The sequence below is a fragment of the Moritella sp. genome (genome assembly GCF_013215705.1).
Lineage (GTDB): Bacteria > Pseudomonadota > Gammaproteobacteria > Enterobacterales > Moritellaceae > Moritella.
Genome location: NZ_JABSQR010000006.1, coordinates 115,344 through 173,014, shown reverse-complemented (window position 1 = coordinate 173,014; position 57,671 = coordinate 115,344). Strand labels below are relative to the sequence as shown.

Below are 57,671 nucleotides of genomic sequence, written 5' to 3'. Positions count from 1 at the left end.
TCGCCACCCAGTATAAGTCTGGCCATTTCTTCGCGGTCAGCAACCATGCGCATTGCTTTACGTACTTTTGGATCGGTAAATGGCGCTACGTCATTTTTAAATATAATGCCACGCCATTCTCCGGTCGCAATAGAATCGACCTTAAACATGCTGTTATGTTGAAATAAAGGCAGTTGTTGCGATGTTACGCCAGACCAACCAATCCAGTCGATTTGTCGTGCAAGAAGGGCTTGTACTCTTGCTGAATCGTCAGCAATCGCGATTAAATCAATACCGTCAAGTTTCGGCTTGCCTTCCCAGTATTCATTATAGGCAATAAGGTTGGTTGTGCCTTCAACATTAAGATTCTCAAGTTTAAATGGTCCCGTTCCAATACCGACGAGAGATTTATCTTGATCAACTTTTGCTGGTAATATTTTTACGCGATAATCCATTAATAAAATTGGGAAGTCAGAATGCGCTTTATTCAGCGTAAACAGAACTTTATAATCATTTATGGCTTTTGCTTCTTGGATTATTGACAGTACTGAGCGGACCGGTGCATCGCGTTTAACATCAAGAATTCGGTCTATTGTCGCTACAACATCGGCAGACGTGAGTACTTGACCATTATGAAATTTTACATTTTCGCGTAAATCAAACGTCCATTCAGTGGCTGTTTCATTCGCCGTCCATTTGGTTGCTAGTTCTGGAGATGGTGCGCCTGTTTCATCTTGTCTTACTAGGCGGCTATATAACATTTGGGTAGGGTAATAAAAGCGTGTTGATGAAATTGGATCAAGTGATTCCTGTCCTCGCCATTCTAATTGATGTGGCGTTTTCAGTGTTTCTGCATAGGCTGCTGAGGAGAGCATACATGTGACGAATAAACTTCCATACACTAATTTTTTCAAAAGCATTTAATTATTGTCCTTTTTATAATTTTATAATTTTATATTAAATAATTTTCCATTTACTATCTTGAGCATAAAACTCAGAATTTAATTATCTCTTTTTCATCCGTTGAGTTATGAAACCTGTCGCCGCTATACGATGAGCAGTATTTTTATCTGCGACCTCTTCATCGTCATATTCGTATGCTTATTTGTGTCCTTTGATTGCAGGTTTTTAAAAGCGACGACGAAAATTACTCATGCGTCTATACGGATCAGGGTGTTCATCACGTTATATCATTCAATGTACTGCAAGCGTGATGGATTGCTGTTCGGGCCATTGTTGTAATGACGCGTAAAGTCTGCCGGCTTCATCCATGAGGAATCGGGTAAGATTATGTGCTGTGGGGATTAATGTGTTCGTTTAGTGAATGATACCTAAATCTTGCGACGACAGTACCATTTTTTGAACTATATCACAAACGGGGTATTTGCCGTATCTCGGGTTATGCTGTTATTTGCGTTGGGGAATGAAAGTGATTCATGCTGTTCAACATAGCGTAACATGATGAAAATGAAAGGGCTGCGTGAATTAATTAGGCAACCCTTGGCGTTATTAGTTAGCCGTTTCAGGCGACAATTAATTGATTAAATACGCCCTTGTAGTGGAATAACGTGAACTAGATCACCAATTTCTGCATTAGTCTGTTCAGGTAATATTTCAACTAAACAATTTGCTTCACTCATCGAGCGCAAGATACCTGAGCCTTGTTGCCCGGTGCTTTTCACCATTAAGCGACCGTTAGCATCAAAACTAAAAATACCACGCGTATACTCAGTACGATGAGGACGAGATCGGAAACGTTCTGTGGCAATGGCATTGAATACTTGTGGCTGCCAATCGGTTATGCCTTGCAGTTTACGGATCGCAGGTTCTACAAATTGTAAAAATACCACCATTACCGCCACTGGATTACCCGGTAAACCAAAGAATGGCGTATCGTTAATTTGGCCAAATGCGAGGGGACGACCCGGACGCATGTTGATGCGCCAGAAGTTGATTTGTCCCAGTTTATCCAACACGGTTTTGATGTAATCGGCATCACCAACCGAAACACCTCCGGATGATAAGATCAAATCCGCTTGGTCACTGCCTTGCTGTAATGTCGATGCTAATGCGGCTTCGCTGTCTTCGATAATGCCTAAATCAATCACTTCACAGCCCGCTTGCGTTAGCATCGCATGTAAGGTGTAACGATTAGAATCGTAAATACAGTTATTCTGTTGTGCTTCTCCGGGATGCTGTACTTCATCTCCAGTTGAGAAAATAGCAACACGTACTGGCTTTTTAACGGTCACTTGGTTAATGCCTAGTGAGGCTATCATACCTAATTCTGGTGCCGTGATCTTGCTACCTGCGGCGACGGCAGTTTGGCCTAATGCTAAATCTTCACCCGCTTGACGGACATTCTGACCTGGGTGGATGGTTGCCATTGTCAGATCAAAACGCACCGTACTTTTTACTGCATTATTTACCGTGTTATCGACTGTACTATTTGCAGCAGTATCTGTCTGCTCAGCTTGCTCGCGCATGACAACGGTATCGGCACATTCAGGTACTACGGCACCTGTCATGATCCGTACTGCTTGGCCTTTTTCGAGGGGTAAATTATAACTGTGTCCCGCCATTACATGGGCGACAACTTCATAGCTGTCACACGCTAAATCATCACCTCGGATCGCATAACCATCCATTGCTGAATTTGTATGTTGTGGCACATTTACTGGCGAAAGTACGTCATGTGCGACAATTTGACCCAGAGCTGTTTTTAAATCAACAGTCTGTGATTGCGAAAGTGGTACAATATGACCAAGAATACGCTCCCGTCCTTCTGCGACAGATAACATACCTTGTGGTGTTAAGTCGCCACATTGTAACCCTTGTGGTTGTTCAGGTTTTGTCGCATTGACCTCACCTTGAATAAAACGCACAATAAAATCAGTGATCTGCTCAAGGTTGTTAATATCGAGCTGTGGTAATGGTGCCTTTTCTGCTAAAGGTGCTGATCCCGATGCGGGAACTGGCACATTGGCTGCAACAGCAATAATGTTATTGTCTGTTGGGTGTAACCAAGGTTTGCCCACTTCTGCACGGTGTAATTCAATTTTAGGGAAACTGAGCTTCTTAAAGCCTTCAACCAGGATCAGGTCGAGTTGGGTTTGGTCTAACTGGGCGATCAAGTGCGGCAGTGTTGCTTCTTCATCAGGTGTTTCAGTGACTAAGGCGCGGCGACAACGGGATGAAATCAACATCTGGCTGGCCCCCGCTTTACGCAGGCGGTGGCTGTCTTTGCCTGGTTGATCGATATCAAAATCATGATGTGCATGTTTGATCACTGCAACACGAATGCCACGCGTCACTAACTTGGGTAGTATGGCTTCGAGTAGTGTGGTTTTGCCGGTACCACTAAATGCTGCAAAGCCAAGTAAAGGTAGTGTCGCGTGTATTTGACTCATAGGTGTAGACTCATTTTGTTTGTCCAAATTGTTGCAATTCTGCTGGGGTATTTAAGTTTACAAAAGCATTGGGTTGATCGCTAAAGTCGACAGTGAGCATGTTGCATTGACGGTACAGTAAAATGATCTTACGGTCACCGTTCGCTAAAAAGGCTTCTAATTTAGGAAGTATGCGACGATGTAATAGCGTTACTACTGGCTGAATATGTTCGCCATCATGGGCCACCACAATATCGGTATCGGCGTCACAAGCTGCCGCCATTCGGGTGACTAAATCGCTTGGTAATTGTGGACAATCACAGGGTACAAAGCCAATCCATTCAGCATCGTTTAAATGTAATATTGCCGCATGCATACCACCGATAGGCCCTTGATAACCTTGTAATTTATCGCCGAATACATCGCCGTATTGGCTATAGCTATCTTGATTTCGATTGGCGTTAATGGCGATCTTGTTGGTTTGTGGTGACAGCGTATCGATAACATGCTCAATCATGGCTTTGCCCGCTAATGTGACTAAGCCCTTGTCATCTCCGCCCATGCGGCTGGCTTGTCCGCCTGCTAAAATTACCCAACTTGTTTGTTCAGCCGAAGGCATAATGGTCCTTATCTTTTTTAATGAGCTGTAGATCTGCTCGTTCAATTAATTTGCTATTGCTAATACACCACTGACGGCGACAAAGTGCGGTAAGCGCATTTTGCTGGTGGCTGGTGATCACCAAGGTTGAGCCGCGTTCGAGTAAATCTTTAGCGAGTATCACCTGGCGCTCGATGGATTCTGTATCCATGCTGGCACTCGATTCGTCCATTAATAGCACGCTTGGTTTCAGTACCCATGCTCTTGCCATTGCCACTCGTTGGCGCTCACCACCTGATAATACCGAAATATGTTCATTAGCGAGAGTTTCTAACCCTACCATACGTAGGGCTGTTATCGCTTCACTTCGTTGTGCTTGGCGACCTCTAATGGCGAATTTTAAACCATAACTGACATTATCCAGTACGCTAGCATCAAACATGTAAGGTGTTTGATGCATATAGATAACGCCATTTTTAGCATTATTTTTAAATAAGCGGGTAAACCAGTTGTTACACTGCAGGTTAACTTTACCTGTGGTTGGGCGTTGTAAACCGGATAATATTTTTAATAATGTGGTCTTACCTACGCCATTGGCACCGGTGAGGTAAATCGCTTCTTGTGGGCCGAATTTAAGGTGAGGGATGTGAAAAAGCAGCCGATCTTTAAAGCGGATCGAGATATCTTCTGCTTGAATTGTAATTTGCGACATGCTCTATACCTCAGCCTAATTGGTACGCAAGTGGGCTTTACCACGGGCGAATGATAATAAAAAATTAAGTCCTAATGCCAAGATCAATAAGACCATGCCTAGGGCAACACCTTGCGCAAACGCGCCTTTTGAACTTTCTAAGGCGATTGCGGTAGGAATATTACGGGTTGAATTTAAAATATTACCACCGACCATCATGGAGCAACCAACTTCGGTAATAATTCGGCTAAATGCCGCAATAATAGCGGCATTTAGCGGGAATCGACATTCCCACATTAAGCTTAACAAGGCGCGAGGTAAACTTGCCCCTAATGTCAGCGCCGTTTCCCATGCGCGGCGATCACTGTTTTGAAACGCGGCGTGCATCATTGACACTAAAATCGGAAAACAAACGATCATTTGTCCTAAGATCATGGCCTTTTGGGTAAATAGCATTTGCCAGTTACCGAGTGGACCGGCCCGAGACAGCATCATGTAAAGTAATAAGCCAATGACCACCGTTGGAATGGACTGGCAGGTATTAAATAATGACAGTAACAACCAACGCCCAGGGAATTTGCCGTAGGCAAGGGCAAAGGCGATCAATAACGCTGGTATTAATACCAGCGTTATTGCCAGCAAAGACACTGAAAATGATACCCCGACGATCCCCCACAGTGCCATATCTCCACTGAAGAGAAGTTGTACTGCGTCTTGAGTCGTTTGCCAAATATCCATAAGGTATCTAAGTTGCTAAAGGATTAATTACGATTTGGCATTGGCAACAAACAGTTGCTCGCCGTTACGCTTATAACTGTTGATCATGGTTTGTGCTTTGGGATTGACTAACCAGTCACTGAAGATCTTAGCACCTTGGTAGTTGATACTAGGGTAACGGCTTGGGTTAACTAAGATCACTTGGTATGGGTTAAATAAACGCTTATCACCTTGCACAACAATTTTAAGGTCTAGTTTATTTTGGTAAGCCAGCCAAGTACCACGGTCAGTTAAGGTGTACGCTTGCAGTTCCGATGCCATGTTCAAGGTTGGTCCCATGCCTTGGCCGACGGCTTTATAGCCAGTAAAGTTCGGTTCCATGTTAGTTTGAGCCCATAAGCCAAGTTCTTTTTTGTTGGTGCCGGAATCATCACCCCGAGAAATGAAGGTGGCGTTGTAAGAAGCGATACCAGCTAATGCTTTCACCACATCTTTACCAGCATTGATTTTTGCGGGATCGGCTTTTGGGCCAACAAGGACAAAATCGTTATACATGAGTTGACGTGGCAGGACACCGTAACCAGCATCGACAAATTTTGCTTCTGACTTTGGTGCGTGAGTCATGACCAAATCTACATCGCCATGTTGCCCCATGCGCAGTGATTTACCGGTACCAGCAGCAAGTACATCAACCGTATAACCTGTGTCTTTTTTGAATTCAGGTAACAAGAAATCAAGCAGTCCTGAATGATAAGTACTGGTGGTGGTGGCCAAACGGATCGTCATGTCGTCTGCTGCATTGGCACCCGCAGTAGTTGCAAGCGCGAATAGCACAAGTAATGTTTGGATACATGTCATCGGTATTACAGTCATCGGTTTTATAGTCATAAGTGTTCCTGACGTGAAGTGATGTTAAGAGTCTCCTCGTGCAAAAGCAAATAAGGTGCCAACTAACCTACCGCGTTTAAACCCCTGTTGTTCTTATGCAATAACTTGATTTAAATCAACAAAACATTATGTAATTTAACTGGGTTCAGGAAAGCCAGGAAATCATTTTGACTTTAATCACCGAGCTGGGACAAAATGTCGCAACTTAAACATCACGGTGGTTATTTATGTCTGAATTTACTTCTTCTGCCTCTTGGGCTGCGGTATCGGTACTGGTTGTTGATGATGAACCGGGTATGCGTGCTATTTTAAAAAAAGCCTTAAGTAAAAAATTTGCCCAAGTCGATACTGCGGGCAGTATCGAAGAAGCAGAGGAACTCCGGAAACGTTGTCACTTTGATCTATTAATTGTCGATATTAATTTACCGGGACGTTCAGGTATTGAGTGGCATGAAGCATTTGATCCGGCAACGCGTCGCAGTGATGTGATCTTTATGACCGGCTATGCCGATTTAGATACCGCGATCAAAGCCTTGCGCGCTGGCGCATCAGACTTTATTTTAAAACCGTTCAACCTCGAACAAATGATGCAATCGGTAAGTCGTTGTATTGAACGGCGCTTAGTCGAGCGTCAAAACTTTGCATTGCAGCGCGACATTGAACGTACTTTCCCGATTGATATTATTGGCGATGCCAGTAAAACCCTGTCGATGAAAAAGCTGATCACTCAGATTGCGCCATCCAAGGCCGCGGTATTAATTGAAGGTGAATCGGGTACCGGTAAAGAATTAGTAGCGCGGGCTTTACATCAACTGAGCTTACGTAATGGGCCTTTTGTGCCATTAAACTGTGGTTCGATTGCACCTGATCTATTAGAAAGTGAATTGTTTGGTCATATGCAGGGGGCGTTTACCGGGGCTAAAAAAAGCCGCGAAGGGTTATTCCGCGTTGCCAACGGAGGTACTTTATTTCTCGATGAAATTGGTGAGATGCCACTTGCCATGCAATCGTCGTTATTACGGGTATTAGAGCAAAAAGCGATTAGACCGGTTGGTGGTGAACGTGAAATTCCGATCGATGTGCGTATTGTTGCCGCCACCAATCGTAATTTAAAACGGGAAGTTGAAGAAGGCCGTTTTCGTCAAGATCTGTATTATCGTTTAAATGTATTAACGGTAGATTTACCGCCCTTGCGTGATCGGGTGGAAGATATTCCTGCATTAGCCCACCATTTTACGCTGAAATTATCTAATGATTTAGGCATGAAGAGTGTCAGTTGGACACATGAAGATATAAAAGCGATGCAAGCATATGATTGGCCCGGTAATATTCGTGAATTACGGAATATGATGGAGCGCTGTATTTTGCTCGGTAAGCCACCGGCTGAATATTGGCGTGAGTTGCAAGGTGATGCGGCGCCGTTACCAAGAGCGGCTATTAGCGCATTTGACCAGATACGTATGGATGAAGCGAATCTAGAGAACCCTTGTCGTTGCTCATCTGAGGTTCGCGGTGACGAAGAGCAATATTGTTATCCAACGGCATGGACATTAAAAGAAGTCGAAAAAGCCCATATCATGCAGGTGGTTGATTCTCACGAAGGGAATAAATCAGCGGCTGCGCGTAAGCTTGGCGTAGCCCGTAAAACGCTAGAGCGTAAATATAAAGAATGGATTGACGAAGCGGCCTTATGAACATGAAGCAATATGTACTGTTATGGATTAAACGTTTTAGAACCATGGTGCGTTACCGTTTGTTAGTGCTTACATCGGTACCCATAGTGATCACGCTGTTTGCTTTATTTGCGCTGGCGATGTACTGGACGGTGACGTATACATGGCAAAACGCATTAACAAACGTAAAATCAGATCTTACTGTGGCGCATAACAGCATTGAGTTATTGCAAAAAGAACAGCGGATGCAATTAACGTCGTTGTCATCCTCGTACGAGTTTCAGCGCTTGTTACGTACCGATGAAGCGAAATTGCCAGAATGGGTTAAACACCAAGCTGAAAACTATGCATTGGATTTTGTGGTATTACATCCTGCGTCAGACTTCGATGATTTTCCACTGATCAATCAGCAGTTATTATTAACGGAAAAACCACAGACATTTTTCCAGGTACTGAATAATCAGGCGTTACAGAGGTTAAATAGCAGCCTGCCTATCGCGGCTCAGATCCCATTGTTAGGTGAAAAGAAATTTGAATCGAGAGGACTGGTAAGTCGTAATTTACTGCCAGTTTTTAACCGTGAGAATAAACTAGAATGGATCATGGATGGCGGTATATTACTCAATAATAGTACCCAGGTTGTTGATCGGATCCGTGATCTTATTTACAGCTCAGGCACATTGCCCGTTGATAGCATAGGCACGGTAACACTGTTTATGGACGATATTCGGGTTAGTACCAATGTCCCGCTTGATAGTGACCCGCTGAATGGTCGTGCAATTGGTACCCGTGTTTCCCAAGAGGTTAAACAACAAGTACTGATTGCGGGTGAAAACTGGGTCGGTCGTGCTTTTGTATATGACGATTGGTATATCTCGGCGTATGAACCACTACGAAATTATAACGGTAATGTCATTGGCATGCTGTATACCGGTTATTTAGAATGGCCGTTAATAGCAACTTTCTTAACCAATATTGTGGAATTCAGTATCGGTATTGTTGCAGTATTACTGCTGTCTGGTGGTCTCGTATACCGTGGTGCTCGAGACTTATTTAGACCGATAGAAAAGATCCATGATGTCGTTAGGGTAGTGCCGTTAGGCTTAAATCGTCGTATTGGTGATCTGGGGTTATGTAAGGATCATGAATTAGCTATTTTTGGTCAGCAATTTGATTCCATGTTAGATCAATTGCAACAGCGTAATGATTTAATTAAACGCGCTTCGCTGGAACTTGAAGATAAGGTACATAGTCGCACGCAGAGCTTGCATGATAAAACTCAAGAATTAGAACAGTATATTAAGCTGCTAAACCAAACACGCAGTAAGCTGGTGATGAGTGAAAAATTGGCTGCCCTTGGTGAGTTAACCGCAGGTATTGCCCATGAAATTAATAATCCAACAGCCGTTATTTTAGGTAATGTTGAATTGTTACAACTCGAACTTGGAGAAGACAGTCAACGCGTGACTGAAGAGCTTGAGGCGATACACGAACAGATAGATCGGATCCGTAATATTACTCGCAGTTTACTGCAGTATAGCCGTCAAGGTGGGGTACAAGACGAGATCACTTGGCAGCACTTAAATTTGATTGTAAAAGAGAGTTTAACTTTAGTTAGTTCAGGCACTAAATCTGCCGATGTGCAAATTGAATCGCAATTAGATGCAAAATGTTGTGTCGAAGTGAACCGTCACCAATTGTTGCAAGTCTTGGTTAATTTGCAGATGAATGGTGTACATGCCATGGACGACAAAGGTCTGCTGAAGATTAAAACTGAAGATTGGCGTGATGATGACGATAATGTTATCGGTGCTGTGGTACATATTTGTGATCACGGTTGTGGTATCAGTGAAGATAATTTAGCCCGTATTTTTGACCCGTTTTTCACTACTCGTCGTAGTGGTACCGGGTTAGGGTTATCGGTTAGCCAAAGTATTATTAGCGAAGTTGGCGGCAAAATAACGGTGCAATCTGAGCTGGGTCTCGGTTCGACATTCTCTATTTATTTACACGAAAAAGCCGTCGTAGATAATGATTTACTGTTGTCTGTTGAGGTGTGTTAGCAAGTCAGGCTTTATTTGCCATTGAATTAAAAGTGTAATAATTTTAGCCGTTTATATGGTTGATTACAAAAACTGTCATATTACTGAAATAGAAAGTACATAATTGCTTGTTAGTTTATATCGGTCTTAAATTATAACCTGAGTAGATAAAAGCATGAGCAAAGATACATTTGACCCCACTAAATATAATCACAGTAATAACGAACCATTTGCAGCGGTAATGGAAAGGGTGTTATCGCGCCGTAGTATATTAAGAGCGGGCATGGGGATGGCCGCTGTTGGTATGTTAACGAGTGTTGGTTTAGCTGGTTGTTCGAGTACTGCGAATAATAAAAATATGGCGGCTAGCTCGAAAGTAGAATTAGGTTTTGATTCTATTGCTGGTGCCAAGCTAGATGCTGTTGTGGTACCTAAAGGTTATAGCGCACAAGTTTTAGCACCTTGGGGCTCGCCACTGAATGATCTCGCTCTGGAGTGGCAAGCTGACGGTTCCAATACCGCGTTCGATCAAGCTAATTCACTGGGAATGCATCACGATGGTATGCATTATTTCCCACTAAATGGTAGTGCTACCGATGGTCTATTATGTATTAATCACGAATACATAGATCAACAGGCATTACATCCAGTTGGCCCAACGAAAGATAGCAATAGCTTACGCATAATCATCGATGAGGTGCGCAAAGAAATTAATGCCCATGGTGTAACAGTTGTCCGGATTAAGCAAACTAATGGTATTTGGGATGTCGTTAAAAATGATAGTCATAATCGCCGCTTTACTGGTGCTACTACTTTGGATATTAGCGGCCCAGTGGCTGATAAAAAGTTACTTGAAACGCCTTTCTCTCCAGTTGGCGATAAAGTCAGAGGCACATTAAATAACTGTGGTAATGGTTATACGCCATGGGGAACTTACCTGACTTGTGAAGAAAACTGGCCGGGTTATTTTGTGAATACCGGCACACAGACCGCCGATCAAAAACGTATTGGTATTGATGCTAACAACACGCGTTATGGTTGGGATGATTTAGCCGGTGATCGTGATGAAATAGATGATGAGTTTAAGCGTTTTGATATTACCAAAACGGGAAAAAATGCCTCTGAAGATTATCGTAATGAAGCCAATGGTCACGGTTATATCGTTGAAATAGACCCTTATAATAATCAATCTAGCGCGATCAAGCGTACTGCGCTGGGGCGCTTCCGTCATGAAGGCTGTGTCTTTGGCCAAGTTGTCGAAGGCAAGCCGATTGTATTCTATTCAGGTCATGACTCGCGCTTTGAATACATCTATAAATTTGTTTCTGATGTGAATTGGCATGCTGTGGATGCAGAGCGTGATGATCGCTTAGCTGTTGGCGCTAAATATATGGATCAGGGTACGTTATACGTTGCCCGTTTTGATGATGATGGTGTGGGTCATTGGTTACCTTTAACATTAGCGAGCAAGACCACGAATGGTGGCACTTTGGCCGATACATTTACTGATCTTGCGGGGCTTATCCTCAATACTGCTGGCGCAGCTGATTTAGTGGGTGCAACACCAATGGATCGTCCTGAATGGGCAGCGGTTGATCCAGTGAATGGTGCGGTATACATGACCTTAACCAACAATACTAAGCGTAAAGAGAAAACTAACGCTGCGAATCCAAGATTAAATAACAGCACTGGCCATATTATTCGTTGGCAAGAAGGTGATGATGCGGAGCAATTTAGTTGGGATATCTTTGTGTTTGGCGCGCCTGAGAATGGAACCGCAGAGGTTAACCGTTCTGGGCTTGAAGCGTTAAATCAGTTCGCTAGCCCGGATGGTCTTGCGTTTGATGCACGCGGCATTATGTGGATCCAAACTGATAATGGCGCACCAGAATTAACTGAATACACCAATGATCAGATGCTGGCGGTGGTACCAAGTCAATTAACGACTGACAGTGGTGATCTAGAAACCATTAACAGTGACAATCAAACCGAGCTGAGACGTTTCTTTGTCGGCCCTAATGGCGCGGAAGTAACAGGTTTGGCTTTTAGTCCTGCGCAGACAGATTTATTTTTGAATATACAGCATCCAGCTAACTGGCCATACAGCAGTGATGCAACGATGGAAACACCGAGTAATAAAACGGTTCGACCACGGGCTGCGACGGTTATTATTCGTAAACATGACGGTGGCGAGATCGGGGTTTAGTTAACACCTATGACTTTGTTAGCGATTAATGGCTAATTACACCTTGTTAAACATTGCCAGCCTTGGGGTTGGCTTTATTGTTTATCGGCGATGATTTACGGTAGGATAGCGTTATAAACAATAACAAGATAACAGCTGGCAGAACATGACCAAAACAGAAAAGAAGATTGATAATAATTTATGCAAAGTGCTTACCGTGGTTTGCGAAGAAGCAAAAGACGAAATTCAGGGCTTTCAATGGTTAACACATACCGTTAATTACGCTAATTTTCCCACCTCTTTAAAAATAACCTGTGTGTTCGATAGTAATGCTGACATTGCCAAGTTGATGGCATCGAAGCAAGATCAGCGTTTACAGGGGTTAGTGACTCAAGCACTTAACGCCGTGGATGTGAAACTAAAAAATATCAGTAAACAAGTGCAGTTCGATAGTGAAGAAAATTGCACGCGAGATAATGCCGGTAATTGGGCGAAACGTTTAGGTTGAATTTATGTTTAAAGTGAAGTGCGATTATGATGAAGTGTGATCAATATGACTACATTGAAATAGTGTGTATGCATCAATATCCGATTAAGTTAACGTTGCAATCAGGTGCTGAAGTCGTCGGGTTCGGACTAGATACAAAACGTAATGATAATCGAGATGAGTGTATTCAGATGATGATTGATGGTGTGATTAGTTTGGTTGTACTTGATACGATATTAACGCTTGAGGTAACCATTGATAATCCGCATTTTAAGTTCGTTACTTTTGATTAGGGTTACGATTAAAGACAAACCAGCCTCGTCTGCGATAAACAAACAAGGCTGATATTCAGTGTGAGTGATTGCTGTGGTTATAAATTAAACTTATTTACCACCTCTTTTAATTCCGTATTCATGGTACTGAGTTCTTGAGTTGTCGTTGTAGTATGTTCGGCATTATTTGATAGTTCGTTGACGATAAGTTGTATTTCACTCATGTTTCGCGTTACTTCGGCGCTGACCGTACTCTGTTCTTCTGCAGCAGATGCTATTTGGATCGTCAGTTCACTAATGGTGGCAATCGCTACTTCCATGCTGTTTAGATCTTGGTTTACTTCTTGGGTATCCGTTGCCGTGGTAATACAGCGTTCTTTGGTTTTATCCATCGCACTGACCACTGCCTTTACCCCAGAATTTAGCTTCGTCAACATGGCATTAATTTCAGATGTACTGTTTTGTGTACGTGCTGCTAATGCTCTGACTTCATCGGCGACCACGGCAAAACCACGACCTTGTTCACCCGCTCGGGCTGCTTCAATTGCTGCATTAAGTGCGAGTAAGTTAGTTTGTTCAGCAATTTCACCAATGACGGTTAACACTGCACTGATTTGTTGAGTATGTTGCGCCATACTTTCAATATTAACCACGGTATCTTCAACATCATCGAGTAATGTTTGTACATTATCCGACGCGCGAGCCACGGTTAATTTAGATTGCGAAACTGAGTCATGTACTTGCTGTGTTGCCGCCGCAGCTTCTGCCGCGTTCGTTGCCACAATATTCGCCGTGGTACTCATTTCTTCCATCGCGGTCACGGCTTGTTCCGTTTCTTTGGCATGACCGAGAATAATGTTGTGTGTGAGCTTTGTTTGTTCTTCGACCTGTATTAACGAGTCCGAAATTTTGACTGATGAATTATTCACTGACAGCATTAACGTGTGTAAGTAGTTGATGAAATTATTTACGGAGTGACCAATATCACCCACTTCATCATTTGCCTTTATCTCTACACGGGTTGTTAGATCTGCATTACCTTGTGAAAGTAGGTCGATGTTTTCACGTAGTATAATAAGACGCTGTGAAAGACGCTGAAAGGTAATATAACAAAAACAAATAATGGCGAGCATTAACGGTAATTGGATTGCCGCAATAAGCGATAAAATAACCGACTCATTTTCATGTAAAGAGGCAACGGGAACGGCGAGTGCAATTGACCAGGGTGTACCCGTTAATGGCTGGAAGTATAATGCGTATTCTTCTCCATTGTCAGCGGTATAACTGATGTAATGACTGTTGTTTTGATTGTTTAAATTACCGTTGACGGCATTAATAAATGCAGAACGTGATGCCAGAGATGCGGTTGTTTTTAATAATAGATCCCCTGACGTTGCCGCCGTATTATTCAGGATCTTACCGTCTTGCTCAATAACCAGAATGTAACCGCCAAACTCTTGTTCTAAGTCTTGCGCGAGTTGATTAAAGAAACCCAGTGTGACGTCAATCGTTGCCGCACCATATAAACGACCGTCTTTATAAATACCCATACTACAGTTGGTTCGGGCTTCGGGACTTGCTGAATCTTTGTAGGCTGGCGCCCAAGCACAGCTGCCTTTCGGTGCATTTTGTCCGGCTCTGTGCCAAGACTGTTCAAAATAATTAGGCGCCGCCGCCGTATTCCAATAGTCGCTGCGGATCAGTTGATTGTTATTATCACGATGGACAAAAGAACTGAATTTACGTATGCCTTCTTCGCGTTGATCTGGTAGTGGCCAAATACCACCACCAAACACGTTACTGTCGCCATATTGATCGACCAAGGCAGGTAACAAGGCGTCAATCTGTTCACTCGAGAGTTCAGGAATAACTTGGGTAATATTTTTCTGTTGGGCTTCTACTTTATTAAGTCTTGAAAATACGTTTTCAGCGACTTTTTGTAATGACTTATGGATGATGTTTTCTGAAGATTCAACTAATTTTGGTGAGACAAAGGTTTTAATTCCAACGGTTGTTAATACCATGATTGCGAGCATAAATGCAATGAAGTAGGAAGAGTAAGTATTTTTAATCGATTTCATGTAGAGACTGCCTTGTGATTACCATGATTATGAGCTAGTCAGGTTATCGACCAAATCATGGATAACACAAGGGATTTATTCATTATTTTATCACTTAATATAGATGACTCACTGTCATTATAGGGTTGATTATTTGGTATTAATCAATAGTTGACGGTATTTCACCATCGGTAAAGCGGGTGATCAGCTTGTCGCCAGATTTTAGTTTGGCTACCGAGGTGATGACTTGTTGTTTGTCATTCTGGGTAATTGAATAACCGCGGGTTAATGTGGCTAACGGACTGACCGTTTGTAATTGCTGTGCCAGATTTTGTAAATGACTTTGTTCTTGTTGTATACGACGCTGCATCGCATTGTGTAAGCGTGTTTGTAAGTTAGCTTGTTGTTGCTGCATTGTCGCTAACTTATGTACCGGAGAGCGCGATTGCAATCGGCCTGTTAGTTGGGTTAAGTGTAATTTCTGTGTGCTGATATGGCGATTAACCGCTTGATTTAAACGTAGGCTGAGTTCATCGAGTTTTTGATTTTGTTGCTGCAGTTTATGCTGCGGATGCTGGCTCATCAAGGCTTGTTGTAAGTAACGCTGCTGATGTTGTTTTTTCGCTAATTGTGTTTGTATGGCTTTGTTTAAACGCTGGCTTAGGTTGGTTACTTGTTGCTGTAAATGTGCTTGATCTTGACTGACTAATTCAGCCGCCGCAGACGGGGTCGGGGCGCGCATATCAGCGACGAAATCGGCGATAGTGACGTCGATCTCGTGACCAACGGCGCTGATAATCGGTAATTGACTGTTAAAAATAGCCTCGGCGACGCTTGCTTCATTAAAGCACCAGAGGTCTTCTAACGAACCACCACCACGACCAACAATTAACAGGTCCACTTCGTTACGCTGATTGGCAATATTAATGGCATTCACAATCGCTGATGCTGCTTGTGCGCCTTGTACCAGGGTTGGGTAGATAATCACGGGTAAGTTTGGACTACGACGTTCAAGTACGGTCAGAATATCATGTACCGCAGCACCGGTTGCCGACGTGACAATACCAATGCGCTTAGCATGTAAGGGCAGGGCTTTTTTATGCGCTTGAGCAAAATAACCTTGTGCGTCTAGTGATGCTTTTAACTGTTCATATTGCTGTTGTAATAAACCATCGCCTGCAGGGCTTAATGATTCAATCACTAACTGATATTCACCACGCGGCTCATACATAGTTACGCGTACTTTGGCTAATACTTGCTGGCCGTTGGCTGGACGGAATGTCACCCGACGGTTATTGCCTTTAAACATGGCACAGCGAACTTGTGAGCGACTATCTTTGAGGGACAAATACCAATGCCCAGATGCTGGGGCGACAAAGTTGGAGATCTCACCGGTTAACCACAGTGTCCCCATCTCTGATTCGAGCAATTGCCTAACGCTGGCATTTAAGTGAGTCACTGTATAAATATTGGCATTGTTCAAAATAAGGCTCTCTAAGCGTTAAGCAGTTAAAATTAGGTGTAATTGCGTCGGCACCATTGTCGAGACATTGTAGCAGCTTTGCTTTTTAATGGGCATTAAGATCAACAACAACTAAAAAAAGTTGAGATATAGTTTGCTTTTACCCCCAACCATCCATATACTTCGTCCGCAATATTTATACCAAATATGTCGTCCATTTTATACCTTAATACAAGGTGAGATATTGCCCATGCTAAGAATTGCCAAAGAAGCCCTTACCTTTGATGACGTACTACTTGTACCTGCTCATTCAACTATTTTACCGAACGATGCTGACCTAAAAACTCAACTAACAAAAAAGATCCAACTAAATATCCCTATGCTTGCTGCTGCGATGGACACAGTAACTGAAGGCCGTTTAGCGATCGCGTTAGCTGAAGAGGGTGGTATTGGTTTCGTTCACAAAAATATGTCTATTGAACGCCAAGCAGCGGAAGTACGTTTAGTTAAAAAATATGTAAGTGGTATTGTTGCTGAGCCCGTTACTGTAAAACCTGATATGACTATTGCTGCGGTTGCTGAACTCGCTAAGCAATACGGTTTTGCTGGCTTTCCTGTAGTAACCGAAGCCAATGACCTAGTGGGTATCATTACTGGTCGTGATGTACGTTTTGTTGATGATTCAACTGCCCTAGTTGAATCGGTGATGACACCGAAAGATCGTTTAGTGACAGTAGGACGAGATGCTCCTCGTGAAGAAGTACTTGGTCTTATGCACAAACACCGTATTGAAAAAGTACTTGCAGTAAATGAAGACTTTAAACTAACGGGTATGATCACAGTTAAAGATTTTAAACAAGCTGAGAAAAAACCGAATGCATGTAAAGACGAATTAGGTCGTTTACGTGTAGGTGCTGCTGTTGGTGCTGGTGGTTCTACTGCCGAACGTATCGACGCATTAGTAGAAGCCGGTGTAGATGTATTATTAATTGATTCATCACACGGTCACTCTCAAGGTGTTCTAAACCGCATTAAAGAAACACGCGCTGCATACCCTGATTTAGAAATTATCGGTGGTAACGTTGCGACTGGCTCTGGTGCGTTAGCATTGGTAGAAGCCGGCGTTAGCTGTGTGAAAGTTGGTATCGGCCCTGGTTCAATCTGTACTACCCGTATCGTTACTGGTGTTGGTGTACCACAAATTACGGCAATCAATGATGCTGTAACTGCATTAGAAGGTACTGGTATTCCCGTTATCGCTGATGGTGGTATCCGTTTCTCTGGTGATATCGCCAAAGCACTTGCTGCTGGTGCATCCTGTGTGATGGTTGGTTCTATGTTCGCTGGTACTGAAGAAGCACCGGGTGAAGTTGAACTTTACCAAGGTCGTGCATACAAATCTTACCGTGGTATGGGTTCATTAGGCGCTATGTCTAAGGGTTCATCTGACCGTTACTTCCAATCAGAAAACGCAGCTGACAAATTAGTACCTGAAGGTATTGAAGGCCGTGTTCCTTATAAAGGTAAATTGAAAGAAATCATCCATCAACAAATGGGTGGTATTCGTTCTTCAATGGGTCTAACTGGTTGTGCAACGATTCATGACATGAACACCAAAGCTGTATTCGTTCGTATCACCGGTTCTGGTATCACAGAAAGCCATGTTCATGATGTTATCATGACTAAAGAAGCGCCAAACTACCGTTCAAACTAAGTTAGTTTTAGCAAAATAGATAGTTCGAAACTGATAATTCAAGGGGAGACAAATGTCTCCTCTTACTATTATTATAAACATAACAACTAAATATATTTACAGGAATATCTTTAATGACCACAAATATTCATGAGCAAAAAATCCTAATCTTGGACTTTGGTTCTCAATATACGCAGTTAATCGCTCGTCGTATCCGTGAAATCGGTGTTTACTGTGAATTATGGACATGGGATGTAGATGAAGCGGCAATCCGTGAATTCAATCCAAACGGTATTATTCTTGCTGGTGGCCCAGAAAGTGTAACGGAAGCTGGTTCACCTCGTGCACCTGAATATGTATTCAACGCAGGCGTACCTGTATTGGGTATCTGCTACGGTATGCAAACAATGTCTGAGCAACTTGGTGGCAAAGTCATCAAAGGTACTGGCGAAGGCGAATTTGGTTATGCACAAATTGAAATGCAAGCACCTTCTGCGCTATTCAACTCTATCGAAGATGCAGTATCTGAATCAGGTAAAGCACTATTAGACGTATGGATGAGCCACGGTGATAAAGTGTCTGCTATCCCTGAAGGTTTTGTAACCGTAGCTAATACCGCGACTTGTGAGTTTGCTGCGATGGCAAACGAAGAGAAGCGTTTTTACGGTGTGCAGTTCCACCCAGAAGTAACACATACTCGTCAAGGTGAGCGTATGCTTGCTCACTTTGCAAAAGATATCTGTGGCTGTGACGGACTTTGGACGTCAAGCTCAATCATCGATGATGCAATTGCCCGTATGAAAGCGCAAATCGGTGATGATGAAGTTATCTTAGGTTTATCTGGTGGTGTTGATTCATCAGTAGTTGCCATGTTATTACAACGTGCAATCGGCGATAAACTGACTTGTGTATTTGTTGATAATGGTTTACTTCGTTTAAACGAAGGCCAGCAAGTCATGGACATGTTTGGTGATCGTTTTGGCCTGAAAATTGTTCATGTTAAAGCTGAAGATCGTTTCCTAGAGCAAATGGCTGGCGAAAATGATCCTGAAGCTAAGCGTAAAATTATCGGCCGTGTATTTGTTGAAATCTTTGATGAAGAATCAAAGAAATTAACCAATGCTAGATGGTTAGCACAAGGTACTATCTACCCTGATGTTATCGAATCTGCAGCGACCAAAAATGGTAAAGCACACGTGATTAAATCACACCATAACGTCGGTGGTTTACCTGACGATATGGAAATGGGTCTTATTGAGCCATTACGTGAATTATTTAAAGATGAAGTGCGTAAGATTGGTCTTGAATTAGGTCTTCCATACGACATGCTTTACCGTCACCCATTCCCTGGGCCAGGTCTTGGTGTGCGTGTACTTGGTGAAGTGAAGAAAGAGTATTGCGACCTATTACGTCGTGCTGACGCTATCTTCATTGAAGAGTTACACAAAGCGGATCTTTACCATAAAGTAAGCCAAGCGTTTGTTGTATTCTTACCGGTACGCTCTGTTGGTGTAATGGGTGATTGCCGTAAATACGATTGGGTAGTCGCACTACGTTGTGTTGAAACAGTCGACTTTATGACAGCTCGTTGGTCACATCTTCCGTATGATTTAATCGGTCATGTATCAAACCGTATCATTAACGAAATTGATGGTATTTCTCGAGTGGTTTACGATGTATCTGGTAAGCCACCTGCAACAATTGAGTGGGAATAATCCTCACCTAGTTAGGCAAGTAGTTAAGCAGTAAATACTGATATGAATATGAAAAGCAGCTCTCGGGCTGCTTTTTTTATTGGCTGATATTTAGTTTGCAATGAAATGCTAAGGTTGTGGGGCGTTAGTATCGGATCCATTCAGGTAACTGGCGTTATTTGAATTTACCAACTATTAAATTGCAGATTGTAAGTGCTAAATATCATCAATCAAAGGGCTGGAGTTTGTTGCATAGTTTTATATCACGGGTTATTTTGCTATAACAAGCATTGGTATGGATACCACCCCTCCTAAAATTATTAGCGCATGACAATGGATGTTGAAGCATATGATCATATTACCCTTCTTTTTTTACTTGTTATCTAACCGAGTGAAAGCGCTGACAAGCGTATTTATTTTGCTATCGCTTACTGCTTGTAGTAGCACCGATGTTCGACTCAACTTATCTGCTTCTGCAGACCTTAATTCAAATAATCATAATGAAGCATTACCTGTCATTGTACGGGTCTATCAGCTAGCGGATGTGAAAACCTTCCGTCATGCCAGCTTTGACCAATTGTGGAAAGCTGACGAGTTGATATTAGGCGTCGATCTTGTTGATAAGACAGAGCTTACGGTAAAACCAAATGCCAAATTAGATTATGAATTTGTGCAGGCCGATGGTGCCAAGTATATTGCTTTGTTTGCCATGTTTAGAAATGTCGAAGCAAGCAATTGGCGCTGGTTGCACAAGTTAAATAGTGGCGCACTGTCTTTCGATACCGAATTTGATATCCAACTGTTGAATAATAAAATTTATTATTCGGATAACTAATGGCGCAGTTTAGTTATCCGAATAACGCGACATTAATTATCCTAAGGTTCCCACAACATCAACCTGAATATGTTCAGGTATTTCATTGTAAGATAAAACAGATAATCCTTTAGCAAACGATCGTGCATAGCGTGCAAGTAATGGACGCAGTTGCGGTGTAACTAATAGGGTCGCGGGATGACCATTTTGTTGTAATTGTTCTTTTACTGTCGGCATCCTCTGTTGTAATTGACTTAATAAACTTGGATCTATTGGGAAGCTATCTATTGCGGTTTTAGCTTCTTGCTGAGATTGGTTTAATGCTGTAAGCAGCGTTTGTTCTAATTCATCAGCAAGGGTAAAGGTATTAAGTTTGGTTCTATCGCCAATAGCGAGTGTGATCAGACTACGTTTTAAGGTGCAACGAATATCAGAACTTAATAAAATAGGGTCTTTGGTCGTTTCAGCTGAATCAATAATGGTGGTCGCAATATTCGCAATATCAACTAACGGCACTTGCTCTCGGAGTAATTGGCGGAAAACTTTAAGTTGATCATTATTTGAGAGTGCTTTCTCCACATTATCGCTGAGCTTTGGCGATAAACTTTTGAGCCTTTCCATTAGCGCTTCATTTTCGTTATAACCAAATATCTCAGCCAAGTTGTCACGAATTATTTTACTCACGTGTGTGGCTATGACCGTTGGACAATCAACCACAGAATAACCGAGATTGAGCGCTTTTGATTTCATGTTTGGATAGATCCAAACTGCTTCCATATTGTAAGCTGGATCACGTGTGATCTCACCGTCTAAGGTACCAAATACTTCACCTGATTTGATCGCCAGTAACTGGTCATGTTTTACAGAAGCTTCTGCGACTTTGGCACCATTGAGCTTAATGCGATATTCACTCGGTTTTAATGTTAGGTTATCTTTTATACGCACTTCTGGTATTAAGAAACCCATTTTTTCAGAGTTAGTTTTGCGAATACCTCGAATACGATTGAGTAATTCACCATCTTGTTCTTGATCTACTAATGAAACGAGCTGATAGCCAAGTTCAATAGACAAGCAATCGATAATCGGTAAGTCACTCCATTTCAGCGGTTCATCTTTTTTCGTTAATGATTCAACTATTTTTTCTGCTTGCTGAATTGGCGCATGATCTGTTAAGTGGTCTTTTTGTTTCCAAGCTACGAGAGCAAGTACAGCCGCGAAGACTAAGAATACAAATGTTGGCATACCCGGAACGAGACCAAGTATCAGCATGACGATTGCTGAGGTATAAATGACATTTGGGTTAGCTAAAAGTTGGCGGCCAATTTGGCTCGATAGCTCACCATCATCATTATTAACACGCGTCACGATAATAGCTGCGGCTGTTGCTAATAATAGTGACGGGATTTGTGCAACTAATCCATCACCAATAGTGAGCAACGCAAAACGTTGAAAAGCATCTGTAACACTTAAATCATTTTGGAATACACCAATGGCCAAACCACCGAGCAGATTAATGAAAAGGATCATCATCCCCGCAATTGCATCACCTTTGACAAATTTACTGGCACCGTCCATCGAACCATAAAAATCAGCTTCATGAGAAACATCGGCACGACGGACTTTCGCTTGCTCCTGATCGATAATGCCGGCATTGAGGTCTGCATCGATAGCCATCTGTTTACCAGGTAGCGCATCAAGTGTAAAACGAGCTGACACTTCTGCAATGCGCTCTCCACCTTTAGTGATAACAACGAAATTGATGATCATTAAGATAATAAAGACCACCATACCAACAACGTAATTACCGCCGATAACAACTTCACCAAACGCTTGGATTACTTTACCCACAGCATCGCCACCCTCATGGCCGTGTAGTAATACCATTCGGGTTGACGCGACGTTAAGCGTTAATCGTAATAATGTAGCAAGTAATAACACGGTCGGAAAGACAGAAAAATCCAGCGGACGCTTTGCTGATACCGCGACTAAGAGTACAAGTATTGAGAGTACAATGTTGAAGGTAAATAAGCTGTCGAGTATCCATGCTGGCAATGGCAGCATCACCATTGCTAGGACTGCGAGTAAGAATATCGGTACACTTACTTTAATGTTTTTTATGGTGTTCCAGTTCACGAATAACCTCTTTAATTAACGTTTTAACGTTGCTGGGATTTCAAAATTGGGTAATGTATTTGGCTTTTTTCCACGCCCTTTTCGGTATGCACTCAGTTGCATTATATGCGTTAGAATGTACGCGACAGCGGTATATAATTGCGCGGGTATTTCTTGGTCAACTTGTGTTGAGTGATAAATAGCACGCGTTAATTCAGGTGCTTCAATGATGTCTAAATCATGACTTGCGGCAATGCTTTTGATCCGAAGGGCCATGCTGTCAACACCTTTAGCCACAATAAATGGTGCTTGACTACGCGCCGCGTCGTATTTAACTGCAACTGCATAGTGAGTCGGATTTACAATGATAAAGTCTGCTGTCGGGACGGCTGAATCAATTCTTTTTTGGCTCATTTGGCGTTGAATTTGCTTAATCTTTTGTTTTATTTCGGGGCTACCCTCTGCGCCTTTATGTTCATCTTTTATTTCTTGTTTACTCATCTTCAGCTTTTTATTCATCGACCATTTTTGGTAAGGTAAGTCGATTGCTGCGACGATTAGTAAAGCCGCACCCATAAAAGAGAGGGTGATAGACATGATATACATGGCATTGTTAAGGACATTCAAGAGTGGCATTTGCGCCATTGCAGCCAATTCATGCCAGTGTAAACTGAGCACTTTATACAAGGTGAAACCAATAAGCGAGATTTTTAATATGGACTTGATAAGTTCAATGATGGTGTCTTTGGATACCATGCGTTTCAGCCCTGAAATAGGGTTCATTTTACTTATTTTTGGCTGAATGTTTTTTAATACAAAGATCAATCCACCGGGCATTATACCGAGCAAAAATGTGGTTAAGTTTAATACCAAAATAAACGGAATTAATACTTTGAGCATGTTGATTATGGCTTCGCCAAACATAACTACCATGTATTGAGGGTCGCGAGTGACCTCTCGGGTAAGCTGCATCTGAATAGTAAATAACTCACTAAAATACTCACTAAAAGAGGGGGCAAACCAACTCAAACTAGAGCCACTTATTAAAATTAAACCCGCAGTAGCAAGCTCTTTTGAACGTGCTATCTGACCTTCTTTTTTAGCATCATCTAGTTTTTTCTGGGTGGGTTGTTCGGTTTTATCTTGCGTTGAACTGTCAGACATTTAATCCCCCAGAAATGAATCGCATTTGTTCGAGAATAAATACTGTAAAATCAAAGAAACGGTTGGGAATGACACGAAATACCAGGCCTAAACATATAATGCCCAACAACATGCCCATCGGGAAACCCAATGAATAAACGTTTAAAGACGGTGCACTTCGGTTCATGACACCAAAGGTGATATTAACCAACAGCATGGCGACAATAGCTGGCATGGCTAACATTAGTGCGGCCATAAACATCCAACTGACAAGTTTTAAAATTATATCAATATTTAATAAATAAATAGAAGAGCCGATTGGCCAAGTCGTAAAACTTTCAACTAGAATATCTAAGACAATTAAATGGCCATTGAAACTCAAAAATAACAGCGTAGCAAATATAGTCAGTAAATGAGAGTTAATGTGCGAACTACCACCACTGCTTGGATCATTCATTACGGCCATCGATAAGCCCATTTGCATTGAAAGCATTTCACCAATCAATTTCATCATTGCAAATAGCATCGTTAAGCTGAGACCAAAAAATAGTCCAAACAAGATCTGTTCTAAAGCTAAAATTATACTACCTAAAGAAAAGGGATTGATGTTGTCAACGACGGGTACCACTGGAGATATTAAAATAGCTAAAGTTAAAGCAAGCAAAATACGCACACTTGGTGTAATGCGGGAATCACCAAATACAGGTAATAGCCATAACGCTGAAATAATGCGAAAGAACGGCCACCATATTTTACCAATAATGAGCATTAATTCGATGCTAGAAAAGTTAAGCATAGCTAACCGATTAATCCTGGAATATTTAAAAATATATAATCAAAAAGCGCTTTAACTTGCGCTAACAGCCAATGACCTGCAAATGTAACCATTAATAAAGTGACGATTAATTTTGGCAAAAAGCTTAACGTTTGCTCTTGAATTTGTGTTGCGGCTTGAAACACACTGACAATTAAGCCGACAACTAATCCAGGGATCACTAATACAGACACCATGGCAATAATAGTGTTAACAGCTAAGCCCATCAACGATACGACCTGTTCAGGAGTCATAACTATCCTCCAAAACTGGCGGTTAATGTACCGACCGTCATGGCCCAACCATCAACCAAAACAAATATCATAAGTTTGAAAGGCAAAGAAATAATAAGTGGCGATAGCATCATCATTCCCATCGCCATTAGCACACTTGCGACGACAAGATCGATGACTAGAAATGGAAGAAACAGCATGAATCCAATCTGGAACGCCGTTTTTAATTCGCTAAGGACAAATGCAGGCATTAAGACCACAAAGGGGATATCATCAACCGAGGTTACTGGGGGTTCATTACCAATTTTCAACATCTGTTCAAGGTCGGTTTCGCGAGTTTGCTTAAGCATAAAGGTGCGCAAAGGGATCTCGGCTTTACCTAAAGCCTCAATAAGCGTAATGCTACCGCTATCATAAGGTAAGAAAGCATCCTCGTGTATCTGAGTCCAGACGGGTCTCATTATCAGTATCGTTAGCGTTAACGCAATCCCAACGAGTACTCGATTGGGTGGGCTTTGTTGTAAACCAATAGCTTGTCGTAATATTGCCAGTACAACAACAATGCGGGTGAAGCTTGTCAGCATCAATAACATAGCGGGTAATAAACTCAATGCTGTCATCAGTAATAACAGTTGTAGTTTTATACTGTATTCTTGAGGTTGCCCGCCATTATTGACAGAAAACAAGGCTAAATCAGCATGCGCTGGTGCCGCAAGACTGATAAATGCTAAGAATACGGCTAAGTAGATACTGAACTTTTTCATGCTTTTAATCCACTCACAACATCATCTACAACATCAATTAACTTAACGCCGTACTTACCATTGACAACCACCACTTCGGCGGTGGCTAAAAGTTGACCGTTAACTTTCACATCAAGAGGCTCATCAGCGAGCTTATCTAATTCTATAATAGCACCGCTGCTTAGCATCATTAAGTCACCAATGACGAGCTTAGTGCTGGCCACTTCGAGCGTTACATCAACGGGGATATTATGAAAAAAGCTAAGATCTTTCTTTAGTGGCTTATTTTCTGCTGTCATAAGTGAACTATCATCTTGTAAGATATCGTCCAGACTATCGATACTATCCAAATCTAGGTTGATATCTTCCACATTAAAATTACTCATTATTTAGATCTCCAAAATTAATCGTTTGTATCGGTTACTTGCATTACTAATCGTCCAGATTGGACGACTACTCGGCCATGGGCTATAACATGATTACCAGTGCAGACACTGACAATTTCGGGTAAGTCCATCATAATGAAATCACCTGGTTTTAGCTGTGTGAGTTGTACGATATTCAGCTGAGTCTTCGCAAGAATAACGTTGATATTAGTTGGTATATTCGTTGCAGCTTTAGCCAGTTTTGCTGCTAATAATTCATAATCAGGCATCGTACGGTTACTTGATAGTGTTTGGTTAATGAATTTTTTAGGGTACCAAATTTGCCAACTGGAAATGTACTCTTTTATCGTACAATCAATGGTTGATGAAATGAACTCACTGCCTATAACTGGTTGATTGGTATGGCTTATAGTCCATTCTTGATTGTAACCCAGCTGATTATCTAACGCGTCAAGTTGGATTGATAAAATGCGCTTAAGTAGTCGATACTCAGAATCACTCGGTTGCTCTAAGTTATCTTTGTTACTGGGTTTACTCGCTCCAAGAAAGATTTCTGTCAGGGTATATAGCATCGTATTATTGATCGATAATAATACTTTCAGACCCGCGTTGTTTTGGGCTTGAAGCCAAATTATATTGGTACCTAAATCGACAGGGTTAATCTTCTCATGAGTGAATTTTTGTAGCGTTATTCTGTATTCGTATTCATTAAATAATTGAGATAAACGGCGCTCAATTTCCCGATGTGCCAAGGAAAGATCAAAATTAATGACTTCAAGACAATCAGTCCACTGACGACGTTCACCGAGTAGATCGTATTTTTCAATCTCAGCTGATTCGGCAGCGAGAGTAATTTTAGAACTGGATTTTGTAACTTTGGGACTAACCGCTGTAGGTTTTACAACCAACATAGTAAATTCTCCAATGGATAATGCCTATTAGACTTAATGTAACATCGGCTAACATCGGCTAACATCTGTAAATGTCGGCCAAAATAGACTGAAATCGGTTATCAACGTTGAATCAACAGATGATCAGGCGATATATGTATGAAATAATATTTTATACGTATATCGAGGGGGGATTTGAAATATTAATTAATTTAAAGGGCTATAGCAAACTAAATATCGACATTTCTTAAATTTAACACTAACGAATATCACTTTGTTGGTAGTTGGTTGTACTGTTGGTGGTAATTAAATGGATTTATTGCGCTGTTTATAAACATTAGTATAATATATAATATATATTTAATTGCTTTGTGGTTTTGGATGTTGTTAAATGCACCTTTGTAAAAAGGCAAACAAATCGTGAGGTTTGGACGCAAAGTTACCAGTCTGTATGTTTATTACAGATAGTGGGACCGCCAAAAGGTAAATTGTTTATATTTTAAAAAATATTAACTCCGGGGGGAAGATTCATCTTTTTGCCGCTAAATACCTCATTTTGTTGCTTTTTTATTTACACTAACCTGGCCAATAGACTGTTACTTAAACGTCGCTATTGAGTTACTTGTCATCAATTTATTTTAGGTTGATTACTGTAAATGATTTAAGTGAGTGAGGAATCATGTCTCTAAAGGTTTTGTTGCCCGCTGTCGGCTGCTTGTTTTTTTGTTCAATATTGAATGCGCAACCTTTTATGTCTGAACTAGACCAGGTGCAATGGCAATTGAGCTCAAATTCGTTTGAGTGCAAAATGACAACGAATGTTGAAACATTAGGGTCTGTTAGTATTGTTAAGAAAGCGGGCTACCCTGAATTTATCGACGTCACATCCACAATTTATACACAACAAATTAAGCGTTATAGGCTTGGTAGTTCAAAGGCTCCTTGGGGAGTTAAAACACTGCCTGATGTTCGTTGGCTAGGGCCTTCCTTACCGCTTGAAAATGAAATTTCAGTCGGTGTTGCGAGTTTTACTCGACAGCTGAAGCAAGGAGATTGGGGGCACATTACCTTGACCTATGCTGACAGCGACAACATACATGCAGTACTACCTTCAGTAAATCTAGGTGACGTATTTGATGGTTACTATCAATGTCTCCGCGACATATCTCCTTTTTCATATGAGCAAGTAAGAGACCGGAATTTATATTATTCTGGTGGCTCGTATTTATTGAATTCCCAACAAAAACAAGAAATGGCAGCGATCGTTAAATACATATCTCTTGATGGTTTAGTGACGAAAATACTCATCGACGGACATTCTAATAGTATTGGCAATACAGTAAATAATTTATTGTTATCACAACAACGTGCTGATGATGTTTATATGTATCTGATGGAGGCTGGTATCTCTAAAAAACTACTGGAAGTGCGCTCTCACGGCGATCGTTACCCATTGAAACCAGGGCGAACAGCATCTGCTCGTAAAAAAAATAGACGTGTGAATTTACGTATTATTCGTCGGCTGGGTAAATAATATGTCGGCTAATCATGAGCAAGATAATATTTTATTGATCCTCGAATCTTCTTCAGTAACGAGACTTGATAGCAAAGAGTTAGAACAACAAGGCTATGTCGTACATCGCTGCCTGAATGCTGACGACGCTTTTTTAAATGCCTCAACGTTATCACCTGCCGTTGTTCTCGTCGATGCCGAATTAGTTGATATGTCATTAGTTAGTTTTGTGAATGTCTTCTCTCGTAATCATCCCGACTCCGTTATCATCGTAATGGTACAAAGTAGTCAATGCGAACTTGCTGCTGAGGCGATCGTAGTCGGTGCTGCGGATTATTTACTGAAACCATTTTCTGATTACCAGTTGATTAAAGCGATAAAGCGAGCTGAGAGCTTACGCAAACCAATGGATGATTTTATTATTTGTTCGGCTGAAAGCCGTCAGGTTGTGCAACTCGCACATCGTGCTGCACAAACCGATGCAACTGTATTTATTCGAGGCGAATCGGGCACTGGTAAAGAGTTGTTGGCTCGCTATATTCACACTCATTCTCCGCGCGCGGATGGGCCGTTTGTGGCGTTCAATTGTGCCGCTATGCCTGAATCGATGATCGAAGCTATGCTATTTGGTCATACCAAGGGGGCCTATACCGGTGCAACGAATGAGCTGGTAGGGAAGTTTGAACTCGCCAATAATGGCACCATCATGTTAGATGAAATTGCTGAAATGCCATTGCAATTACAAGCTAAGTTACTGCGAGTGATCCAGGAACGTGAAGTTGAACGGCTCGGTAGTAATAAAAAAATCAAGCTTAATATTCGTATTATCGCGGCAACAAATAAAAATTTACAAGAGGCCGTTGAAAAAGGTCTATTCCGTCAAGATTTGTATTACCGATTAGATGTATTACCTTTGCAATGGGGGGCGTTGAGAGAGCGTAAAGATGACATTCTGCCTCTCGCGGAGTTCTTTATTCGTAAGTATGCGCCCACGCCTGATTATTTCATGAGTAGTGCTGCCAAATTGATGTTATTAGGACATGCTTGGCCTGGTAATGTTCGTGAATTAGAAAATGTAATTCAACGGGCACTCATCATTGCTCGAGGTATGGAAATACAAGTGGCAGATTTAATGCTGCCAGCACAGTTAAATGAAAAGAAAACGGCGTTGAAAATTGTTCATCAATCTGAAGGATTGGAATCAACTAAAAAAAGGGCTGAGTACCAATATGTTTTAGATACATTAAAACAATTCAAAGGGCATAGAATGAAAACCGCTGCAGCACTAGGTGTAACCACTAGAGCGTTGCGTTACAAAATGGTAGCAATGCGAGAGCAAGGTATAGCAATTTAACTGGTGGTAATAATATGAAAATCGACGCAAATATCCAATCAATTAATTTGATGAATAAAATGGAGCGAATGCAGCTTCAAGCTGGTAATGAAATTGCAAGTAATCCATTAGGTACTAATCAAGCTGTGTCATTTAACCAGGCAATGAAAATGATGGTCAGTGATATTAATCAGCAGCAGTTAAAAGCTAATGGCATGATGTCAGCTGTCGATTCAGGCCGTAGTGATGACTTAGTTGGTGCGATGGTCATGGCAAAAAAAGCAGATTTAAGTTTTTCGGTATTAATGCAAGTTAGAAATAAGTTGATGACCGGTTTTGATAATATTATGCGTATACCGTTGTAGGGGCTAGTGTGGAAATTTTATCTCAAGAAACAGGTCTTATCAAAAGCCCAGGTGCAGGTAATGGAACTGTGATAAAGAACATGCGTTCAGGGTTGAAACTAACCCGCGAAAAACTTTATCGATTTAGGTCTTTATTTTTTATCGGGTTGCTATCAAGCCTTATTGCTGCTGCTATTGTTGCTTCGTTATGGACTGCTGAGCAGTATGTTCCCTTATATGGGAAACAAGAAATGTATGATAAAGCCAATATCCTTGAGCTGTTAGAGCAACAAAAAGCTGACTTTCAGTTGGATACCGAGTCGGGACAAATTTTAGTCGCAAAAAATCAACTAGCTCAATTACGCATGGCGTTGGCTGCTCTGGGTGTCAAAAAGAACATCCCAATGGGGATGGGTGGTCTTGAAGGTAAAATGGGACTGGGCACTAGTCAGTTTATGGAGTCTAAAAGTTATCGTTTTGCACTTGAGGGCGAGTTAGCATTATCGATTATCACTATCGATGCGGTTCGTAATGCGCGTGTACATTTGGCGTTACCTGAACGCACACTGTTTATTGGACGTGATGAGGAACAGGCTTCGGCTTCGGTCATGCTTGACTTGCAACCCGGTCGAGAGCTTTCTCAAGGGCAAGTTACCGCGATCATTAATTTAGTCGCGAGCAGCGTAACAAATATGAAACCCGATAATATTTCAGTGGTCGATCAGGCGGGTAGATTATTAACCTTATCTGGTAGTCAGTCAAGTAATCGCGGACAAGTGGCCACGCAACTGGTTACATTTAAACATGATCTTGAAGCACGGTTAATTCGTCGAATAAGAGATCTTTTATACCCACTTGTTGGTGCTGAAAACTTTAGAATACAACTAACCGCAGATTTAGACTTCAATGAAGTCGAAGAGACGATAGAGACGGTTAGCCCTGAAACTGTATTAACAAAAGAAAATATCCGTGAACAAGTTTCTGGCGATGTAAATGCTGTTGGTGTTCCAGGTTCGTTATCAAATTTACCACCAGTTAAAAAAGAGCCAAAGAAAGGTAAAGAAACAGCATCGAGTGAAGCAGAATCATCGATGATCACTAAGCGGAATGATTACAGTAAAGAATATGTTGTTGGTCGTTCTGTGATGCATAAAAAATATGAATTTGGTCGCATTAATAACTTGAGTGTTTCTGTTATTTTGAATAATAAAATAGCAACGGGTAAAGACGGTTGGAGTGATGAAGAGTTAGCTAAAATATCGATCACGATAAAAAATGCCATTGGTATCATTGCTAGTCGTGGCGATCAGTTAAATATTTCTGGTTATGATTTTATCGCTGTTCCTGAAATAACGCTTGAAGCGTTACCTTGGTGGCAGATGGATGTAATACAAGCGTACTTGCGCTATATCGTTATTACAATTCTCGGCTTAGCGTTAATTATGTTTGTAATCAGACCGTTAATTAAACACTTTATTAGTCAATCACGACAAACAGAAAATGCTGCGCTTGCGCCAACAGAAAACACAAGTGAAGCTAAAACGAATAGCTTAACCACTGATATTAAGCCGGATGAGCTCAGCAAGGCAAGTAAGCCGGTCAATATGACTGAGTTAACATCAGTTGATATGCCCGCTTTACCAGCCCCAGGAAGTGAGTTTAGTGTGCAATTAAATCACCTACAAATTTTAGCAGATAAAGAAGCTGTTCGTGTTGCGGAAGTATTGAAAGGCTGGGTTAAGTCTAACGGAGGGAGTCAGAATGAGTCATCATGATATGACCACAGCGTTTAGTGAAAGAGATAAAGCCGCTATTTTACTATTAAGCATGGGTGAAGAATCAGCTGCAAAAATATTGCGATTGATGGAACCTGAAGAAGTTAAAGATGTGTCAATGGCAATGGCTCGCCTCAGTAATGTATCAAGTATTGATGCTCAGCAAATTTTACAACAATTTTTTGAACAATATACTCAGCAAAGTGGAATAAGTAGAGCATCTCGCGAATATCTTGAGAAATCATTAGATATGGCGCTTGGACGAAAACTGGCTAGTGGCATGTTAGATTCCATTTATGGTGATGTAATGTCGAATGATATTCAGCGTTTACAGTGGTTACCCGCGGATGTTTTAGCACGTTTTTTCCGTCATGAACACTTGCAAATGCAAGCGGTTATGTTGGTGTTTTTACCACCTGATACAGCCAATGCGGTGCTAAAACATTTACCCTTAGAGTCTCATGATGAACTGATCTATCGTATCGCTAATTTAGAAGACATCAGTGATCATGTAATCAATGATTTAAGAGTCACACTACAACTTTGTATTGATTTTGTTGCTGAACAGTCTGGTGCTAAAGTTGATGGCAGCAGTCAAGCGGCGAATATCCTTAATCGTTACAGTGGCGATAAAGCTAACTTAATTGAATTAGTTGAGATGCATAACGTTGATACCGCTAATGCTATTAGAGATAACATGTTCAACTTTATGATTCTTGGACGACAGCCATTAGATATTCTGCAAGCGCTCATTGAAGCTGTTCCTAATGAGGTTTTAGCCACAGCGTTGAAAGGTGCGGATAAATCAATTATCAATAAAATTGAAGAAGCATTGCCAAAACGTATGGCTGAAGCGCTTAATGCTGAAATTCAACGTTTGGGTCCTATGACGTTGAGTAAAATAGAAGTGTCACGCACTGAGGTTATGGCTATCGCCCGTAGGCTCTTTGAAAGTGGTGAGTTACAGTTACAATTATTCGAAGAACAAGTGGTTAGCTAATGAACTCAGCTCAAATTATTAAATCCAATAAAATTAGTTATCGACGGCATGTATTTCCGCCATATCGTGTTGGTGGCGGTGCGACCCTCGGCGCTGTTGATGAGATATCACCTAATTTTGAGCAAGAATTTCAGCAGGGCTTGGAAGAAGGACATAAAGAAGGTGTTGAGCGTGGCTTGCAGCAAGGTTTAGTTGATGGTCGTCAAGAAGGGTATAATACGGGTCTTATGCAAGGTATTACAGAAGGCCAAATTAAAGGCGCGCAGTTATTTAAAGATGCCATTACTCAGCTTTCAACAGTGCAGAAAAAAGTCGACGAATTAGCTAAGCATAAGCTCGTTGTTCAACAAGAATTGATTGCCGATTTAGTCGGCCAAGTATCTCGCCAAGTTATCCGTGCTGAACTGACTTTAAACCCTAAGCAAGTGTTAAATCTTGTTGAAGAAGCAATCCAAGTGTTTGCCGATGATATTGAAAAAGTACGTATCTTCTTAAATGTGGATGATAAAAAACGCCTTAAAGACCTCGGTATCTTAGACTTGAATGGTTGGGCACTGGACGTTGATGATAAATTAGCTGTCGGAGATAGCTATATTAAGAGTTCTGATAAGGAGATTGCAGTTGATACCGAAGAACGTTTTCAGCAGTGTATGGAATCTATGAATCAGTCAATGACAGAAGCTAGCTAGTCCAATCTTATGATGTTACAAGGGGAACTCGGCGATGAATGAAGCCTTAAAAGAGCGGTTGATTCAGGCTGTGGGAAGTATTGATGCTGGTGCTGTCGCAAAAGTTTATGGGCGACTTGTGCGTATTAATGGTTTGACACTCGAAGTGACGGGCTGTCGACTGTCTATCGGTCAGCGTTGCTTTATTGAAACGCTAAGCAATGGCAGTTTAGCGGCTGAAGTGGTTGGCTTCAACAGAGATATTAGTTATTTAATGCCACTCCAACATGCTGTGGGCTTGTTTTCGGGTGCGAGGGTTTCACCACAAAGTGGTATCGAAAATATTGTTGTTGGCGAACAATTATTAGGCCGGGTTGTTGATGGACTATTGCAACCGCTGGATGGACTTCCAGCCATTACTGGTGAGTCTATCCCCCTCTTCTCTTTGCCAAATAACCCACTTAGTCGTCAACCTATCTCTGAACCCATTGATGTCGGCATTCGCTGTATTAACGCGGTTTTAACACCCGGTAAAGGGCAGCGTTTAGGTCTCTTTGCTGGCTCTGGTGTCGGGAAAAGTGTGTTATTAGGCATGATGACTCGTTATACCGAAGCTGAAATTATTATTGTTGGACTTATTGGTGAACGCGGTCGGGAAGTACGTGAATTTATAGAACATAGTTTAGGTGAGGAAGGCCGTAAACGCGCGATTGTTGTTGCCGCTCCAGCGGATGCTACCGCTCTGATGCGCTTGCGTGCAGCACAAGTTTGTCATCGTTTAGCTGAACATTTCCGAGATCAAGGTAAGCACGTTTTATTATTAATGGATTCTTTGACCCGCTATGCGCAAGCGCAGCGTGAGATTGGTTTAGCGATGGGAGAGCCTCCGGCAACGAAAGGTTATCCGCCGTCCGTATTTAGTCTACTCACTCAATTAGTTGAACGCGCAGGTAATGGACTTGGTAGTGGCAGCATGACTGCTATCTATACTGTACTGGTCGAAGGCGATAACCAGCAAGAACCTATTGCTGATGCCGCTCGCGCTATTTTAGATGGTCATATCGTGCTTAGCCGTGATCTCGCTGAACAAGGACATTATCCGGCCATTGATATTAGTGCATCGATTAGTCGTGTTATGCCGCAAGTAGTGAAAAAAGATTATCTCGCGCATGCGATCAAACTGAAAAAACTATACAGCAGTTATCAACAAATAAAAGAACTGATCCCATTAGGTGGTTATCAACCAGGCAAGGATATGCAAGTAGATTATGCTGTACAGAAGTTTCCTGCGATTGCCGCATTTTTACAGCAGGGCCTCGATGAGCAAAGTGGGCTAAGCGATAGTATGAATCAATTGATACATCTGATGGATAATTAGCATGCTAAATAGATTAATTGGTATAGAACAAAAAAAATTAGATGAATTATCGGCGCAGCGAGTACAGTTTCATGAACAACTGCAGCGCAAAAAATATCATATATCTCAATTGGCGACTTACCAGCAAGCCTTAACTGCAAATAGTGGCGATAGCCAAGTATTGCATTTGCAAAATATGCAGTCGATGCGAAATCAAGTTGACGGTTTGATTGATAACCAACAGTTTGAAATTGATCTACATGAAGCGGACCTATTACGCCAGAACACGCTTATCAGCCAGAAAATTGGGCAAGTTAAAGGTTTTGAAACCGTACTCAGAAGGCGTGAATCTAAGGCGCAGTTAGCACAAGATATAGCTGAACAATTTCAAAATGATGAGCTAGCTATACAGGTTTTTTTACGGAATCGAGATTAACTTAGCATTCACCGGCTGTATTGGGTGAATACTCATCTTGCGGTTGAATATGTAAGACTTTATTTAATAGTTCGGATTGTAATGCGAGTAATTGACCATTTACTTCATTCTGGTTGTGGCAGTGGTGAGTTAGCTGCTTTAATTTATCCCATAATATGGCGACCTGAGGGCCGGATTGCGCATCTAGTGCGGCAAGTATTTTTTCCATACCCGCATTATCAGCAGTAACACCAATATGATGCATCAGTTGTTTGCGGCGTATAGCTTGCTCACTAATGGTTTCTAATAATATACCATGATCTTGATTTAACGTGATGAGTTCTTCACTGTTATGTTGCTGCATCAGGTTGTGCTGTTTGTGCAGTAATTCATGGAATCGTGAGTAATTTTTAATATCTGCTTTTAAGCCTGAAATTAAAGCGATGATAAATTGACGAACTTTACTCATCGACGGTGCATCTCAAGAATACTATCAGTCAGTATGTCTAAATCTAAGCTTAGTTTACCTTCTCTAAGTAATGCCGAAATGCGGTTCACTTTATCCATGTCTATATCCGAAGTCGGTGCTAACTTATCGCTGATATTAACAAAGTTATCGGCTTTTCGATTGACTTCAGTTGTTTGTTTCAAACCTTGAACTGCAGTATCAGTTGTTACTTTAGTTGAGCTTGATACGGTTTTAGCCATTGCGTGACTATTAATGCTATTGGTTATTTTCATGCTGTTCTCGTACCTACAATTATCCGGTTATTATAGTTAAGCGACACAAACAGAGTGTAACTGTAATTTTAAATGGAAAATAAACTAAAATAAAGTTTCAACAACGCCTGATGCAATGATTTTAGCCTGAATTTTTTTTCCCGATGACAGGTTCTTAATATAAATTTTATCACCTAATTGACCATTCTGCAGGGCTTTTCCTTTCATTGATACTACAAAACTGCCTGAACTGGCCCTGATTATAACTTCATCATTACGCTCGACTAAGAGACGTTGCTGTAATTGACTTGGTAAGATGATTTTACCTGACCTAATTCGGCGTTTAGCTCGTTGATTGACTAATGGTTGTGAGCTTGTGATAAAACGTTGGGTGTGACGGCTTATGACTCCCCGTTGTAACTGAACATGTTGTTTTTTTAGTATCTGATTGGGGTTAATGTCTGTTTTAGCATGCCACACTTCCAACCCTATTTTTACTTTAGCGTGCGCGCGGACCTTCCAGCTTGGCTGTGTACAAGAGATTAAATAATTGACTCGACCGATAGGTGCATTATTGGGTGTTGCCCGTTGATATTGCACTGTGTTTTTACAGGCAGGCAAGTGATTTGCGTTATTCGGTAGCCAGATGAGGACCTCTGCATCATAATTTAGCCAGTTTTGTTGCTGGCTATAGCGCTTAATATCTTGCTCAACTTGTTGCTTAAATAAATGCGCAGACACGCTGTTACTCAGTAACCACAGAATAGTTAATACTAGCAACTTCCTCAGGGGAAGTTGCACTTCCGCTCCCGCTTCCTCTTCTTGTCTGTTTGCACTGTAAGTCATTATTTTAATACTCTTTAAATTATGGTGTGAATATTGCTTAAGTTGACTAAGTTTATGATAAAAAACCATAGGAATCACAGTTCATGGCAATAAATTTTGATAAAGCACTGGGGATTCATCCTTACGCTTTACAAGCGCGAGTTCAACGCAGTGAGATTTTAGCTGGTAACTTAGCCAATGTTGATACTCCGGGTTATCTGGCCCGCGATTATGATTTCAAGTCAGTGCTGACAAATTTAGAAACGCAATTAAATCAATCAACGGGCGGTAGATTACCAGAACTCGAAATGCATAGTCTATATCGAGTGCCATTTCAAGCTTCAAAAGACGGTAATACTGCTGAGTTAGGTGTTGAACAAGCAAAATTTAATAACAATGCGATGAACTTCCAAAGTAGTTTAACGTTCTTAAATATGCGTATTCAAGGACTTCAAAAAGTAATCGATGGACGCTAATTATGTCGTTTAATAATATCTATGAAATTGCTGGCAGTGGTATGCGAAGCCAGACATTACGTTTGAATACCGTCGCCTCAAATTTAGCGAATGTGAATTCAGCCGCAAGCAGTGAAAACGAAGCATATCATGCTTTGAAACCGATTTTTTCGACTGTCTATCAAACGAGTCAAGAAACTTTAGAGGTGACGGGAGCAAGCGTTAATATGCTTGGTGTTACTCAATCACAACAAGCTATTGAACGTCGATATGAGCCTGAGCATACACTCGCAAATAACGATGGTTACGTTTTTTATTCTAATGTGAATGCGGTGGCTGAAATGGCTGACATGATGTCGGCATCTCGTAGTTTTGAGAGTTCAGCTGAGGTCATGCGCCGTGTGAATAGCATGCAACAAAGTCTGTTAAGGCTTGGACAAGGATAGCGGTTATGAATCCAATACATAATAGCAACAGAACGAACCCAGCTCAGACTTCTGAGGTTAAAGACAATAGTGCTTTGGGCTTGAAAAATGAATTTTTACAGATGATGGTTGCGCAAATTAAAAACCAGGACCCTCTTAATCCGCTAGATGGTACTGAGTATGTCAGCCAACTGGCCCAGTTTTCGATGGTTGAAGGGATTGAGGGGTTACGTACTGGTCAATCTGGTCAAGCTGAAATGCTCTATACCCAACAAGTACTACAGAGTACAGCCTTAATTGGCACCGAAGTATTAGTCCCATCGACTGGCATTGCTGCAAAGCAAGGTGAAAAACCAAACGGTGTTATCCGCATCGATGGTGCAGCTGATGAAGTGACACTGACTGTAAAAGATTTGAACGGTAATGTTGTTGACACTCAAACTTGGAAATACCCTGAGTCTGGAGATATTGCATTCGAAGTACCAGCACTCGATGAAGGCAGTTATGTGCTCGGTGTTGAAGTTAAAATGGGTGGCCAAGTATTAAATGGCGTACCTCTATTATCAAGAGAAGTCGAAAAAGTCAGCTTGCCAAAAACAGGTTCTGATATTCAACTGTCAATTGCAGGTATGGGCAGTGTCTCTCTGTTCTCTATTTCTGAATTTGGTAAAACAACAAGTTAAGGGTTTAAAATGTCTTATAGTATCGGTTTGTCAGGGCTTCGTTCTACCAATGAACAGCTGAATGTTATTTCGCAAAATATTGCCAATGTAAATACCGCGGGTTTTAAATCAGGTCGTGCAGAGTTCTCTGCTGTTTACAGTGGTGGTTCTGCCGGTGGTGTGGAAGTTGCTGCTATTTCAAGTAACTTTGATCGCGATGGCGATGTCGTTAATACTGGTCGAGCAATGGATCTTGCGATTTCTGGTAGTGGTTTCTTTGTATTAAATAATGGCGGTGAAGCATCTTATACGCGTGCCGGTTCGTTTGTTCGCAATGCGAGCAATTATATTGAAACCAGTAGTGGAGCGCGTTTACAAGGTTATCCTGTTGATGCAAATGGCGCGCTGTTAAGTGGTGTTATTTCGGATCTAAAGGTCGGTACTGGTACATTACCCGCGAAAGCATCGTCAAGTGTTGAATTTGCCGCGAACTTAAAAGCCGATGCGCCTGTACCAGCTACCGCGTTTGATCCTGCCAATATCAAGCCAGATATGTATAATTATTCGCAGTCAGGTAAAGTTTACGACTCACTCGGTACTGAGCATGTGTTAACCCAGTATTTTGTAAAGTCGGCGACTCCTGCGACAAATGAGTGGACCGCACATTACTTTATTGATGGCACTCCGGCGGGTACAACTGCAAAGCAGACTTTAACCTTTGACACCAGTGGTAATATCACGTCGCCGGCGGGTTCTGTTACGGTTTCTCAGGCTATTACAGGTGCTGATCCACTAAGTATCAAAATATCAATGACTAATATGAGTCAAAATGCAGCAAGTTTTAGCTTGAGTCGTAATGAAACGAACGGTTATGGCGCTGGTGATCTGAAAACAATTCGTATTGATGATGATGGTTCTCTCTACGGTGTTTACACGAATGGTCAAGATAAGTTACAAGGCAAAGTAATTTTGGCTAATTTTGCTAATCCAAATGGCTTACGTCAAGGTGATAATACCACATGGGGTCAAAGCTTTGCGTCGGGTGCGCCAACTGTAGGCTTACCTAGCAGTGGCACACTGGGTTCATTAACGTCGGGTGCTTATGAAGGTTCTAACGTAGACCTGACTGGTGAACTCGTTAGTTTGATGACAGCACAGCGTAACTATCAAGCTAACTCTAAAACTATTTCAGCCGCTGAAAAAATGACTCAAGTGTTATTTAACGCATTTTAATAGGAACTAGTTGATGAAACTACTCTATACCGCTTTATCTGGTGCCGAGCAAAGCCAAACGGCAATGAACATTCGTGCTAATAATCTGGCGAATGTGAATACCAACGGCTTTAAAGCTGATATTGATCGCGCTGTCGCTTACAAGATCGAAGGCGCGGGTTATGAAACCCGTTATCTCAGTCAAAGTGCAGCGTCAGGTACTAACTTTGCGGCTGGTGAGCTAGAAAAAACTGGCCGTAGCTTAGATATCGCAATTCAAGGCGAAGGCTATATTGCAGTGCAAACGCCGGGGGGGGCTGAAGCATATACTCGGGCTGGCAGCATGACATTAGACAATGAAGGCCGTGCTTTCATTAATGGTAACGCTGTGGTTGCTGATGGTGCGCAACTTACTTTCCCTGAATACCAAAGTATCGAAATTGGCAGTGATGGGACTGTTACCGCCATTACTTTAGGTGGTGCACAGGTCCAAGTTGGCCTAATAAAGCTAATTAAACCTGAAGCGGGCAGCATGGTGAAAGGGCAGGACGGTTTGTTGCATTTAAAGACGGGCGCGGTCGGCAATCAAGCTGAAGATGTCGCATTAGTGTCAGGATTTCTGGAAGGTTCTAATGTGAATGCGGTGACCGAGTTGGTTGCATCAATGATGGTTAATCGCCAGTTTGAACTGCAAATTAAGATGATGAAAACGGCTGATACATTGGCTCAAAAAGGCAATCAACTGATCAGCGGTTGATAATAATTAATTACTTTAGCTTTAAATAATTAATCACCTTAGGTTTAAATAGTAGGAATAATATAATGAGTTCAGCACTTTGGACAAGTAAAACCGGGTTGGCAGCACAAGATGTAAAAATGTCAATCATTGCCAATAATCTCGCCAATGTTAATACCACTGGCTTTAAAAAAGATCGCGTTGCATTCTCGGATCTATTTTATGATATCAAACGTCAGCCAGGGGCATTAGCAGACCAAAATAATGAAATACCAACGGGCGTTCAAGTTGGTAATGGTGTTCGTGTTACCGGTACTCAAAAAGTCTTCACGCCGGGGAGCTTTTCTGAAACGGGTCAAGAGCTGGATATGGCTATTGTTGGGAAAGGTTTTTTCCAAGTTGAACAAGTCAGCGGTGAAATAGCGTATACGCGCAATGGTCAATTTACGTTGAATTCAGATAGTCAAATTGTGAATAGCGATGGTTTACCATTGGTTCCAAGCATCCAAATTCCAGCAGACGCAATCAGTATTACCATTGGTTCAGACGGTACTATAACAGCGCAGTTAGCGGGTGAAAGTGCGCCACAAGACGTTGGCCAAATAACGTTGGCCAGTTTTGCTAATCCAGCAGGTCTAGTGGCGTTAGGGGGTAATTTATATACTGAAACAGGTTCATCTGGTGCAGCACAAGAAGGCGTGGCTGGCGAGGCTTCATTAGGACAAATTAAGCAACGCGGGTTAGAAGGTTCAAATGTCAGTGTAGTGGAAGAAATGGTAGATATGATTTCGACGCAACGCGCTTATGAAATGAATGCCAAAGTGGTGTCGGCTGCGGATAAAATGTTGCAGTTTGTTACTCAAACTTTATAACCAGTGGGTACTAATTATGTTGGCTAAATGGCTGGTGAAACTTAGTGTTGTTGTACTGTTAGGAGGTTGTGCCGATAACGCTTACAATGTGTTCGAGGCAAAGCCGGGCGAGGCAGAGTGGTTACCTACTATCACCACTAAACCGATAGTACGCAGTGATACAACTACGCTAGGTGATGGTAGTTTGTTAGCTAATTCTTCGCTATTAAATATGTTTCAAGATCGTCGAGCGTACAAGGTTGGTGATATTTTAACGGTAATACTCGAAGAGCAGACTCAATCTAGTAAGCGAGCAAACTCAGGCGTTAAAAAGAACTCTAAAAGTGGTGGCAATTATAATTACGCCAATAATCTGTCGTCTATTGATGCAACAGGTTCGTTTAGCTTAGGCTCTGACCGCTCATTTAATGGTGGTGGTTCATCAAGCCAACAAAATGCATTATCTGGTGCGATCACGGTGACGGTGGCTGAAATTTTACCGACTGGCGCGTTACGTATTCGTGGAGAAAAATGGATCAAACTCAACCAAGGGGATGAGTATATTCGTTTGACAGGCTTAGTCCGGGTTGAGGACATTGATAAGTCGAATCGAATAAGCTCTCAAAGACTTGCTGATGCGAATATTACTTATGCTGGGCGTGGCGAACTTGCTGAATCGAATCAACAAGGTTGGTTTACACGATTCATTAATAGTAAGTGGTTTCCTTTTTAGTCATCAATCAGTGGTTGCTAGAACGTATTCAGGGTTGTGATTCAGAGACAATATAACTTAGGTTAAATGAATGAAGAAACTAATTTTGTTATCAGTGTTGTTATGTTCGACACTGTTATCTGTCGGTGTTAGTGCTGCATATCAGCGTATGTTATTGGATATTACCGATATCCAAGGGCTACGTAAAAATCAGCTGATTGGCTACGGGCTTGTTGTGGGGTTAGATGGCTCGGGGGATAAGAGTCAAGTGAAATTTACGACTCAGTCAATGATTAATATGTTGCAGCAGTTTGGCGTAAAACTCGGTGATAAAGGCAACCCTAAATTAAAAAATGTGGCAGCAGTTATGATCACTGCTGAGGTGGCGTCTCAGGCTGGTAAAGGTCAAACCATCAATATTACAGTGTCTTCGATTGGTGATGCGAAAAGCTTACGTGGTGGCACCCTGCTATTAACACCGTTACGTGGTATGGATGGTGAAATATATGCTACGGCTCAAGGTAACCTTGTTGTTGGCGGCATTAAAGCATCTGGTGGCTCTGGTTCTTCAGTGACAGTGAATACGCCGACTGTGGGTATGATCCCTAACGGGGGAACGATTGAAAAAGAGATCCAGACTAATTTTATTAGCGCAAAAGAAGTGGTACTTAATCTTAAAACACCGAACTTTAAAACGGCGCGTAACATCGAACTTGCCATCAATGCTATTTTTGGTGACAGCGTTGCACAAGCGCAAGGACAACATCGTGTGACGGTTGCTGCGCCAGTTAATGCCCGTCAACGAGTGACTTTTATGTCGATGTTAGAAGAGATAGAAATCGAGCAAGGTCGGGTTAAGCCGCGTATTGTGTTTAATAGTCGCACTGGCACTGTGGTCATGGGAGCGAATGTGAAGGTTCGCAAAGCGGCTGTTAGTCACGGTAACTTAACGGTAACCATTAATGAACGCTCAAATGTAAGTCAACCCAACGCATTCTCTAATGGCAATACGGCGATAACACCAGAGTCGTCAATCTATATACAGAAAGGCGATAACCCGATGTTTATTGTGCCTGAAGGTACATCTCTGGAGGTTATTGTCCGAGCTATTAATAGTTTAGGCGCATCGCCAGACGATTTAATGTCAATTTTACAAGCACTTGATCAAGCGGGTGCATTAGAAGCTGAATTGGTAGTAATTTAATGACAAAGATAGAAACAACTGGGTTAGTAATGGATCCCACAGCCGTTAATGCAATTAAAGAACATGGGAATACGGTTGAAGGTTTGACTCAGGCAGCAGATCAATTTGAAACCATGTTCTTGCAAATGGTATTAAAAAGTATGCGCACTGCTAGTGATGCGTTAGCTGCTGATGATTCGTTTGTTAATAGCGATCGCCAGCGAATGTACCGCGATATGTATGATGGGCAGTTAACAATGGCGATGGCGGATAAGAGTGCTCTTGGTATTGCTGACGCCATGGTCAGGCAGATGTCGCCACTGGTTGCGGGTGCTAAAGACGAAATGGTCAGACAGACGTCGCCATTAGTAACGAGTCTTTCTGAAGCATCTCTGGAAAATAATTTAAACTTTGAATTAAAGTTTAATGAAAAAGAGGTCGCTAATAGTATTCAAGAGACTAATAGTATTCAAGAAACCTTGCTTGGTTCGTTTAGCCAGTCGCTATTAAATATTTAGTAGATTAAGAGAAAATTAATTATGAGCATGTTCAGTAATGGGTTATCTGGTTTAAATGCGTCGCAGATAGCATTGAATGTAGTCAGTAACAATGTCGCGAATGTGAACGTTTCTGGTTATAGCCGTCTTGATGCTATTAGTAGTTCGCGCTATAGCGCGAGTAACTCAAACTTAAGCACGGGGCAAGGCGTTGAGATCACCTCGGTACGTCGTATCGCGGATAACTATCTTAATAATAGCTTGTGGCGAAGTAATTCAAATAATGGTTTTGCGCAAACGTATAGTAGCTATCTTATGATCAGTGAACAGCTCGTTGCTAACGAAAACCTGAGTATAGCGAAAGGCCTTGATGGCTTGTTTAGTGCGTTAGACTCGGCAACGACAGAACCAAGTACCATGGCACCTCGACAGCAAATTATTGCTTCTGCGGATGCGCTTGCCAATCGTTTTAATTCTTTATATTCAAATTTGGATATTCAGAGTACAGATATTTCACAACAAATTAATGGCATGATGAGTTCTGCTAATACCATGTTTTCGCAAGTAGCTGCTTTAAATAGTAAAATTGTAGAGAGCAGCGCGACGGGTAATAATGTGACAGCATTACAGGATCAACGCGCTGAAACGATTAGTAAATTAGCTGAATTGATGGAGCTTGATGCCAGCCGTCAAGGCGATGGTTCCATCACGCTCTCTCTTTCCGGCGGACAGCCCGTGGTATTGGGAGCCAGTGCCGCAACGCTATCAAGTAAAGGGTCTGGTTATGCGGTAAGTATCGCAGGGCAAAATTTTACTTTTAATGGTGACGTTGGCGGTAAAATAGGTGGCGTTTTATCTTATAAGAGTCATGTTTTAGATCCCACTAAAGCAGAATTAGATAAATTAGCCAAAGATACTGCTGATGCGATGAACAACCAATTGGCATTAGGTCAAGATATTAACGATCCCGTTGGCGTAGGTAAACCATTGTTTAGTTATGATCCATCCAATCCCGCGGGTTCATTCCAGGTGTCTGATGGATTTAAACCGACAGATTTAGCCCTTGGTGCGGCCGGTACTGGTCCCGGTGATAATACTAATTTAACCACATTACTTGAGATGAAAAATGGCTTTTTAGGTATTTATAATGGTTTGGTTGGTTCTCTTGCTATTAAAAGTGGTGAGGCACGGTCTAGTGCGAAAGCAAGTCAAACGGTAGCTGAAAATGCATTAGCTCAACGTGACTCGGTGAGTGGTGTTAACCTCGATGAAGAAGGTATTTCATTAATGAAGTATCAGCAGTCTTATAATGCTAACGCAAAAGTAATTAGCATGGCTGATCAGCTATTTTCAACCCTATTAAGGATGATGTAAGGAATAATTATGCGAGTTAGTACAGTTCAACTTCAGCGTATCGTCATGAGCGGTATGGAGCAAGGCGCAAGTAGTTTTTCTCATATTAGTCAACAGCAGGCATCGGGTAAGCGCATTATTAAACCATCAGATGATCCGTTAGGTACGGTGAAATTGATGGCGTTACAAGCGGAACAAGCCAATTTAAAACAGTTTAATACCAATATTGAAAACGCTCGTCGTCATCTTTCAGGGGCTGAAACCTATGTCTCCAGTATTTCCGACCAGCTCGGGAAATTGCGTGATTTAACCTTGGAAGCGGGTAATGGCACGCTAACCCCGGCAGGACGCAAAGCGATTGCCCAAGAAATGGAAGCGGTAAAAGAGTCATTACTGGCGAGTTCAAATGCTAAAGGCAGTAATGGAAAATATCTATTTTCCGGTTCAGAAGTTGAAAAATCACCGATTGCAGGACCCGATCCTGTCACGGGGGACTACACCTATGCCGGTGATAATCGTGAACGTAAAATAACGATTGCTTCCGGTGTTAAGGTTGTTTCGAACATAGATGTTGAAGGAACTTTTTTTGATGGAGGCAAAGATTTTTTTAAAGACTTAGATGGCTATATCGAGAAGTTAAACACGGATAGCCAAGTCCCTGCCGACAGAAAGGTTATGTTAGCGGCGATAGATTCGAGTACTGATACTAACTTACAATTACTGACTACTATCGGTACTCGTCTATCAGAAATTATACAAACGAAAGATACCAATGCTGATATTAGTTTATATGGCAAAAAACTGCAGTTATCCTTAGAGCAACTCGACTATGGCACTGCGTCATTTGAATTAGCTCAAGCTGAATTGGCACTAAAAACAACACAGATGGTTTATGTTAAGGCAAGTAAATTAAGCTTGTTTAATGTGATGTAAGATAATGATAAATATACTTAATAAAGTTAGTGATAATTTAGTTAATAGCACTAAATATTTACCATCTCTTGTTACTCCTGCGGCAAACAAATCGACTAAAGGGTCGAGTGTTAATACCGTTGATAGCAAGCTAACGACGAATGAGCTGCACAAACAACGCAATGGTAATGTGACTGCATCAGGCTTAGCGCGTTGGTCTGGGCTGAATTCAAACCAATTGGCTTTTAGTCAATATAAAAGTGCAGAGAATAGTTTAGGTACTGTGTATCGGGAGCTTGTTAACATTAGTGCTATGCTCAATAACAAAATTAATAATGCTGAAGTTATGGCTAATCGAGTGCGTCAACTTGACCATGTCACGAGTAAAGACTTAAATGGTCAGTTACAGCCCAAAGTATTGAATCGCCATTCAGAACGCCCTAATTACGTGTTGAATAGTGTGAATTTATTAGCAAAAAAACCCGCAGAAACACTGAGTATGGTACTGCCATCTGCGGGTAAGTCGGTGAGTTTCCACATTCCTGCTTATGCCGAGCCTAAAGAAATATTAATGAGTCTTAATCGCTCTTTAGCTGCGGTTGATACCAATGTGACGGTTAATGCCGAGCAGAAATTAGTCTTCAATCCGACATCTGATAATAGTCGGTTTTTTAATGAACCGGTATTATTTTCCGGTGAAGGTATTCGAGTGCCAGCGGGTAATCCAGTCCCCGTGCAGATGCAATTACAAGTGGGCGCTTTATTGAGTTTGGCTGACGCCATCGATGGCAATGCCAATAAACAAAATGTGCATAAGCAAGACGTTAATGAGCAAGTAAGGCAAGTACAAGCTGATGTGCGTCATGCTATCGTTCAGCTTAGAGCTGCAATGGATCAGGTTCGAAATAAAGGGTCTCTCTCTGCGCCTATTGATATTAGCGCCGTGGCATCTGAGCTCTCAGCATTACTTAGTGACGGTGATTTTGGCAGTCGGTTAACGAGTTTATTAGCGCAAGCCAATATATCGCGTAATACCGCGGTATCATTATTGAATAAGTAAACTGGCTGAGAAATAGAAATAGAAATAGAAATGCAGATGATGTTTTGGATATCATAGAAAAACGATAATGCAGTGAGTGACATCACGAGGTTAATTTTGGTTTTATAATTATTAACCTGTTGTTATATAATGAGTAGGATGGAGTCTGAGCTACAGTGACACGTAAAATAGCTCGCGATTGTTCGTGTGCATTAAACGCTTAAATTAAAAGATACAATGCATTATGTTTATTTATTTAAAATAAAAATAAAAATAAATTTAAGTTTTTAGGATCGAGTGTCGCTTTGTATTTATAAGCGAGATGAGAAGGCATTAAATACTTCTATTCCATCTCTTTATAATCAATAGAATTAGGATACTTTCACATGGCTTTATCAGTTCATACTAACTACGCGTCACTGGCTACTCAAAACCAACTGGGCAAAACGAACAGCATGCTGTCAACTGCAATGCAACGTTTAGGTACTGGTCTACGTATCAACTCGGCGTCTGATGATGCTGCTGGTCTACAGATCGCAACCCGTCTACAAACTCAATCTAACGGTCAGAAAGTGGGTATGCGTAACGCGCAGGATTCAATCTCTATGATGCAAACTGCAGAAGGCGCATTGTCAGAGATGACCAGCATTGGTCAACGTATGAAAGATATTGCTACGCAAGCGGCTAACGGCACTAACGGCAAAGCAGAATACACAGCGCTAAATGATGAATACAAAGAGTTAGCGGCAGAATTAACTAACATCGCGCAAAATACTCAGTACGGTGAAGGCAAGAAACTACTTTCAAAAGAAGTGACTAATGAAAATGTAGTTAAGGATTATGCTAACGCTAATAACACACTTACCGCTGCGAAAGAAGATCTGGCATTGGCGGAAGGAGCTGTAGTCGATAAAGCGACTAAAAAAGCTGCTGTTTCAACAATAGCAGCAGTGATGGATGCGTCAGGTAAAGCAACATCAGTAGTAACTAAAGCAGGTTCAGCAGCGATATATGAAACTAAAGATCTAAAAAATACAGCTATTGAAGCGGCTGAAAAAGCGGTTAAAACTGCTGAAACAGCTCTAGGAAAAGAAAGTAATATTGAATCAAAAGCCGGTGCATTCGCTAAAGAGATCTCTTTCCAGATCGGTGCTTCTGCGAACGAAAATATGAAACTTGACGTAACGGAGAAGTTAAGCACTTTGGCGACAGCTCAGACAAATCTGGGAGACGTGAGCGATCAGGCAAGCGCACAGGCGGCAATGAAGAGCACTGATGCTCTAATTGACGCAGTTGGCTCTTTACGTGGCCAGTTCGGTGCATCTATCAACCGTTTAGATCATACTATCAATAACCTTGGCAACATGAACCAAAATACGGAACTGTCTAAAGGCCGTATTATGGATGCTGATTTTGCTTCAGAATCTGCAAGCATGACTAAGCAACAACTGTTAATGCAATCTGGTATGTCTGTTCTTGGTAAGAGCAACCAGATCGGCGGCATGGTAATGGGTCTATTACGTTAATCGCGTAATAACCGAGTTATACATTAATTCCGTTTGGAATTAAAAATATGATCCTATATCCAACTATGAATATAGGATCTTTTTTGTTTTTATGGAGTCGTTATGACGGTAGATCCCGCTTCTTTTTCCTCGCAGTTAGTAGCTGCTACCCGTGCAGGTTTGGATAAACACAATAATACGCAGCAAGCGACTGTCAATAATAAGATCAGAGCGTTCAAAGCATTAGACGGAAAGGTGGGTAATTTATCAACGGCGCTTAAAGACTTAAGTAAAAGCAGTGATTTAAGGGCGACCGACACCAAGTTAAGCAGTGAAGGCATTATTAAAGCCAGCACCACTGACGGTGCTATTGTGGGTGATTACAGCATCGAGGTCAGCCAGTTGGCCAAGGCATCGCGCATCGGCCTGACGTTTACAGATGAGAATGTGAAGATACCGAATGAGGGCGAACTCATTTTTACGGTAGGCGGTAAGCCGTGGACGCTCACGCTCAGTGATACCAAGGTATTACCTGCCGACGCTAACCTGATGGATCTGCGTAACGCGATCAACAATGCGAAAGATAATCCCGGGGTGCAGGCTGCCATTATTCGCACCGGTACAGATGTTAAACTGGTATTGAGCAGTACAAAAACCGGTACCGAGCATGCGCTGAAAGTAGAGTATGCTGGAGGTTCTAAGACATTAGATGAAATAGTTACCCCTAAAACTATTACAGACCCTGCTGATCCCAAGAAAACTATAGTCACAGGTCAAATCGAATTGAGCAAGGCGCAGAATGCCAAATTAACCTTTAACGGAATCGCTATTACTTCGCAGTCAAATAATGTTGAAAACATTACCGATAATCTCACCCTGGAGCTGACTAAAACCAATGTCGGCGAACCGCTGACATTAACGGTCGGGCGTGATGATGATGCCATCACCAAATCATTAGAGTCGCTGGTAAGTGCCTATAATGGCCTAGTCGGCCGGGTTAAAACCGCGACGATCTCTAAGGTCGAGAGTGGCGATACTAAAAAGATAACCCGGGCAGCCCTTTCTGGCGACAGCACTGCTTCCTCGATGATGCGGCAGTTACGCGCTGTGTTTTCTAATTTGCCCGATGGTGCCTACCTGAGTCAGGTTGGTCTCAAGTTTGACAAAAACGGCGAAATATCTCTAGATAAAAAAGCGTTGGCTAAATCGTTAGATAAAGATCCGGATATTCTCAATAACATGTTGTTAGGTAAAGATAGTATTGTGGACAGATTATCCACGACGTTAAAGCCTTATAGCAAGTCTAACGGTCTCTTTGATAATCGGGTGTCGAGTTTAAATTCAGAAATTGATAGACTGCAAGACAAAACCGCGCAGTTAGATGTGCAGATGGAGAGTCTGTATCAGCGTTACCTGAAACAGTTTACCGCGATGCAGCAATTACAGAATCAGATGCAGCAGACCAGTGGTCTGTTTGGTATGAGCCAATAATTTTAGTCAATTAGGATAGAAACATGAACGAATTTGATCTGGGTTATGATGCCTACCAGGAAACCAATACCGAAGCACAGGCTGCCACGGCCGATCCCCACAAATTAGTGGTGATGTTAATTGACGGGCTATTAGATGAAATAGCACGTGCAGAAGGTCATATTGTAGGTCGCCGATATGAGCATAAAGGTAAATCTATCAGCAAATGTTTAGATATTGTATCGGGTTTAGATGCGGCTCTTGATATGGAAGAGGGTGGCGAAGTAGCGGCTAATCTTCATCACTTATATGAGTACTGTGCAAATACACTATATAACATCAGCATTAGTAATGATGTTAAAGAACTCAGTACTGTGGTTAATGTGATGGAAAACTTGAAAGAAGGTTGGGCCAATATAGGCCGAGATGCAGCTTAGTTTCAGCGCGCTTATGTAGCTAATAAGAATGCTGGGCATCCCGGCATTATTATTTCCGCTAGCGGAAGCCTGGCGGAAGTTAAGTTTCCTTGTTTTATTTTATTTTCCTTTAATAACAAAGCCTTAAAAGTTGGACTGTAGTTTGCATAATATTTCATTAGGCCGTATTGACTAAGGTGATAAGCGTGTTAGATATAAAATCATTACAGCAGAAAATTATAATTTTACATGCTCATTTTTGCCGTGTTGTAAAAGCAAGTAATGAAAATATTAACGTTAACGAGGTGGTTAAGTTAGATAATGAAGTCGCCACCTTACTCTCGTTATTGAATTTAAAACCCGCGCTAAAGTTACAATTACATAGAGAGCTCACAGCCTTAAAAAGCAGCCATTATAAAGTCCTAGAGCTATGCAAACAGCAACAAGCGCGTCTCGCTGGTGTAATGGCAAACCATACCAAAAATAGAGAAGGTATTATGGCTTATCAGGAACTAGAAATATGATTGCAATGAACACGACAACAGCCAGTCATGCAGGCGCTAAAAATAATACTGCGACGAATGCTATCAAACCGCAATCTCTGCAAGCTAAAGAGGCTGATAAGCAAAGCGGTCATAGCATTGATGCTGAAGAGCAAGATAGTATTGATTTTGTTAGCCCTGAGCATCAAGACAATCTAGCCCATCGAGACCAAAGTAAAAACAATGATTTTGCTCATTTTTTAGCACCTGAAGCGAATACCACAGATACCGCAACAACAACGAAGGTCCCTACGTCGCTACTTGCTGTTAATAATGTTGAACTTAGTCATCAACAATCACCGTCAATCTCGCTGTTACAAGCTGTTCGGCATCAAACACAATCTGTAGAGACGAGTGTAATAGAACGTCAAGTTAATCATTTAAATATGAGCGCGACGGATGCAGTAAAAGCTAACGTGGCCAAATTATCGACAGCCGTATTACTGGATAAATTAACAAGCGCGAATCTTAACGATAAAAAGCCCGTTGATGTTGCAAGCCTGCGTATCGAGCAGCAAATAGCCGATATTAACTCCCCTGAACGCCTGATGACACAAGGACGACATGAGTGGTCTGCCGTCAAAATGGAGAGTCAGCAAAATGCATGGTCTAAGCAGTTATTTAATGTGCTACAAGATCGTATTGAAATGCAAGTTCATCAAAACATAAAGCAAGCTAATATACGTTTGGATCCACCTGATCTTGGACGTTTAGATTTATCTGTTCGCATGGACGGAGACCGCTTGACTGTGATGATTAATACCAGTAACAGCATGATTCGAGAGGCACTACAGGCATCATTACAGCAGCTTCGAAGTGAGCTTTCTAATCAGTTTGGTGCCGGTGTCGATGTTAATGTGGGAGGCGGCTCTGGAGGAGAAGAATTTAAGGAACGTGGGCATAATGTCGTACTCTCTTCTTCTGAGGAACAAACAGAAAATGTAACGCTTTTACCTATCGAGCAGCACGGCTTATTTAATACTCTGGTGTGATTTTAAAAATTTAAGGTTTTAATACATAATGAAAGTAAAAATATTAATTATTGCGTTAGTTATTATCGCTGCAATGGGCTTTTTAGGTTTTAAATATCAGGTGCAGATTCAAGCATTTATACAAACGCCTGAAGTCGTAAAATCAACCCGACCGTTTTATATACCGCTTGATAAAATGGTGGTGAGTGTTGAAAGTGAACGCACAATTTACTATGTCATGATGGAGGTTACTTTAGAGACTAAATTAGAAGCGTCTATTGAGGGGATTAATTATTACATGCCAGTGATCCGCAATTCTTTTGTCCGAAACCTCAGTCAACGCAGTTATGACACGATCCGTAAAAATTTGAAAAATATAGAACAATTACAAATAGAGATGCTATCAGGCTTAGATAAAGAACTCACGCGATATGAAATGAATGGCATCATTGATGATGTGCTGATTACCAAACTGGTCGTTCAATAGGAGCTTGCAGTGACAAACTCGGTTGTTTGGGACAACAGTTCTTTTAATGCTAGGGCATCAGTGGTAGATGAAAATGCGTTATTGATTAAGTATATGCATTTAGTCAAGCGAGCTGTGACGCATTTACGTAGCCAGATTGGTACGTTGCAATCCTATGAGGATCTTGTTCAGATAGGGACAATGGGTCTGCTCGAAGCTATTCGCCGTTATGGCAGTGAGCCAGATTATGGATTTGAAAGCTACGCTTTTCAGCGCATACGAGGTGAGATACTGGACGAACTAAGGAGGCAGGATTGGCGCCCACGTCAAGCGCGTCAACAAGGCCATTCATTAAATCATGCTAGACGTACTTTATCTCGTACGTTAGGCCGGGAAGCGAATGAAAAAGAGTTAATGGCATTTTTAGAGATAGATGCTGGGCAGCTGCAAGATATGATCTTTGATAGTGTATCTGAAGAGATGCAGAGCCTCGATGAGTTACTGCAATCAGGTATTGATATTACAGATGAAAACTCAGATATTCAAAAATTTGATATGAAGCGTAGCCTTAAGAAAACGCTGTCTTTACTCGATCAAAGAGATCAATTATTACTGACCCTATATTATCAATATGAACTTAATATGAAAGAAATATCCCTTACCCTTAGGATCACCGAATCTAGAGTGTGTCAGTTACATCAATTGGCGCTTAAGAAGCTCCATTCTCATTTAACCAATTTATTGTAAGGCTTGTTATGCAAAAATTTGTAGGTCTGGGGGTCATCCTCCTCTGTGTTTTTGGTGGTTTTATGCTCGCAGGAGGAAAACTTGCTGTTATGTGGCAACCCGCTGAATTACTGATTATTCTAGGTGCTGGTATTGGTTCAATGCTGATCGCAAATCCTAAGTATGTATTGGTTGAATTAAAAAATCAGTTCTTTGCATCTTTTAAAAAAGAAGCCGATCGCGGCGAAGTAATGAAAGAATTACTGTTGGTGATGCATACGCTGATGGAAATGGTTCGCAATAAAGGACTAAAGTCGATTGATGAACACATTGAAAACTGGGAAACCAGTTCATTATTTTTACAATACCAACACATCCATTCAGATCGTCTGTTAATGCATTTTATTACTGACAACTTTCGTATGATGTCAATGGGGAAAATGTCGTCTCATGAATTAGAACATGTGTTAGAAAGTGAGATTGAAGCGCTTGAAGATGATTTATTAAAACCATCTGAAGCCTTGCATACCACTGGTGAAGCTATGCCAGGATTTGGTATTTTAGCGGCTGTAATGGGTATTATTATTACTATGTCTTCGCTAGACGGACCATTAATGATGATTGGTTTGCACGTTGGTGCCGCTTTAGTCGGGACTTTCCTTGGTATTTTTTTCTGCTACTGCTTATTTGAACCGATTGGTGAATCACTTGCTGCACGAATACATAATCAATTACTGCTATTAACTTGTGTCAAAACGATGATGGTGGCACATATTTCAGGTAAATCACCAGTGCTATCTGTTGATTCTGGACGCAAGTTGATAGATCGAGAAATTAAGCCAACATTTGTTGAAATGGAACAGTGGCTTAACGCTAAGGCAAGCTAATGTCAGAAAATATTATTATTAAGCGTAAAAGAAGAAGTCGTGGTAAATCTAAAGGTGGCGGTGCTTGGAAAGTCGCATTTGCTGATTTTATGTTAGCGTTGATGGCTTTTTTTATGGTGCTGTGGATCCTCGCTGTTTCAGACGCCGATGAACGTAAGGAATTTTCTGAAAGTATACGTAATTACTCATTATTTGAGAGTGAAAGTAATCCATTCGATTTTAGCGGGAATCCTTTGCCGACAAGTATGGGTGCTGATTTATCTATATTAGACAGTAAAAATAAGCTAGATTTAACAAAACGTTCAATATCTAAAAAAACGGCTCGTTCTTTAAATCAGCGTACTGCAGATGATGAAGGGGATAGTGGTTACGGTGATAAGCCAATGATGAATTCATTGCTGAAAGGGCAGTTAACTTCTCCAGAGCAATTAGCATTATTAGCCTCTAAATTAGAGGCTCTTGCTGATTCGATTGGTGCAGCGGAAAATATTGACATTGAAGTGGTGCCACAAGGTTTACGAATTCTATTACATGATAATGCTAACCATAAAATGTTCCGCCGTGGTAGTGCTCAGATGACACCATTTTTTCAGGATGTCTTACGCTCATTAGCGCCCGTTTTTATTCCTATCGAGAATAAGTTAATGATCTCTGGGCATACCGATCGCTCTAAGTTTCATAATGCGGCATTTACTAACTGGGAGCTGTCTAGCCAACGGGCGCTGCAAGCAAGGCAAATGCTACAGATTGGCGGTATGCCCAGAGAGCGGGTTGCACAAGTCGTCGCTATGTCAGATACGATGCCTATTGATGCTGCGAACCCTAAATCGAGTGTTAACCGCCGGATCGAGTTATTGTTGCTGACCGAAGACGCAGAGGAAGCCATTAAGTCGTTATTTAATCGAGATAAACCGGATAATGCTATTGATAACGCGGTTGATAGAGCTGAATATAATAGACCCGTATTAAGATCAAAAGTCTTGTTTGATAGCGTAGGAAAGTGATCATGGAGATTGAACCGAATCGTAAATTTTATCGTTGGAAATTTGAATCAAAATCTATTCCACTTATCTATCAAACTAAAGGCGTGCCAATAAAAATTTATCGACGTTTTTTGTTTATGGATTTTTTTTGGGCTAAAGCAGTGGCTAAAGATATTAGTATTGGTGGTGTGGGTTTTGTTATTTCACGTACATCAGGTCGTAAATTAGCGCGTAAATTTGTAATTCGTTGGCCGAATGGAGAACGTATGCTCTGTACTGAAAAACATCACTTTGATATTGGTAGTAAACTTATTTTTTACGGTGTAGCTTGGAGTGAGCATGAAGCCAGCCGAATTTTACCTTTGTTAAAAATTTACAGCCGTAAAGCATTTAGAGGCGATGCAACAACGAGTAATGTCAGTGAATTTGTTAAAAGGTGAATGAATGTGTTATAAAAAACGCACTACTTTAGCGTGTTTTTTATAAGTATTCAATTTGATGTTTGAAGCTGTGGTGTTCTTAACTTGATCTTCTGCGACTTGATAACTAGACTAGCGGACTATTTCAATTTTAAGTTCGATTTTAAGGTACCTTCATGCAGGTTTCAGATTTCAATTTTAGTCTTCCTGACGAGTTAATTGCCCGTTACCCGAAAGCGGATCGCCGTTCAAGCCGTCTACTCCAACTAAACGGTAATAGCGGTGAGCTGGTTGATAAACAATTCGCAGATATCCTTGATTTAGTTGAAGCCGGCGATCTGATGGTATTTAATAATACCCGCGTGATTCCTGCGCGTATGTACGGTCAAAAATCCTCTGGCGGTAAAATCGAAGTGCTTGTCGAGCGGGTTATTGGCGATCATTCAGTACTTGCGCATGTGCGCTCTTCTAAGTCGCCAAAAGTAGGTGCTCAACTTATCTTAGAAGGTACCGTGAAGGCCGAAATGATTGCCCGTCATGATGCATTATTTGAATTGAAATTTTTAGACGAGCGTCATGTATTAGAAATATTGGAAGACATTGGCCATATGCCACTGCCACCTTATATCGACCGCCCGGATGAAGATTCAGATAAAGAGCGCTACCAAACGGTTTATAATGAAAAACCGGGTGCTGTCGCGGCGCCAACAGCGGGCTTACACTTTGATGAAGCATTGTTAGCAGAACTCACTGAGAAAGGTGTAAACACCGCGTTTGTGACGCTACACGTTGGTGCGGGTACTTTCCAGCCCGTACGTGTGGATAATATTCTTGATCATCACATGCATTCTGAATATGCCGAAGTATCTGCAGACGTTGTCGCTAAAATTGCTGAAACAAAGGCCAATGGTGGTCGTGTGATCGCGGTGGGTACAACATCGGTACGGTCTTTAGAAAGTGCCGCGCAAGCAACAATGGCCAAGGGCTTACCGTTAGCGCCATTCTTTGAAGATACGGAGATCTTTATTTATCCAGGTTACAAGTTCCAACTTGTTGATGCCATGATAACCAATTTCCATTTACCAGAATCAACCTTGATCATGCTGTTATCTGCGTTCGCAGGGTATGATCATGTGATGCCTGCTTATCAACATGCGATTGCTGAGAAATACCGTTTCTTCAGTTATGGTGACGCGATGTTTGTCACTAAGCAAACTGCAACATAAATTCAATTAGTCGTGCGTTGCTGTTTATCTATTCACGGCTAGTTTGTTAACGATAAATAACGACTGATAAAGTACGTTGTTTGAATTTTTTGAGAGAAGTAATGTCAGACTGTTTCTCTGACTTGAGGTTTATATGAAGTTAAAATACGAATTAGATAAAACGAATGGTAACGCACGTCGTGGTCGTTTAATCTTTGAACGTGGTGTAGTTGAAACGCCAGCATTCATGCCCGTAGGTACTTACGGTACGGTAAAAGGCATGACGCCAGAAGAAGTTGACGATACTGGCGCTGACATTCTTTTAGGTAATACTTTCCATTTATGGCTACGTCCTGGTCAAGAAGTGATGAAGCTACACGGTGGTTTACACAACTTCATGAACTGGCAGGGTCCTATCCTGACTGATTCAGGCGGTTTTCAAGTATTCAGCCTAGGTAAAACGCGCAAAATTACCGAAGCCGGTGTGCATTTTCGTCATCCTGTAAACGGTAGCAAGATCTTCTTAGATCCAGAAATCTCAATGGAAATCCAAGATGACTTGGGTTCTGACGTAGTGATGATTTTTGATGAGTGTACGCCATACCCAGCGACAGAATCAGAAGCTGAGAAATCAATGCGTATGTCATTACGTTGGGCACAACGCTCACGTGATCACTTTGATAAATTAGAAAACAAAAACAACTTGTTTGGTATTATTCAAGGTGGTGTTTACGAGCATTTACGTGATATTTCGGTAAAAGGCTTATTAGACATTGGCTTTGACGGTTATGCAGTTGGTGGCCTAGCAGTAGGTGAACCAAAAGAAGATATGCACCGTATTCTTGAGCACACTTGCCCGCAACTACCTGAAGACAAACCACGCTACTTAATGGGCGTTGGTAAACCTGAAGATTTGATTGAAGGTGTGCGTCGCGGTGTGGATATGTTTGACTGTGTAATGCCAACGCGTAATGCCCGTAATGGTCATTTATTCACAAGTGAAGGCGTTATTAAGATCCGTAATGCCAAGCATAAAACTGATACCGGTACACTTGATCCTGAATGTGATTGCTACACATGTAAGAACTACTCACGTTCATACCTGAACCATTTGGACAAATGTAACGAG

The 57,671-nt window shown here is 41.6% G+C and carries 58 protein-coding genes and 1 riboswitch (2 of these 59 cut by a window edge); of the genes, 40 read left to right on the top strand and 18 right to left on the bottom strand.

Annotation, left to right across the window (positions count from 1 at the left end; translation table 11 throughout):
* From HRT96_RS04050 to HRT96_RS04025, 6 genes are all read right to left on the bottom strand, one after another.
* Positions 1–899, bottom strand: partial view of an ABC transporter substrate-binding protein gene (locus HRT96_RS04050; RefSeq protein ID WP_293152579.1) — the 5' portion only. The gene continues 586 nt to the left of window position 1, outside the view; 899 of the gene's 1,485 nt are visible here — the first part of the coding sequence; it begins with the start codon at positions 897–899; its stop codon lies off the left edge, out of view.
* A 621-nt stretch (positions 900–1,520) separates the two neighbouring features.
* The gene (locus HRT96_RS04045) at positions 1,521–3,389 is read right to left on the bottom strand and encodes a bifunctional molybdopterin-guanine dinucleotide biosynthesis adaptor protein MobB/molybdopterin molybdotransferase MoeA (protein ID WP_293152576.1); all 1,869 of its coding nucleotides are present in this window, start codon (positions 3,387–3,389) and stop codon (positions 1,521–1,523) included.
* A gap of 10 nt (positions 3,390–3,399) precedes the next feature.
* On the bottom strand, positions 3,400–3,987 hold the full coding sequence (gene mobA / locus HRT96_RS04040; RefSeq protein ID WP_293152573.1) for a molybdenum cofactor guanylyltransferase MobA: 588 nt from the start codon (positions 3,985–3,987) through the stop codon (positions 3,400–3,402).
* Positions 3,974–4,678: an energy-coupling factor ABC transporter ATP-binding protein gene (locus tag HRT96_RS04035; RefSeq protein ID WP_293152570.1), complete on the bottom strand. Its 705-nt coding sequence runs from the start codon at positions 4,676–4,678 to the stop codon at positions 3,974–3,976. The genes mobA and HRT96_RS04035 overlap by 14 nt, the downstream gene beginning before the upstream one ends.
* A 15-nt stretch (positions 4,679–4,693) precedes the next feature.
* Positions 4,694–5,395, bottom strand: coding sequence for an ABC transporter permease (locus tag HRT96_RS04030; RefSeq protein WP_293152567.1), 702 nt, complete (start codon positions 5,393–5,395; stop codon positions 4,694–4,696).
* A 27-nt stretch (positions 5,396–5,422) separates the two neighbouring features.
* The gene (locus HRT96_RS04025; protein ID WP_293152855.1) at positions 5,423–6,247 is read right to left on the bottom strand and encodes a substrate-binding domain-containing protein; all 825 of its coding nucleotides are present in this window, start codon (positions 6,245–6,247) and stop codon (positions 5,423–5,425) included.
* A 242-nt stretch (positions 6,248–6,489) separates the two neighbouring features.
* On the opposite strand from HRT96_RS04025, the gene HRT96_RS04020 reads away from it, so the two are divergent.
* The 5 genes from HRT96_RS04020 (at position 6,490) to HRT96_RS04000 (ending at position 12,942) form a co-directional block, all read left to right on the top strand.
* Positions 6,490–7,956 (top strand): sigma-54 dependent transcriptional regulator, encoded by a 1,467-nt coding sequence (locus HRT96_RS04020; RefSeq protein ID WP_293152564.1) that lies wholly within the window; start codon positions 6,490–6,492, stop codon positions 7,954–7,956.
* On the top strand, positions 7,953–9,998 hold the full coding sequence (locus HRT96_RS04015) for a HAMP domain-containing sensor histidine kinase (RefSeq protein WP_293152561.1): 2,046 nt from the start codon (positions 7,953–7,955) through the stop codon (positions 9,996–9,998). The genes HRT96_RS04020 and HRT96_RS04015 overlap by 4 nt, the downstream gene beginning before the upstream one ends.
* A gap of 154 nt (positions 9,999–10,152) precedes the next feature.
* Positions 10,153–12,183 (top strand): PhoX family phosphatase, encoded by a 2,031-nt coding sequence (locus HRT96_RS04010; RefSeq protein WP_293152558.1) that lies wholly within the window; start codon positions 10,153–10,155, stop codon positions 12,181–12,183.
* 145 nt (positions 12,184–12,328) lie between these two features.
* The gene (locus HRT96_RS04005; protein WP_293152555.1) at positions 12,329–12,670 is read left to right on the top strand and encodes a Fis family transcriptional regulator; all 342 of its coding nucleotides are present in this window, start codon (positions 12,329–12,331) and stop codon (positions 12,668–12,670) included.
* 26 nt (positions 12,671–12,696) lie between these two features.
* Positions 12,697–12,942, top strand: coding sequence for a Rho-binding antiterminator (locus HRT96_RS04000; RefSeq protein WP_293152552.1), 246 nt, complete (start codon positions 12,697–12,699; stop codon positions 12,940–12,942).
* A 77-nt stretch (positions 12,943–13,019) separates the two neighbouring features.
* On the opposite strand, the gene HRT96_RS03995 is transcribed toward HRT96_RS04000, so the two are convergent.
* Both HRT96_RS03995 and xseA read right to left on the bottom strand, forming a co-directional pair.
* Entirely contained in the window at positions 13,020–15,002 is a 1,983-nt protein-coding gene (locus HRT96_RS03995; protein ID WP_293152549.1) for a methyl-accepting chemotaxis protein, read from the bottom strand.
* 139 nt (positions 15,003–15,141) lie between these two features.
* Positions 15,142–16,395 (bottom strand): exodeoxyribonuclease VII large subunit, encoded by a 1,254-nt coding sequence (gene xseA, locus HRT96_RS03990; RefSeq protein WP_293152852.1) that lies wholly within the window; start codon positions 16,393–16,395, stop codon positions 15,142–15,144.
* A gap of 298 nt (positions 16,396–16,693) precedes the next feature.
* Between xseA and guaB the strand changes: the two genes are divergently transcribed.
* From guaB to tssJ, 3 genes are all read left to right on the top strand, one after another.
* Positions 16,694–18,157 (top strand): IMP dehydrogenase, encoded by a 1,464-nt coding sequence (guaB, locus tag HRT96_RS03985; protein ID WP_293152546.1) that lies wholly within the window; start codon positions 16,694–16,696, stop codon positions 18,155–18,157.
* Between the two features lie 113 nt (positions 18,158–18,270).
* Positions 18,271–19,851, top strand: coding sequence for a glutamine-hydrolyzing GMP synthase (gene guaA / locus HRT96_RS03980; RefSeq protein ID WP_293152543.1), 1,581 nt, complete (start codon positions 18,271–18,273; stop codon positions 19,849–19,851).
* A 328-nt stretch (positions 19,852–20,179) separates the two neighbouring features.
* On the top strand, positions 20,180–20,665 hold the full coding sequence (gene tssJ / locus HRT96_RS03975; RefSeq protein ID WP_293152540.1) for a type VI secretion system lipoprotein TssJ: 486 nt from the start codon (positions 20,180–20,182) through the stop codon (positions 20,663–20,665).
* A 36-nt stretch (positions 20,666–20,701) separates the two neighbouring features.
* Here the strand turns inward: tssJ and flhA are convergent, their stop codons facing one another.
* Genes flhA through HRT96_RS03940 form a run of 7 tightly spaced genes read right to left on the bottom strand, consistent with a single transcriptional unit; the run spans position 20,702 to position 26,986 of the window.
* A complete protein-coding gene (flhA, locus tag HRT96_RS03970) occupies positions 20,702–22,777 on the bottom strand; it encodes a flagellar biosynthesis protein FlhA (protein WP_293152537.1) in 2,076 nt (691 codons plus the stop codon).
* A gap of 15 nt (positions 22,778–22,792) precedes the next feature.
* The gene (gene flhB / locus HRT96_RS03965) at positions 22,793–23,920 is read right to left on the bottom strand and encodes a flagellar biosynthesis protein FlhB (RefSeq protein WP_293152534.1); all 1,128 of its coding nucleotides are present in this window, start codon (positions 23,918–23,920) and stop codon (positions 22,793–22,795) included.
* Complete coding sequence (fliR, locus tag HRT96_RS03960) at positions 23,913–24,695, bottom strand: flagellar biosynthetic protein FliR (RefSeq protein WP_293152531.1); 783 nt, start codon at positions 24,693–24,695, stop codon at positions 23,913–23,915. The genes flhB and fliR overlap by 8 nt, the downstream gene beginning before the upstream one ends.
* A gap of 2 nt (positions 24,696–24,697) precedes the next feature.
* Positions 24,698–24,967 carry a flagellar biosynthetic protein FliQ gene (locus HRT96_RS03955; protein WP_293152528.1) on the bottom strand — a complete coding sequence of 90 codons (270 nt, stop codon included), beginning with the start codon at positions 24,965–24,967 and terminating at the stop codon, positions 24,698–24,700.
* 2 nt (positions 24,968–24,969) lie between these two features.
* The gene (fliP, locus tag HRT96_RS03950) at positions 24,970–25,710 is read right to left on the bottom strand and encodes a flagellar type III secretion system pore protein FliP (protein WP_293152525.1); all 741 of its coding nucleotides are present in this window, start codon (positions 25,708–25,710) and stop codon (positions 24,970–24,972) included.
* A complete protein-coding gene (fliN, locus tag HRT96_RS03945) occupies positions 25,707–26,075 on the bottom strand; it encodes a flagellar motor switch protein FliN (RefSeq protein WP_293152522.1) in 369 nt (122 codons plus the stop codon). Before fliN ends, fliP begins: the two co-directional genes overlap by 4 nt.
* A gap of 17 nt (positions 26,076–26,092) precedes the next feature.
* Positions 26,093–26,986 carry a FliM/FliN family flagellar motor C-terminal domain-containing protein gene (locus tag HRT96_RS03940; RefSeq protein ID WP_293152520.1) on the bottom strand — a complete coding sequence of 298 codons (894 nt, stop codon included), beginning with the start codon at positions 26,984–26,986 and terminating at the stop codon, positions 26,093–26,095.
* 377 nt (positions 26,987–27,363) lie between these two features.
* Positions 27,364–27,446: riboswitch (cyclic di-GMP riboswitch) on the top strand.
* Positions 27,447–27,644: 198 nt separating this feature from the next.
* Here HRT96_RS03940 and HRT96_RS03935 point away from each other — a divergent pair.
* The 8 genes from HRT96_RS03935 to HRT96_RS03900 are packed head-to-tail and all read left to right on the top strand — an operon-like array spanning position 27,645 to position 35,391.
* Positions 27,645–28,499: an OmpA family protein gene (locus tag HRT96_RS03935; RefSeq protein ID WP_293152517.1), complete on the top strand. Its 855-nt coding sequence runs from the start codon at positions 27,645–27,647 to the stop codon at positions 28,497–28,499.
* A 1-nt stretch (position 28,500) separates the two neighbouring features.
* The gene (locus HRT96_RS03930; protein WP_293152514.1) at positions 28,501–29,832 is read left to right on the top strand and encodes a sigma-54 dependent transcriptional regulator; all 1,332 of its coding nucleotides are present in this window, start codon (positions 28,501–28,503) and stop codon (positions 29,830–29,832) included.
* Positions 29,833–29,846: 14 nt separating this feature from the next.
* Complete coding sequence (locus HRT96_RS03925) at positions 29,847–30,176, top strand: flagellar hook-basal body complex protein FliE (RefSeq protein ID WP_293152511.1); 330 nt, start codon at positions 29,847–29,849, stop codon at positions 30,174–30,176.
* Between the two features lie 8 nt (positions 30,177–30,184).
* A complete protein-coding gene (gene fliF / locus HRT96_RS03920; protein WP_293152508.1) occupies positions 30,185–31,930 on the top strand; it encodes a flagellar basal-body MS-ring/collar protein FliF in 1,746 nt (581 codons plus the stop codon).
* Positions 31,917–32,930: a FliG C-terminal domain-containing protein gene (locus HRT96_RS03915; protein ID WP_293152505.1), complete on the top strand. Its 1,014-nt coding sequence runs from the start codon at positions 31,917–31,919 to the stop codon at positions 32,928–32,930. The genes fliF and HRT96_RS03915 overlap by 14 nt, the downstream gene beginning before the upstream one ends.
* Positions 32,930–33,619 (top strand): FliH/SctL family protein, encoded by a 690-nt coding sequence (locus tag HRT96_RS03910; RefSeq protein WP_293152502.1) that lies wholly within the window; start codon positions 32,930–32,932, stop codon positions 33,617–33,619. Before HRT96_RS03915 ends, HRT96_RS03910 begins: the two co-directional genes overlap by 1 nt.
* 34 nt (positions 33,620–33,653) lie before the next feature.
* The gene (locus HRT96_RS03905) at positions 33,654–34,976 is read left to right on the top strand and encodes a FliI/YscN family ATPase (protein ID WP_293152499.1); all 1,323 of its coding nucleotides are present in this window, start codon (positions 33,654–33,656) and stop codon (positions 34,974–34,976) included.
* A 1-nt stretch (position 34,977) separates the two neighbouring features.
* Positions 34,978–35,391: a flagellar FliJ family protein gene (locus HRT96_RS03900; protein WP_293152496.1), complete on the top strand. Its 414-nt coding sequence runs from the start codon at positions 34,978–34,980 to the stop codon at positions 35,389–35,391.
* Between the two features lies 1 nt (position 35,392).
* Here the strand turns inward: HRT96_RS03900 and HRT96_RS03895 are convergent, their stop codons facing one another.
* From HRT96_RS03895 to flgA, 3 genes are all read right to left on the bottom strand, one after another.
* Positions 35,393–35,839, bottom strand: coding sequence for a flagella synthesis protein FlgN (locus HRT96_RS03895; RefSeq protein WP_293152493.1), 447 nt, complete (start codon positions 35,837–35,839; stop codon positions 35,393–35,395).
* Entirely contained in the window at positions 35,836–36,111 is a 276-nt protein-coding gene (locus tag HRT96_RS03890) for a hypothetical protein (protein ID WP_293152489.1), read from the bottom strand. The genes HRT96_RS03895 and HRT96_RS03890 overlap by 4 nt, the downstream gene beginning before the upstream one ends.
* A gap of 84 nt (positions 36,112–36,195) precedes the next feature.
* Positions 36,196–36,936 (bottom strand): flagellar basal body P-ring formation chaperone FlgA, encoded by a 741-nt coding sequence (flgA, locus tag HRT96_RS03885; RefSeq protein WP_293152486.1) that lies wholly within the window; start codon positions 36,934–36,936, stop codon positions 36,196–36,198.
* An 83-nt stretch (positions 36,937–37,019) separates the two neighbouring features.
* Between flgA and flgB the strand changes: the two genes are divergently transcribed.
* From flgB to tgt, 24 genes are all read left to right on the top strand, one after another.
* Complete coding sequence (gene flgB, locus HRT96_RS03880; RefSeq protein ID WP_293152483.1) at positions 37,020–37,391, top strand: flagellar basal body rod protein FlgB; 372 nt, start codon at positions 37,020–37,022, stop codon at positions 37,389–37,391.
* Positions 37,392–37,393: 2 nt separating this feature from the next.
* The gene (gene flgC, locus HRT96_RS03875; protein ID WP_293152480.1) at positions 37,394–37,816 is read left to right on the top strand and encodes a flagellar basal body rod protein FlgC; all 423 of its coding nucleotides are present in this window, start codon (positions 37,394–37,396) and stop codon (positions 37,814–37,816) included.
* A 5-nt stretch (positions 37,817–37,821) separates the two neighbouring features.
* A complete protein-coding gene (locus HRT96_RS03870) occupies positions 37,822–38,478 on the top strand; it encodes a flagellar hook capping FlgD N-terminal domain-containing protein (RefSeq protein ID WP_293152477.1) in 657 nt (218 codons plus the stop codon).
* 9 nt (positions 38,479–38,487) lie between these two features.
* A complete protein-coding gene (gene flgE, locus HRT96_RS03865) occupies positions 38,488–39,690 on the top strand; it encodes a flagellar hook protein FlgE (protein ID WP_293152474.1) in 1,203 nt (400 codons plus the stop codon).
* 13 nt (positions 39,691–39,703) lie between these two features.
* Positions 39,704–40,426 (top strand): flagellar basal body rod protein FlgF, encoded by a 723-nt coding sequence (locus tag HRT96_RS03860; protein ID WP_293152471.1) that lies wholly within the window; start codon positions 39,704–39,706, stop codon positions 40,424–40,426.
* 65 nt (positions 40,427–40,491) lie between these two features.
* A complete protein-coding gene (flgG, locus tag HRT96_RS03855; protein WP_293134725.1) occupies positions 40,492–41,277 on the top strand; it encodes a flagellar basal-body rod protein FlgG in 786 nt (261 codons plus the stop codon).
* A 16-nt stretch (positions 41,278–41,293) separates the two neighbouring features.
* A complete protein-coding gene (gene flgH, locus HRT96_RS03850) occupies positions 41,294–41,989 on the top strand; it encodes a flagellar basal body L-ring protein FlgH (RefSeq protein WP_293152468.1) in 696 nt (231 codons plus the stop codon).
* 70 nt (positions 41,990–42,059) lie between these two features.
* Entirely contained in the window at positions 42,060–43,172 is a 1,113-nt protein-coding gene (locus tag HRT96_RS03845; RefSeq protein ID WP_293152465.1) for a flagellar basal body P-ring protein FlgI, read from the top strand.
* Positions 43,172–43,669 carry a rod-binding protein gene (locus tag HRT96_RS03840; protein ID WP_293152462.1) on the top strand — a complete coding sequence of 166 codons (498 nt, stop codon included), beginning with the start codon at positions 43,172–43,174 and terminating at the stop codon, positions 43,667–43,669. Before HRT96_RS03845 ends, HRT96_RS03840 begins: the two co-directional genes overlap by 1 nt.
* Before the next feature lie 21 nt (positions 43,670–43,690).
* Positions 43,691–45,022, top strand: coding sequence for a flagellar hook-associated protein FlgK (gene flgK / locus HRT96_RS03835; RefSeq protein ID WP_293152457.1), 1,332 nt, complete (start codon positions 43,691–43,693; stop codon positions 45,020–45,022).
* A 9-nt stretch (positions 45,023–45,031) separates the two neighbouring features.
* The gene (gene flgL / locus HRT96_RS03830) at positions 45,032–45,934 is read left to right on the top strand and encodes a flagellar hook-associated protein FlgL (RefSeq protein ID WP_293152454.1); all 903 of its coding nucleotides are present in this window, start codon (positions 45,032–45,034) and stop codon (positions 45,932–45,934) included.
* A gap of 4 nt (positions 45,935–45,938) precedes the next feature.
* On the top strand, positions 45,939–46,973 hold the full coding sequence (locus tag HRT96_RS03825; RefSeq protein WP_293152451.1) for a hypothetical protein: 1,035 nt from the start codon (positions 45,939–45,941) through the stop codon (positions 46,971–46,973).
* A gap of 365 nt (positions 46,974–47,338) precedes the next feature.
* Entirely contained in the window at positions 47,339–48,478 is a 1,140-nt protein-coding gene (locus HRT96_RS03820) for a flagellin (protein WP_293152448.1), read from the top strand.
* 102 nt (positions 48,479–48,580) lie between these two features.
* Positions 48,581–49,948, top strand: a complete 1,368-nt coding sequence (fliD, locus tag HRT96_RS03815) for a flagellar filament capping protein FliD (RefSeq protein WP_293152445.1) — start codon at positions 48,581–48,583, stop codon at positions 49,946–49,948.
* Positions 49,949–49,971: 23 nt separating this feature from the next.
* On the top strand, positions 49,972–50,364 hold the full coding sequence (gene fliS, locus HRT96_RS03810) for a flagellar export chaperone FliS (RefSeq protein WP_293135939.1): 393 nt from the start codon (positions 49,972–49,974) through the stop codon (positions 50,362–50,364).
* A 185-nt stretch (positions 50,365–50,549) separates the two neighbouring features.
* Positions 50,550–50,867: a hypothetical protein gene (locus tag HRT96_RS03805; protein ID WP_293152442.1), complete on the top strand. Its 318-nt coding sequence runs from the start codon at positions 50,550–50,552 to the stop codon at positions 50,865–50,867.
* A complete protein-coding gene (locus tag HRT96_RS03800; protein ID WP_293152439.1) occupies positions 50,864–51,877 on the top strand; it encodes a flagellar hook-length control protein FliK in 1,014 nt (337 codons plus the stop codon). Before HRT96_RS03805 ends, HRT96_RS03800 begins: the two co-directional genes overlap by 4 nt.
* Before the next feature lie 28 nt (positions 51,878–51,905).
* Positions 51,906–52,343: a flagellar basal body-associated protein FliL gene (locus HRT96_RS03795; RefSeq protein WP_293152436.1), complete on the top strand. Its 438-nt coding sequence runs from the start codon at positions 51,906–51,908 to the stop codon at positions 52,341–52,343.
* A 9-nt stretch (positions 52,344–52,352) separates the two neighbouring features.
* Positions 52,353–53,069, top strand: coding sequence for an RNA polymerase sigma factor FliA (gene fliA, locus HRT96_RS03790; RefSeq protein WP_293152433.1), 717 nt, complete (start codon positions 52,353–52,355; stop codon positions 53,067–53,069).
* A gap of 8 nt (positions 53,070–53,077) precedes the next feature.
* Positions 53,078–53,935 carry a flagellar motor stator protein MotA gene (gene motA / locus HRT96_RS03785; protein ID WP_293152431.1) on the top strand — a complete coding sequence of 286 codons (858 nt, stop codon included), beginning with the start codon at positions 53,078–53,080 and terminating at the stop codon, positions 53,933–53,935.
* Positions 53,935–54,939, top strand: a complete 1,005-nt coding sequence (locus HRT96_RS03780; RefSeq protein WP_293152428.1) for a flagellar motor protein MotB — start codon at positions 53,935–53,937, stop codon at positions 54,937–54,939. Before motA ends, HRT96_RS03780 begins: the two co-directional genes overlap by 1 nt.
* Positions 54,940–54,941: 2 nt before the next feature.
* A complete protein-coding gene (locus HRT96_RS03775; protein ID WP_293152425.1) occupies positions 54,942–55,358 on the top strand; it encodes a hypothetical protein in 417 nt (138 codons plus the stop codon).
* Positions 55,359–55,513: 155 nt separating this feature from the next.
* Positions 55,514–56,563 (top strand): tRNA preQ1(34) S-adenosylmethionine ribosyltransferase-isomerase QueA, encoded by a 1,050-nt coding sequence (gene queA / locus HRT96_RS03770; protein WP_293152422.1) that lies wholly within the window; start codon positions 55,514–55,516, stop codon positions 56,561–56,563.
* Between the two features lie 133 nt (positions 56,564–56,696).
* Positions 56,697–57,671, top strand: the 5' portion of a protein-coding gene (gene tgt, locus HRT96_RS03765; protein WP_293135918.1) for a tRNA guanosine(34) transglycosylase Tgt. Its footprint extends 165 nt past the window's final position; 975 of the gene's 1,140 nt are visible here — the first part of the coding sequence; its start codon is at positions 56,697–56,699; its stop codon lies off the right edge, out of view.

Bases quoted from the DNA above. Each gene is read 5' to 3' on its own strand.
- HRT96_RS03820 (WP_293152448.1), top strand. From the start codon at position 47,339: ATGGCTTTATCAGTTCATACTAACTACGCGTCACTGGCTACTCAAAAC.
- HRT96_RS03905 (WP_293152499.1), top strand. From the start codon at position 33,654: ATGAATGAAGCCTTAAAAGAGCGGTTGATTCAGGCTGTGGGAAGTATT.
- HRT96_RS03800 (WP_293152439.1), top strand. From the start codon at position 50,864: ATGATTGCAATGAACACGACAACAGCCAGTCATGCAGGCGCTAAAAAT.
- HRT96_RS03780 (WP_293152428.1), top strand. From the start codon at position 53,935: ATGTCAGAAAATATTATTATTAAGCGTAAAAGAAGAAGTCGTGGTAAA.
- HRT96_RS04025 (WP_293152855.1), bottom strand. From the start codon at position 6,247: ATGACTGTAATACCGATGACATGTATCCAAACATTACTTGTGCTATTC.
- HRT96_RS03795 (WP_293152436.1), top strand. From the start codon at position 51,906: ATGAAAGTAAAAATATTAATTATTGCGTTAGTTATTATCGCTGCAATG.
- HRT96_RS03935 (WP_293152517.1), top strand. From the start codon at position 27,645: ATGTCTCTAAAGGTTTTGTTGCCCGCTGTCGGCTGCTTGTTTTTTTGT.
- queA (WP_293152422.1), top strand. From the start codon at position 55,514: ATGCAGGTTTCAGATTTCAATTTTAGTCTTCCTGACGAGTTAATTGCC.
- HRT96_RS04015 (WP_293152561.1), top strand. From the start codon at position 7,953: ATGAACATGAAGCAATATGTACTGTTATGGATTAAACGTTTTAGAACC.
- flgK (WP_293152457.1), top strand. From the start codon at position 43,691: ATGAGCATGTTCAGTAATGGGTTATCTGGTTTAAATGCGTCGCAGATA.
- xseA (WP_293152852.1), bottom strand. From the start codon at position 16,395: ATGGGGACACTGTGGTTAACCGGTGAGATCTCCAACTTTGTCGCCCCA.
- flgH (WP_293152468.1), top strand. From the start codon at position 41,294: ATGTTGGCTAAATGGCTGGTGAAACTTAGTGTTGTTGTACTGTTAGGA.
- HRT96_RS03930 (WP_293152514.1), top strand. From the start codon at position 28,501: ATGTCGGCTAATCATGAGCAAGATAATATTTTATTGATCCTCGAATCT.
- guaA (WP_293152543.1), top strand. From the start codon at position 18,271: ATGACCACAAATATTCATGAGCAAAAAATCCTAATCTTGGACTTTGGT.
- HRT96_RS03895 (WP_293152493.1), bottom strand. From the start codon at position 35,839: ATGAGTAAAGTTCGTCAATTTATCATCGCTTTAATTTCAGGCTTAAAA.
- HRT96_RS03845 (WP_293152465.1), top strand. From the start codon at position 42,060: ATGAAGAAACTAATTTTGTTATCAGTGTTGTTATGTTCGACACTGTTA.
- HRT96_RS03995 (WP_293152549.1), bottom strand. From the start codon at position 15,002: ATGAAATCGATTAAAAATACTTACTCTTCCTACTTCATTGCATTTATG.
- flgB (WP_293152483.1), top strand. From the start codon at position 37,020: ATGGCAATAAATTTTGATAAAGCACTGGGGATTCATCCTTACGCTTTA.
- flgL (WP_293152454.1), top strand. From the start codon at position 45,032: ATGCGAGTTAGTACAGTTCAACTTCAGCGTATCGTCATGAGCGGTATG.
- flgE (WP_293152474.1), top strand. From the start codon at position 38,488: ATGTCTTATAGTATCGGTTTGTCAGGGCTTCGTTCTACCAATGAACAG.
- guaB (WP_293152546.1), top strand. From the start codon at position 16,694: ATGCTAAGAATTGCCAAAGAAGCCCTTACCTTTGATGACGTACTACTT.
- tssJ (WP_293152540.1), top strand. From the start codon at position 20,180: ATGATCATATTACCCTTCTTTTTTTACTTGTTATCTAACCGAGTGAAA.
- HRT96_RS04005 (WP_293152555.1), top strand. From the start codon at position 12,329: ATGACCAAAACAGAAAAGAAGATTGATAATAATTTATGCAAAGTGCTT.
- fliR (WP_293152531.1), bottom strand. From the start codon at position 24,695: ATGCTTAACTTTTCTAGCATCGAATTAATGCTCATTATTGGTAAAATA.
- HRT96_RS03890 (WP_293152489.1), bottom strand. From the start codon at position 36,111: ATGAAAATAACCAATAGCATTAATAGTCACGCAATGGCTAAAACCGTA.
- fliD (WP_293152445.1), top strand. From the start codon at position 48,581: ATGACGGTAGATCCCGCTTCTTTTTCCTCGCAGTTAGTAGCTGCTACC.
- HRT96_RS03825 (WP_293152451.1), top strand. From the start codon at position 45,939: ATGATAAATATACTTAATAAAGTTAGTGATAATTTAGTTAATAGCACT.
- HRT96_RS03840 (WP_293152462.1), top strand. From the start codon at position 43,172: ATGACAAAGATAGAAACAACTGGGTTAGTAATGGATCCCACAGCCGTT.
- HRT96_RS03775 (WP_293152425.1), top strand. From the start codon at position 54,942: ATGGAGATTGAACCGAATCGTAAATTTTATCGTTGGAAATTTGAATCA.
- HRT96_RS04030 (WP_293152567.1), bottom strand. From the start codon at position 5,395: ATGGATATTTGGCAAACGACTCAAGACGCAGTACAACTTCTCTTCAGT.
- fliS (WP_293135939.1), top strand. From the start codon at position 49,972: ATGAACGAATTTGATCTGGGTTATGATGCCTACCAGGAAACCAATACC.
- HRT96_RS03870 (WP_293152477.1), top strand. From the start codon at position 37,822: ATGAATCCAATACATAATAGCAACAGAACGAACCCAGCTCAGACTTCT.
- HRT96_RS03955 (WP_293152528.1), bottom strand. From the start codon at position 24,967: ATGACTCCTGAACAGGTCGTATCGTTGATGGGCTTAGCTGTTAACACT.
- flhB (WP_293152534.1), bottom strand. From the start codon at position 23,920: ATGTCTGACAGTTCAACGCAAGATAAAACCGAACAACCCACCCAGAAA.
- fliP (WP_293152525.1), bottom strand. From the start codon at position 25,710: ATGAAAAAGTTCAGTATCTACTTAGCCGTATTCTTAGCATTTATCAGT.
- flgG (WP_293134725.1), top strand. From the start codon at position 40,492: ATGAGTTCAGCACTTTGGACAAGTAAAACCGGGTTGGCAGCACAAGAT.
- fliN (WP_293152522.1), bottom strand. From the start codon at position 26,075: ATGAGTAATTTTAATGTGGAAGATATCAACCTAGATTTGGATAGTATC.
- flgC (WP_293152480.1), top strand. From the start codon at position 37,394: ATGTCGTTTAATAATATCTATGAAATTGCTGGCAGTGGTATGCGAAGC.
- HRT96_RS03925 (WP_293152511.1), top strand. From the start codon at position 29,847: ATGAAAATCGACGCAAATATCCAATCAATTAATTTGATGAATAAAATG.
- HRT96_RS03900 (WP_293152496.1), top strand. From the start codon at position 34,978: ATGCTAAATAGATTAATTGGTATAGAACAAAAAAAATTAGATGAATTA.
- HRT96_RS04010 (WP_293152558.1), top strand. From the start codon at position 10,153: ATGAGCAAAGATACATTTGACCCCACTAAATATAATCACAGTAATAAC.
- flgA (WP_293152486.1), bottom strand. From the start codon at position 36,936: ATGACTTACAGTGCAAACAGACAAGAAGAGGAAGCGGGAGCGGAAGTG.
- HRT96_RS03940 (WP_293152520.1), bottom strand. From the start codon at position 26,986: ATGTTGGTTGTAAAACCTACAGCGGTTAGTCCCAAAGTTACAAAATCC.
- HRT96_RS03910 (WP_293152502.1), top strand. From the start codon at position 32,930: ATGAACTCAGCTCAAATTATTAAATCCAATAAAATTAGTTATCGACGG.
- HRT96_RS04000 (WP_293152552.1), top strand. From the start codon at position 12,697: ATGATGAAGTGTGATCAATATGACTACATTGAAATAGTGTGTATGCAT.
- HRT96_RS03915 (WP_293152505.1), top strand. From the start codon at position 31,917: ATGAGTCATCATGATATGACCACAGCGTTTAGTGAAAGAGATAAAGCC.
- motA (WP_293152431.1), top strand. From the start codon at position 53,078: ATGCAAAAATTTGTAGGTCTGGGGGTCATCCTCCTCTGTGTTTTTGGT.
- mobA (WP_293152573.1), bottom strand. From the start codon at position 3,987: ATGCCTTCGGCTGAACAAACAAGTTGGGTAATTTTAGCAGGCGGACAA.
- HRT96_RS04020 (WP_293152564.1), top strand. From the start codon at position 6,490: ATGTCTGAATTTACTTCTTCTGCCTCTTGGGCTGCGGTATCGGTACTG.
- HRT96_RS03860 (WP_293152471.1), top strand. From the start codon at position 39,704: ATGAAACTACTCTATACCGCTTTATCTGGTGCCGAGCAAAGCCAAACG.
- HRT96_RS04045 (WP_293152576.1), bottom strand. From the start codon at position 3,389: ATGAGTCAAATACACGCGACACTACCTTTACTTGGCTTTGCAGCATTT.
- HRT96_RS04035 (WP_293152570.1), bottom strand. From the start codon at position 4,678: ATGTCGCAAATTACAATTCAAGCAGAAGATATCTCGATCCGCTTTAAA.